Annotated in this window: 35 protein-coding genes (1 of these 35 running past the window's edge); 27 read left to right on the top strand and 8 right to left on the bottom strand. The window is 42.9% G+C overall.

From position 1 onward, the window contains the following. From NT175_12205 to NT175_12125, 17 genes are all read left to right on the top strand, one after another. Nucleotides 1-688 carry the 3' portion of a C25 family cysteine peptidase gene (locus NT175_12205; GenBank protein MCX6235457.1) on the top strand. The gene continues 2,768 nt to the left of window position 1, outside the view, so the window shows 688 of its 3,456 coding nt (coding positions 2,769-3,456); the start codon falls outside the window, past its left edge; its stop codon occupies nt 686-688. Between the two features lie 21 nt (nt 689-709). After that, nucleotides 710-5,131: a C25 family cysteine peptidase gene (locus tag NT175_12200; GenBank protein MCX6235456.1), complete on the top strand. Its 4,422-nt coding sequence runs from the start codon at nt 710-712 to the stop codon at nt 5,129-5,131. Between the two features lie 164 nt (nt 5,132-5,295). Next, on the top strand, nt 5,296-9,270 hold the full coding sequence (locus NT175_12195) for a C25 family cysteine peptidase (GenBank protein ID MCX6235455.1): 3,975 nt from the start codon (nt 5,296-5,298) through the stop codon (nt 9,268-9,270). Between the two features lie 98 nt (nt 9,271-9,368). After that, nucleotides 9,369-11,918: a T9SS type A sorting domain-containing protein gene (locus NT175_12190; protein ID MCX6235454.1), complete on the top strand. Its 2,550-nt coding sequence runs from the start codon at nt 9,369-9,371 to the stop codon at nt 11,916-11,918. A gap of 63 nt (nt 11,919-11,981) precedes the next feature. Then, nucleotides 11,982-17,381 carry a T9SS type A sorting domain-containing protein gene (locus tag NT175_12185; GenBank protein MCX6235453.1) on the top strand — a complete coding sequence of 1,800 codons (5,400 nt, stop codon included), beginning with the start codon at nt 11,982-11,984 and terminating at the stop codon, nt 17,379-17,381. A 147-nt stretch (nt 17,382-17,528) separates the two neighbouring features. Next, nucleotides 17,529-19,085: a hypothetical protein gene (locus tag NT175_12180; protein ID MCX6235452.1), complete on the top strand. Its 1,557-nt coding sequence runs from the start codon at nt 17,529-17,531 to the stop codon at nt 19,083-19,085. 147 nt (nt 19,086-19,232) lie between these two features. Continuing rightward, nucleotides 19,233-21,317: a T9SS type A sorting domain-containing protein gene (locus NT175_12175; protein MCX6235451.1), complete on the top strand. Its 2,085-nt coding sequence runs from the start codon at nt 19,233-19,235 to the stop codon at nt 21,315-21,317. Nucleotides 21,318-21,446: 129 nt separating this feature from the next. After that, nucleotides 21,447-23,225: a hypothetical protein gene (locus tag NT175_12170; GenBank protein MCX6235450.1), complete on the top strand. Its 1,779-nt coding sequence runs from the start codon at nt 21,447-21,449 to the stop codon at nt 23,223-23,225. Between the two features lie 43 nt (nt 23,226-23,268). After that, complete coding sequence (locus NT175_12165) at nt 23,269-25,257, top strand: S8 family serine peptidase (GenBank protein ID MCX6235449.1); 1,989 nt, start codon at nt 23,269-23,271, stop codon at nt 25,255-25,257. A 1-nt stretch (nt 25,258) separates the two neighbouring features. Beyond that, entirely contained in the window at nt 25,259-26,560 is a 1,302-nt protein-coding gene (locus NT175_12160; protein MCX6235448.1) for a hypothetical protein, read from the top strand. A gap of 1 nt (nt 26,561) precedes the next feature. Continuing rightward, on the top strand, nt 26,562-31,550 hold the full coding sequence (locus NT175_12155) for a DUF5060 domain-containing protein (protein ID MCX6235447.1): 4,989 nt from the start codon (nt 26,562-26,564) through the stop codon (nt 31,548-31,550). 81 nt (nt 31,551-31,631) lie between these two features. Further along, nucleotides 31,632-34,427 (top strand): agmatine deiminase family protein, encoded by a 2,796-nt coding sequence (locus tag NT175_12150; protein MCX6235446.1) that lies wholly within the window; start codon nt 31,632-31,634, stop codon nt 34,425-34,427. Between the two features lie 168 nt (nt 34,428-34,595). Further along, nucleotides 34,596-35,318: an FKBP-type peptidyl-prolyl cis-trans isomerase gene (locus NT175_12145; GenBank protein MCX6235445.1), complete on the top strand. Its 723-nt coding sequence runs from the start codon at nt 34,596-34,598 to the stop codon at nt 35,316-35,318. Between the two features lie 193 nt (nt 35,319-35,511). Next, nucleotides 35,512-36,054 (top strand): RNA polymerase sigma factor, encoded by a 543-nt coding sequence (locus NT175_12140; protein ID MCX6235444.1) that lies wholly within the window; start codon nt 35,512-35,514, stop codon nt 36,052-36,054. Further along, nucleotides 36,051-37,472 (top strand): outer membrane beta-barrel protein, encoded by a 1,422-nt coding sequence (locus NT175_12135; protein ID MCX6235443.1) that lies wholly within the window; start codon nt 36,051-36,053, stop codon nt 37,470-37,472. Before NT175_12140 ends, NT175_12135 begins: the two co-directional genes overlap by 4 nt. A 24-nt stretch (nt 37,473-37,496) precedes the next feature. Continuing rightward, nucleotides 37,497-38,801 (top strand): PKD domain-containing protein, encoded by a 1,305-nt coding sequence (locus NT175_12130; GenBank protein ID MCX6235442.1) that lies wholly within the window; start codon nt 37,497-37,499, stop codon nt 38,799-38,801. A 112-nt stretch (nt 38,802-38,913) separates the two neighbouring features. Next, nucleotides 38,914-41,229, top strand: a complete 2,316-nt coding sequence (locus NT175_12125) for a PKD domain-containing protein (protein ID MCX6235441.1) — start codon at nt 38,914-38,916, stop codon at nt 41,227-41,229. A 51-nt stretch (nt 41,230-41,280) separates the two neighbouring features. Here NT175_12125 and NT175_12120 read toward each other — a convergent pair whose 3' ends face one another. The 3 genes from NT175_12120 to NT175_12110 form a co-directional block, all read right to left on the bottom strand. Then, nucleotides 41,281-41,730, bottom strand: a complete 450-nt coding sequence (locus NT175_12120; GenBank protein ID MCX6235440.1) for a 6-carboxytetrahydropterin synthase — start codon at nt 41,728-41,730, stop codon at nt 41,281-41,283. 37 nt (nt 41,731-41,767) lie between these two features. Further along, nucleotides 41,768-42,301 carry a manganese efflux pump gene (locus NT175_12115; protein ID MCX6235439.1) on the bottom strand — a complete coding sequence of 178 codons (534 nt, stop codon included), beginning with the start codon at nt 42,299-42,301 and terminating at the stop codon, nt 41,768-41,770. 66 nt (nt 42,302-42,367) lie between these two features. Then, nucleotides 42,368-43,744: a tryptophanase gene (locus NT175_12110; protein ID MCX6235438.1), complete on the bottom strand. Its 1,377-nt coding sequence runs from the start codon at nt 43,742-43,744 to the stop codon at nt 42,368-42,370. Nucleotides 43,745-43,957: 213 nt separating this feature from the next. Between NT175_12110 and NT175_12105 the strand changes: the two genes are divergently transcribed. The 6 genes from NT175_12105 to NT175_12080 all read left to right on the top strand — a co-directional run bounded on the left by NT175_12105 (nt 43,958) and on the right by NT175_12080 (nt 48,328). Beyond that, nucleotides 43,958-44,536, top strand: coding sequence for an RNA polymerase sigma factor (locus tag NT175_12105; protein ID MCX6235437.1), 579 nt, complete (start codon nt 43,958-43,960; stop codon nt 44,534-44,536). Then, nucleotides 44,526-45,107: a hypothetical protein gene (locus NT175_12100; protein MCX6235436.1), complete on the top strand. Its 582-nt coding sequence runs from the start codon at nt 44,526-44,528 to the stop codon at nt 45,105-45,107. The genes NT175_12105 and NT175_12100 overlap by 11 nt, the downstream gene beginning before the upstream one ends. Continuing rightward, nucleotides 45,088-46,194: a hypothetical protein gene (locus tag NT175_12095; protein ID MCX6235435.1), complete on the top strand. Its 1,107-nt coding sequence runs from the start codon at nt 45,088-45,090 to the stop codon at nt 46,192-46,194. The genes NT175_12100 and NT175_12095 overlap by 20 nt, the downstream gene beginning before the upstream one ends. Nucleotides 46,195-46,324: 130 nt before the next feature. Beyond that, the gene (locus NT175_12090) at nt 46,325-47,101 is read left to right on the top strand and encodes a DUF2807 domain-containing protein (protein ID MCX6235434.1); all 777 of its coding nucleotides are present in this window, start codon (nt 46,325-46,327) and stop codon (nt 47,099-47,101) included. 75 nt (nt 47,102-47,176) lie between these two features. Beyond that, on the top strand, nt 47,177-47,665 hold the full coding sequence (locus NT175_12085) for a hypothetical protein (protein MCX6235433.1): 489 nt from the start codon (nt 47,177-47,179) through the stop codon (nt 47,663-47,665). 21 nt (nt 47,666-47,686) lie between these two features. Beyond that, nucleotides 47,687-48,328: a hypothetical protein gene (locus NT175_12080; protein MCX6235432.1), complete on the top strand. Its 642-nt coding sequence runs from the start codon at nt 47,687-47,689 to the stop codon at nt 48,326-48,328. Nucleotide 48,329: 1 nt separating this feature from the next. On the opposite strand, the gene NT175_12075 is transcribed toward NT175_12080, so the two are convergent. From NT175_12075 to NT175_12060, 4 genes are all read right to left on the bottom strand, one after another. Next, complete coding sequence (locus NT175_12075) at nt 48,330-49,997, bottom strand: hypothetical protein (GenBank protein ID MCX6235431.1); 1,668 nt, start codon at nt 49,995-49,997, stop codon at nt 48,330-48,332. A 15-nt stretch (nt 49,998-50,012) separates the two neighbouring features. Beyond that, entirely contained in the window at nt 50,013-50,780 is a 768-nt protein-coding gene (locus NT175_12070; protein MCX6235430.1) for a LytTR family DNA-binding domain-containing protein, read from the bottom strand. A 6-nt stretch (nt 50,781-50,786) separates the two neighbouring features. Then, nucleotides 50,787-51,830, bottom strand: a complete 1,044-nt coding sequence (locus NT175_12065) for a histidine kinase (GenBank protein ID MCX6235429.1) — start codon at nt 51,828-51,830, stop codon at nt 50,787-50,789. Between the two features lie 174 nt (nt 51,831-52,004). Then, nucleotides 52,005-52,370 (bottom strand): T9SS type A sorting domain-containing protein, encoded by a 366-nt coding sequence (locus tag NT175_12060; protein MCX6235428.1) that lies wholly within the window; start codon nt 52,368-52,370, stop codon nt 52,005-52,007. Between the two features lie 197 nt (nt 52,371-52,567). On the opposite strand from NT175_12060, the gene NT175_12055 reads away from it, so the two are divergent. The 4 genes from NT175_12055 to NT175_12040 all read left to right on the top strand — a co-directional run bounded on the left by NT175_12055 (nt 52,568) and on the right by NT175_12040 (nt 56,864). Continuing rightward, the gene (locus tag NT175_12055) at nt 52,568-53,833 is read left to right on the top strand and encodes a M64 family metallo-endopeptidase (GenBank protein MCX6235427.1); all 1,266 of its coding nucleotides are present in this window, start codon (nt 52,568-52,570) and stop codon (nt 53,831-53,833) included. Nucleotides 53,834-54,005: 172 nt separating this feature from the next. Continuing rightward, nucleotides 54,006-54,902, top strand: coding sequence for a bifunctional enoyl-CoA hydratase/phosphate acetyltransferase (locus tag NT175_12050; GenBank protein MCX6235426.1), 897 nt, complete (start codon nt 54,006-54,008; stop codon nt 54,900-54,902). A gap of 42 nt (nt 54,903-54,944) precedes the next feature. Then, nucleotides 54,945-56,021 carry a butyrate kinase gene (gene buk, locus NT175_12045; protein MCX6235425.1) on the top strand — a complete coding sequence of 359 codons (1,077 nt, stop codon included), beginning with the start codon at nt 54,945-54,947 and terminating at the stop codon, nt 56,019-56,021. A 3-nt stretch (nt 56,022-56,024) separates the two neighbouring features. Then, nucleotides 56,025-56,864: an MBL fold metallo-hydrolase gene (locus tag NT175_12040; GenBank protein MCX6235424.1), complete on the top strand. Its 840-nt coding sequence runs from the start codon at nt 56,025-56,027 to the stop codon at nt 56,862-56,864. 113 nt (nt 56,865-56,977) lie between these two features. On the opposite strand, the gene NT175_12035 is transcribed toward NT175_12040, so the two are convergent. Then, nucleotides 56,978-57,671: T9SS type A sorting domain-containing protein (locus NT175_12035; GenBank protein MCX6235423.1), on the bottom strand; the 694-nt coding region annotated here is incomplete at its 5' end.

Raw genomic sequence — 57,671 nt, 5'->3', positions numbered from 1 at the left:
TGAAACAGCTGACTTTTCAAAATATTCCTGGACATTCGCAGGCAGTGCACCCTGGACCATCAGCCAGGAGGCCCCCTATGATGGTCTCTATTGTGCCCGTTCAGGTGTTATCGCTGATGCACAGACTTCAGAAATGACCATTACCATTGAAGTGCTGGCAACCGACAGTATCTCTTTTTACAGGAAAGTCTCCTCGGAACTCGATTGCGATTTCCTGCAATTTTATATCGATGAAACACAGATGGGTGCATGGTCGGGAGAATCAGACTGGACACGGGTCATCTTCCCTGTCACTACCGGCAATCACACGTTCAAATGGATCTATTCAAAAGATTATATGGCCAACGGCGGTATTGATGCCGTATTCGTTGACTATATCAAATTCCCGCCTGTCCTTATTCCTGAAGGTATTGATGAGACAGTATTGCATAACAACCTGTCTGTTTATCCTAATCCTTTTAGGAATCTCTTAACGGTTGATTATACACTTGACAATCCGACTCCATTAAAAATCTCGCTATTAAATATGTCCGGCAAATTCGTTAAAATCTTAAAAAATAAGCCATCTGAACAAGCGGGTACATACCAGGTTATTATGAATAGCATGGGCCTGAGGCCTGGCGTTTATTTTATCCGCTTTGAAACAGAGAAGATAACAGATATCAAAAAAGTGATCCTTTTAAACTAATCGATACAAAATTTCAAAACAATGCAAAGAACATCATTTACTCTAATCCTGATTATCAGTTTCCTTTTCTCTTTTAGCCAGAAAACATGGGTCGGTTTTACGGCCGACAGTCCTCAACAACCTGGTATCTCAATCGTAGAGCAGAATGCCGAAAAAGTTATTGTCGACATTTCCGTTCCCGGCATGTATGTTTCAGATGTTGAAAATCAGGGAACAGTATATAAAAGGCTTGAATTGACAGAATTTCAGACAACCAGTGTAGTCGGTTATCCTGAACTGCCAACGATAAACCAGATCATCGGCATACCCGGTGATAAACTGGCACGGTTTCGCATCATTGAAATGAATAAGATAATTCTATCAGATTATAATATATACCCTTTCCAGGTACCGGAAAAAGATATTAAAGGAGGAAAATCTGACGAATTTATAATAAACAAAGACTTTTACAGCCAGAATAAACCTTTTCCGTCAGGTAACATCATCCTTGATGCACCAGGAATATGGAGAGACGTGAAAATCACCGGTTTGCACATTGTACCCTTCACATATTATCCTCAGAAAAAAGAAATTGAAGTCATCACCCACCTGAAAATCGAAGTCGAATTTTATGGACATGATTCAGAACATTATCTGGCCAGGGATAAGTCCATCACGCCGGAATATTACAGGATGTATAATGCGGCCATCAGCAATTTCGCTTCTCTTGGTTATACCATGACATACAGGGATAATCCGGGTATAAAATATCTCATTATCACCAACGAAGGTGCATTGCAGACTATTCAGCCGCTTATAGACTTTAAAAACCAGCAGGGGTTCAGAGTGGAAGTAAAAACGCTCGGACCCGGATTTGAAGCTCCCCAGGATTTTAAGACTTACATTCAGCAGATATATCAGAGCGACGGACTGGAATATGTGCTGATAGTCGGCGATGCTTATCCGAACGGGGGCCAGGGCGGCGGGCCAAACATCGTACCTATGTTCTGGTGGGCACCTTCAGGTGAAGATGCATCCTTCTCCGATACATGGTATGTCTGCCTCGATGGACCTGATGATCATTTTGCCGACCTGGCCATTGGTCGTTTTGTATATGATGAACTGGATGAACTCGATATACAAATCCAGAAGACCATGAGCCATTATACCAATCCGGATGCCTCCACTAATTGGGCTGAAAATACAATACTGGTCGCCCATCAGGAAGATTATCCCGAAAAATATACCCGATGCAAGGAAGAAATCAGAACTTACAACTATGCCCTTCAGACACCCATATTTACCCCCTGTTATGGTGGGGCGGGAGCAACCAATAATGATATCGTCAATTATGTCAATAACACATCCTGTGGGATTTTTAATTACCGTGGGCATGGAAGTGCGACCGAGTTCGGGGAGTGGTGCGGTCAGGGTAGTTTCACCAATACACATGTCCAGCAGCTAACAAATACCAGGCGATTGTTTGTTCTTTTCGATGTATGTTGTGATAACATGGACATTGTAGCGTTTGGGGGCGATTGCCTGTGTGAATCGTTCATGAAGTCGCCTGTAGCATCTGTCGCCATCAACGGTGCGATAATCCCATCCTACACCATACCAAACCATGATTACGACAAAGAAATGTATAAAGCGGTATTCCAGGAAGGGATTTATAACATCGGCTATGTGACCAATTTTGCGAATATCACTGTTTTGAATATTCATGATAGTCTTGGAAGAGCAAATGTCAGAACCTATCTGTGGCTGGGTGATGCTTCTCTGGAACCCTGGACGCTTCAGCCGGCAGAGCTGACCGTTACACATGATTCTCAGTTATTCCTGGGGCTTACGGAATTCAGTGTATCAGTCAACGGCAACATGGGGCCGGTAGAAAATGCCATGGTGTGCATAAGCAATGAGGATGGAAGTATTTATGGCGTTGCCTATACCGATGCAGCAGGACTTGCAACAGTGGCCTTCAGTGAACCTGCCCATGTTCCGGGATTCGCCAAGGTAACGGTTACATCACATAATTATTTACCCTACCAGGCCGAAATCCCTGTCATACCTCTCGAGGGCGCTTATGTCGTTAAAGACAGCTTTACTATCAATGATGAAGCAGGAAATGCAAATGGACTGATGGATTACGGAGAAACCATAGCCTTGACCATGACCGTAAAAAATGTCGGCCTGGAATCTGCCACAGGTGTCACAGTCGAGCTGGGCACTTCTGATGAATACATATCCCTGACCACAAATTCAGCCTATTTCGGCGATATTCCTGCCGAAGGTACGGTAACAGTGGCTAATGCCTTTGCATTCAATGTAGCCTCCACTATCCCGGATAATCATAATGTCCTTTTTGAAGTGAGTGCCACTGATGGGACAAATATATGGGTGAGTAATTTTTCGATACAGGGCTATGCTCCTGTATTCGAATTCGGCAGCATGACTATTTCTGATCCAACCGGCAATGGGAATAACCGTCTCGATCCTGGTGAAATAGCTGATATCACCATCAATATCATAAATAATGGACATAGCGATGCTGCAGAAGTATTGGCTTCCCTGTCAACAACCAGTGCTTTTCTCACTCTTAATACCACGTCATCAAATCTGGGGGTGCTCGCAGCCGGTCTGTCAGGAAACGCTGTTTTCAATATATCCGTTGACCCCGGTACCCCGATAGGGTCGAGCGTTGATCTGATTTGTAATATTGAATCGGGAATGTATTCAGTTAATAAAACCTTTTATTCCAAAGTTGGATTAATGCTTGAAGACTGGGAAAGCGGTACCTTCAATGATTTTGATTGGAGTTTCAGCGGTAATTCGCAATGGACTGTAACTGATCAGAATCCTTACGAAGGCCTGTATTGCGCACAATCAGGTGATATCTCCGATTTGCAGAATTCGCAGTTATCATTGGATTATAATGTGATGTATGATGATACCATATCATTTTACAGAAAAGTTTCATCTGAAGCCTCCTACGATTATCTGGAATTTTACATCGACAATACAAAGATCGATCAATGGTCGGGGGAACAGGCATGGGAGAAGGTATCTTATCCCGTGACAGCAGGGCCTCACACTTTCACATGGAATTACATGAAGGATTATTCGGAGTCAAACGGACAGGATGCCGCATGGATCGACTTTATTTCTCTTCCGCCTGAGCTGGTTACCACAGCCTATGCCGGACCGGATATGACCATCTGCCAAAGCAATACCTGCGCACTGACCGGAACGGCTACTCTTTACAACACACTTGAATGGACAACATCAGGCACCGGAACATTTGATGATAATACCCTTCTGAATGCGGTGTACACACTAGGTGAGGAAGATATCAATACAGGAGAAGTTATTCTTACTCTCACTGCTTATGGTCCCAGTGATGAAGTAGTGAGCGATCAAATGGTGCTGACTATTTATAAATTGCCTGTCGTCTTTGCAGGTGAAGATACTGGAATCTGTGCTGGTGAGTCTGTGCCTATCACGCAAGCCACTGCCGAAAATTATTTCGGATTACTTTGGACCACTGCCGGTGATGGGACATTTGATAATGCCACCATCCTGACCCCGGTTTATACACCAGGTATACAAGATTTACTTGCAGGCACTTTTACCCTGACACTATCGGCTGTGAATGAACCTTGCGAGAATATCACTGATGATGTGGTCTTTACAATCAATCCACTTCCAACACCATCGATTTCGGGACTGCAGGAAACCTGTCTGGGCACTTCAGGTGTCCTTTATTCCACACAGAGTTATGAGGGTAACGCATACAACTGGATGATTGCCGGTGGTACCATCACCGATGGCCAGGGAACGGCAGAAGTGACCGTGACATGGGAACAGACAGGCGATGGAAGCATATCGGTTCAGGAAACTAATAATTTTACCGGCTGCCAGGCATCGTCATCCACTGATGTCAAAGTACATGCTTTACCCTTAGTTATGCTGGGCGCCGACACCAGTATATGCCATAACCATCATCTGACTCTTGATGCGGGTAATCCCGACGCACAATCCTGGGTTTGGTCGACCGGACAAAACACCCAGTCGATAGTCATCGATTCGACCGGCGCAGGCATTGGCGGCACAAAAATAATTTTAGTCACCATAACCGATACCAAGGGATGTACCGCCTCAGATGAAATATCGGTATATTTTGAAGATTGTTCTGGTATTGCCGACAACGCCTATGACCTGGCCATCAATATCTTCCCCAATCCAAACAAGGGTACCTTCATACTTGAGCTCCTCCCACAGGAACAGGATGTGATCAGCATCAGAATTGTGAATGCTTCAGGCGCCACGGTTTCGGAAGAAAACAACATTAAGCTGACTGGTAAGATGAGAAAAGAATTCAAGCTGGACAATGGTGATGGCATCTATTACCTCTACATCGAAAGCAAAAAGGTACATTCGATTAAGAAAGTTGTTGTTCAGAGATAATCTCTCAAATCCTTAAAAAAAAGGCTGTCCCCCGGGCAGCCTTTTTTTATTTTCAGGGGTCACATTTTAGCGGTTTTGTGATTAATAAAAAATTCTTTAAAAAAGATGACAATTTGATTTTAAGGATTAGTAACTTTGTTAGACTATTAACAAACCTAAATGCCATGAAAAAAGTTACAATTCCATTCATTATCATTTTCGTAAGCCTCACCCAGCTTCTATTTGCCCAGACTTACACATTCCATTTTGAGAAGCCTGTTCTCAAGCAGACTGCTGACGGTTACACGGTTGTCAACTATACCGATTGTATTAATTTTGGAAAGGAAGGCACACCGGAACTGCCTTACAGGGGTATCGACCTTCTCCTGCCACAGAATCAAGAAGTTGTCCAGGTAAAGGTCGTTTCTCTTACAATGTATTCTAAAGAAACCGGTATCAGGATAAAACCTGCTGTTAAACCGGTGCCTGTTTCAAAATTCAATGGAGAAATGGTCACTCCTATTGAGGATGAAGCCATTTATTCCTCCTCATCACCTTATCCCGCGACCAATGTCAGCACAGCCATAACCAATTACTTATGCGGCCATGGCATAGCCTCATTCACCATCTGTCCGGTCATCTATATTCCGGCGCAGGAGGAGGTGCAGTTCATACAGGATATCGTCATCGAAATCCAGACTGCCTCCACTTCCAGAGCGAATGCAGTATCCAAGTTCCTGAAAACTTCTGCCCTTATCGAAAACCGTATTAACTATATCGTTGAAAATCCTGAAATGCTGAACAATTATAGTTACAGTTCGGTCAGAGATAATGATGAATATGATCTTTTGCTCATTACAAAGAACAGCCTTCTGCCTGCTTTTGAAGAGTATATCGCCTTTAAGATTGCAACAGGATTCTTCGTCAAGGCGATAACCACCGAAGAGATCTACGCTCAATATACCGGTCAGGATGACCAGGAGAAGATCCGCAATTGCATCATTGATTACTATTCAAATTACGGCATCCAATATGTCATACTCGGAGGTGACGCTGATCCAATGAATCCGGCTGACAGGACTATCCCCCACCGGGGTTTTATAGCAGTTGACGATAACGACATTCCCTGCGATATGTATTATTCCAATCTGGACGGAAACTGGAATACGAATGGGAATAATTCCTGGGGTGAGCCCGGAGAGTGGGACCTTTATTCCGAAGTGAGCATTGGCAGGATATGCGTTGATGATGAGATCGATATTGCGAACTTTACCAATAAACTTTTCTTGTACCAGGATGCTCCAGTGGTTGCTGATATAGAAAAAGGCGTAATGGTTGGTGAACAGCTTGACTCCGGTACATGGGGTGATACATACAAGGATGAAATTGCCAACGGTAGCTCTAATAACGGATATACCACAACCGGCTTCCCACTAAATTTTACCCTGACAAAACTTTATGAATCGGTTCAGATGTGGGATAAAACCAATATTTTCGACCAGTTTAATTTTGCCGGCGTAAACTTAATGAATCACCTGGGGCATTCAAATGTTGACTATAACATGAAAATGTACAATTCGGACCTTACCACTACAAACTTTACAAATGATGGTATCACAAGGGGATTTGTCATTGGTTACAGCCAGGGGTGTTACAATGGTGCTTTTGATAACAGGAATGATGCCGGTAGCTATGGTGGCGATTGCTTTGCCGAAACCTTCACCAGCCTTGAAACCGGAGAAGTGGCATCGATAGCCAATTCACGTTATGGCTGGTACAATCCCGGAGGAACTAACAGTTCATCTCAATATTATGACAGGCAGTTTTTTGATGCCCTTTTTGGTGAAGACATTTTCGCCATCGGCGATGTGAATGCCGAGTCGAAAGAAGATGATGTGTCCTACATCTCCACTGATGAATACTGCCGGTGGGTAGCTTATGAGACCAACCTTTTCGGTGATCCAAGCATGAACATATGGACTGCCACTCCGACGGATATATCTGCAGATTACCCCGTTAGTATTTCGATTGGCAACAGTGAAATATCATTTGTGACCGATGCGCCCTTTGCAAGAATAGCTATCGCCCAGAACGGAGAGCTTATCGGCCGGGGTATAGCCGATGCCAACGGGAATGCCACAGTGACTTTCCCCACTATTCTTGATCCGGCCCCTTTGGATATTTCCATCACTGCACATAATAAAAACAGACATACCGGTTCTGTCCTGGTTATTTCCAATCAGCCTTATATCATCTATCAATATAATCAGGTGAACGATGTTCTAGGTGATAATGATGGCCTTCTTGACTATGGCGAATCAGTCTATTTATCAGTTGCAGTGACCAATGTCGGCGACCAGCCTGCCGCCAATGCAACTGTGACCATCTCAACAAGTGACCCCTTTGTCACCATTACTGAAAATTCATACTTCTATGGCACCATTCAGCCTGGTCAAACCAAGATGATTGATGATGCGTTTGCTGCTGACATTTCTGCAGGCATCCCCGACCAGCATAACATCACTTTCGATCTGGAAATATCTGCACAGGATACATGGTATGCCGATTTTGCTTTGAAAGCCAATGCTCCTGTTCTTTCCATTGGAAATTTTATTGTCGATGATTCTGAGAGTGGAAATAATAATGGCAATATTGATCCGGGTGAAACCGTCGATATCACGATCCAATCTTCCAACTTTGGCCACTGCGATGCTTTTAACGCTATCGCGACGCTGGTATCAACCAGCGAGTGGATTAATATTATCGAGTCGACTTATACTATTGGTGATATGCCCGCAGACATGACCACTGACGTTATTTTCACAGTTGAGGTTGATGATTATGCACCAATAGGTGCCTATGTTGATTTTACCTATACGTTAACATCTGGAGATTATTCTTTATCCAGTGCCTATTCGCGGACCATCGGGCTCGTTTACGAAAACTGGGAAACAGGTGATTTCAGCAAATTCACCTGGTCCTCATCCAGCACATGGCCGTGGTTTATCACAGCAAATAGCCCCTATGAAGGAGAATTCTGTATACGCTCCGGGGCAATTAGTAATGATGAAACATCAAATATTAAAACCACATATAATTGTGTGTCGAACGACAGCATTTCATTCTACCGCAGGATTTCCACACAACCCGACTACGACTATCTCAGTTTCTTTATCGACAATGTTCTGATTGATCAATGGTCGGGATTCTATGACTGGGCAAGATTTAGCTATCCGGTTACACCTGGTGTGCATACTTTCAAATGGGAATATGATAAAGACAATGAAGAATATGCAGGTCTGGATTGTGCCTGGGTCGATTATATTGTTTTTCCTCCAACACTGGTCACAGGCTGCTTTCCCGGCCCTGATACAACCATCTGTATTGGAAACTCTTACCAATGCCAGGCTACTGTAACCAATTACACCACACTCCTGTGGACTACATCCGGAACCGGAACATATAATAACGATAAGCTGATAAATCCAGTGTACTATCCAAGCCAACAGGATTTCAATAATGGCTCCGTTATTTTATCACTCACTGCATACAGCAATCTGCCCTGCGGTGACATTACACGAGATTTTACACTCGCCTTTAATCCATTACCCTCGACACCTGTAACACCTCTGGGGCCGGATTATGTTGACCTATATTACACAACAGTATCCGAATATACCATTGAAGCGTCGCCGTTTGCTTCAACATACGCATGGCAGCTCATGCCTGTCAATGCCGGCTCTGTCAGTGGTTCCGGCACGACCGGCACTGTTGACTGGAATCCGGATTATCTGGGTATGGCCACTGTCAGCGTAAAAAGTATTAACTACTGCGGTGAAAGCCCATACTCTGAAGAATTTAATGTTGAGGTGGATAATACTGTCGGATTAGCCGAAAAAGATGGCAGATCCACCATCACCATTGTTCCAAATCCAAACAACGGGAAGTTCATGCTCAATGTGGATTCCAAACGGAAAGGAACAGCGACACTTACTATTGTAAATTCCTATGGGAGTGTAATTTATTCTACCAAATCTTTGGAACTGCGTCCGAATGCTGCCTTGGAAATTGACCTGAAGGAGGCGATTAACGGCGTCTATTATCTTGAAATGTCCACTGGTGAATATAAGGCAGTGAGAAAGTTCGTCATTTTGAAATAAAGCTGCTTTTAATCGGGAAGACATAAAAAAGGGATGACATCTCGCTTGAGATGTCATCCCTTTTATTAATTTTAGCATCTTAAAAACCAAGACCGATTATGAAAAAATTATTACCCCTGTTTTTCTTTGTTTTTCTGTTTTACCAGAATAGTCAATCCCAGACCATCAATGTCAATCCTGATCCCAACGGTGATCCCTGGATCGCAGGACAGTTAAGGCCTCTGACCGATGAAGACTGGAAATTCCTGAAGAGCCTGCCGGAGCTTACAGTGCCATTACAATATACAAACCGTATTTTGCCTTCATCGGTCGACAACTCGCAGGAACCCTATTTCCGTCCTATCTTCAACCAGGATGGCGGAAGTTGCGGTCAGGCCAGCGGCATCGGTTATGCGTTCACTTACGAAATAGATTTTGCCCGTGGTATCCCTGCCAATACGATGGTGAATCAATACCCCACTCATTTTACATGGAACTTCCTGAATGGCGGCGTGGGAGGCGGCTCATGGTACTGGGATGGATGGATGATCATCCATGCCGATGGCTGCCCCAACGTGGCTGACTATGGCGGAAGTATGTGGTATGGCGGCCAATCACGCTGGATGAGCGGCTATGAAAGTTATTATAATGGCATGCACAACCGTGTGCTCGACATGTTCGCACTCAACGTGTCCACGCCTGAAGGCCTGGAAATCCTTAAAAACTGGCTTTATGACCATGTGAACGGGTCTGATGCCGGCGGCCTGGCCAACTTTGCCGCAGGCGTTTCCGGATCTTTCTATATGACTTCATTGCCCGTCGGCACCCCTGAAGCAGGTGAACCGGTCGTTGTCTATTGGGATGCCAGCGTGAACCATGCCTTGACATTCATTGGCTATAATGATTCTATCCGTTATGACTTTAACGGAGACGGACAATACACCATCAATGAAGATATCAATGGTGACGACATCATTGACCTGCGCGACTGGGAAATTGGTGGCTTACTTTTTGCCAACAGCTGGGGACCAGGATTTGGTGATAATGGAAAATCTTACATGATGTACAAGCTGCTCGCCGATGCCACCGAGAACGGAGGCATATGGGGAAACACCGTTCACATGATCACTGCACGTGAAACATTCGAACCCTATGTAACTGTCAAAGCAACAGTTAAACATACATCACGGGATAAAGTTAAAATTATGGTGGGTGTGTCAAAAGATACCGCTGATACGGAGCCTGCATGCCTGATGTCATTCCCTCTGTTTTCATTCCAGGGTGGGCCCTTGTACATGCAAGGTGGAAACACCGAAGCCGACAAAACCATTGAAATCGGCCTTGATATCACCCCAATACTCGGAGAAATCACCCCAGGACAACCGGCAAAATTCTTCCTGCGGATCATCGAAAATGACCCTAATTATGAAGGTACCGGTGAGGTCATTTCATACTCAATCATTGATTATACCAACGGTATTGAAGAGGTGGTGAGTGACCAGCAGAATGTTCCCATTACCGAAAACGGGGAAACTACCCTGTGGCTTATCAAAACTGTCGACTTCAATGCCCCGGCGATTATCACCGAAGAGCTTCCGGAAGCCATTACCAATGAACCCTATTCTTACCAGCTTGAAGCTGCCGGCGGCATACCTCCCTATACCTGGGATATTGTCATGGATTACGAGGAAGGAACACTGCTCTGTATTTATCCGGCCATAACCGAAGAACAACTAATACCGACTCAAAACGATGACGGTTTTGCTACAAAAGACCTGGCATTCACATTCCCTTTTTATGGAGAATTTTACAATCATGTGGCTCTGCTTACTGATGGTTCTGTTGTTTTCGAAGACCAGTTCCAGTATATCCGCAGCGAAGAAAATATCATGTCCTTTAAAACAATTACACCCTATGGTGCCGACCTGATGTTGTATCCGGAACAGGGTGATGCAATGTATTACAGCGGTGATGAGACCCATGCCACATTTCGTTGGAAAACTTCAATGTATGATTTGCCAGATGTGGATGTGGATGTAGCTGTTACACTTTATCCTGACGGCAGAATAGAGTTTTATTACGGGAATGACATCACAGAAGGCACAAACTGGGGAGCAGGCATATCTAAGGGCGATGGACAGAACTATGTGATCGCTAATATTTCAAATTCTTACAGCATTCCCGACAATTATGCCTCACAATTCACTGCCCCGGAATATCCCATGGGCATGTCATTATCACAAGATGGGGTGTTTTCAGGGACACCCATTGTTAACGGACATACATGGGAAATAACTTTCAGGACAACAGATGATTATTCCATATTTACCACAAAAACACTGGCATTTACAACCTTAAATGTCGGATATTCTGATCCATTAGCTGACAACCTGATCAGCAACCTTCAAAGTGTGCCGAATCCGTTCAATGAGAAGACTATTATCGGTTTCTCTCTTGCGCAGGAGTGTCCTGTCACTTTGGATATAATAAACTCAAGTGGGCAGGTCATTAAAACTTTTACACGGAATCAGAATCTTCCGGCCGGTCAATACAGCTTTACCTGGGATGGAAAAAATGATGAAGGTCAGGAATGTCCTGCCGGGGTTTACTTTTATAAAGTATCTGCCGGACACTCAACATTGACCGGAAAGTTAATCTTCTTCAGATAGAACTTTTGAAATCATCCATATTTTATACATCTAATAGCTATGCAGAGGGTGTTGCAATATTTCATGGTACTAGTTATAACATTATTGTATCTTGTACCTTCTTCAATAGAGGCACAGGATCTCTGTAACCAACCCGATTCACTGACCATTTTGTTCAAGGCAGGTTTATATAAACCGATGACTATTGAGGACTCAATCGGTCTTGTCAGTCTGCCGGAGCTGACATTACCGGAAAGGTATAAAAGTCCATCAGCGCCTTTGCTGCCAGCAGTTCTTGATAACTCAGAACAACCCTGTATGAGACCAGTGTTTCAGCAGACAGGCTTATGTTGCGGTCAGGCAGCACTTGTAGGATATAATTTTACATACGAAATGAACTGCAAGCGGGAAGTGCCGGGTAATGTTCCTGAAAATCAATACCCTCCACACTTTGTGTATAATTGGCCCAATGAAGCAGCGGGTTATGGTGGCGTGAGTTATTATCATGCAATGGAAGTACTCAGAAGTGTTGGAACACCAAATGTTGCTGATTACGGTGGAATGGCAGCAGGGGGAAATACCAGATGGATGTCGGGATATGAAAATTATTATAACGGCATGCATAATCGGATAGAAAATGCCTATAACATCCGCACTGACACATATGAAGGGTTCCTTACCCTGAAATACTGGATGCTGGAACACCTCAACGGTTCACCTGTAGGTGGGGTTGCGAGCTTTTATGCCAATCAGCCCATGACATATTACTTGCAGCCTGGTACACCGGAAGCCGGGAAACAGGTTTGTATCGCGTGGGCTTCCTATTCCAGCCATGCTCTCACTATAGTCGGATGGAATGACTCTATCCGGTGGGATTATAACAGCGACGGGCAATATACTAATGATATTGATATCAGTGGCGATGGTATCATTAATATGAAAGACTGGGAGATCGGGGGTTTTAAATTTGTCAACAGCTATGGTGGCATTCCCGCATGGGGCGATAGCGGCTACTGTTATATGATGTATAAAACAGTCGCTGATAAATTCGGTGAAGGAGGGATCTGGAACAGCACTGTCAATGTCCTGAAAGTCAAAGAGGATGATTCCCCACAGCTGACTATGAAAGTAAAAGTCCAGCATACCTGTCGTGAACAGCTGAAAATATATGCTGGTATCGCTGAAGACGTTTCCGCCTCTGTACCAACTCATATTCTTGACCTGCCTATTTTTGACTACCAGGGAGGATGCCTCAACATGCAGGGTGGAAGCACTGAAAATGATAAAATCATCGAATTCGGCATTGACATCTCACCTCTTCTTAATTATATCACTCCCGGTCAAACGGCCAAGTTTTTCCTGGTGGTTGTCGAACGGGATCCAGATAACTGGTCGACAGGCTTTATCAAGGAATTTTCGCTGGTCGATTATACCAATGGTGTTAATGAGATACCCTCAGGAGTCAGTAATTTACTGATAAACCAGAATGATACGACGTTTGTACCTGTTGTTGCTACTATTAACTACTCAGATGTTACCATTTCAACTTCCACTCTTCCCGAAGCCCATGTCTATGAACCTTATACATACCAGTTAACAGCGACAGGTGGCACGTCACCATATTTCTGGGATATTGACCGGGGTTATAATGAAACCAGTCATAACGGCACTTTCCCTTCGATAACGTCTGAACAGCTCACCCCCACCAGTAACACCGATGGTTATGCCTTCATGGCTCTCCCGTTTGAATTTCCATTTTTTGGCCAGTTATATGATAGCGTTTATATGTATGTGGATGGTTTCCTGAAATTCGATAACTGGCTGGTCACATGGCCTTATTTCCAGGAAATCTTTTACAGGTTCACAAAGAACAGGAACATTGCACCATTTTTTGATGTGGGATTAACATTATATCCGAGCGGAGGGGATGGCCTATGGTATGAAGGTGACTCATCCTGCGTAACTTTCCGCTGGAAGGTTTCACAGGATGGGTATAATTCACAATCCGACCTCAATCTGGCAGTGAAATTATATCCTACCGGCAAAATCGAATACTATTACGGTAATATTCAATTGGTCGCTTCTACACGCTGGTTTGGAGGGGCCTCAAACGGGGATGGAAAAAATTACCAGACCTCGGCAGTTTCAAATACCACTTCCATACCTAACAATTATATCATAGAATTCGCACCAAAGCCTTATCCCATCGAGATGGAAATGTCGGCCGACGGAGTGTTTAGCGGTATACCAGAGCATGAGTATGATAACATGACCATTAGTTTTGTAGCCACGGACCAGAACCTGATTTCTTCATCTAAAATCTTGTCATTCAGTACTATCGGCATTGTAAGTGACTTCACAGTACTTTCCGGTGATGATAATTTGATAGAACAGGGTGAGACAGCCAGTGTTGATATCATCGTCAAGAATATTTCCAGCACTACTATTCATAATGCTGTCATGACCTTCTCCACTCAGGACGATTATATTGTCATGACTGACAGCACCCAGGATATCGGTACTCTTGCTCCTAATCAGACCATGGGATTTCCGAATGCTTTTGGATTTATAGTCTCTGACACCATTGAAAACAATCATTCTATAGTCTTCAATAATAAAATCACAGCAACCGAAGATACGTTCGAAAGGACACTTGAGTTCATAGCCTATGCGCCTCTTATTACAATTGGCACTCTTTCTATAGATGATAGTGGTAATGGAATATTTGATCCGGGAGAAACAGTGACTTTTAATGTTACTCTTAGTAACCAAGGTAAAGGAAAGGCCGTAGATATCCATTCCATTCTCAGCTCAGTCGATCCGCAGATAACTATTAATAATGGCAATGATTCGATTGACCTAATACCTGGTAACGGATCATCTGAATTATCGTTCACCATTACATCTCTGCCTTCTACAATGGATGGACATATTGCCTATTTTGAAATCGTAATCACAGGCGACTATGGAATATCCATTCAGGACACCCTTTATCTGACTGTTGGCACAATCACTGAAGATTTCGAGACCGGAGATTTCAGTCAGTTCCCATGGATATTCACCGGAAGCCATCAACCTTGGTACATTACCAATAGCAACGTATATGAAGGAAGTTACTGTGCTAGATCCGGTCAGATCCTGGATCAGCAGGTTTCGAGAATGAAGCTTGATATCGAAGTGCTGAGCAATTCTGAGATCTCCTTTTACAGGCGAGTATCATCAGAAGTCAACTATGATTTCCTTATTTTTTATATTGATGATTCTGAAAAAGGACGCTGGTCGGGTGAAGTCCCCTGGGATAAAGTGACATACACCATCAACAAGGGCATACGCAAATTAAAGTGGGAATATAAGAAAGATTATTCCGTAGTCAATGGCAGTGATTGTGCCTGGGTCGATTTCATCACCTTTCCTCCCATTCAGTCCCGGTTGCTGACTGTCTATGCCGGTGCAGATGACACTATCTGTGAAAACACAAACTGCACTCTCTCCGGCTCAGCCTCTTATTATTCTTCAATCCTCTGGGAAACAACAGGTTCAGGGAACTTCAGCAATGAGCAGATCCTGAATCCGGTTTATTACCCTGGCACCTCAGATATTATCACCGGTGCAGTAGTCCTTAAACTGACAGCCAATCATAATCTGGGCTTTTCTCTGACCGACTATATGACGATCTTCTTTGACCCGTTACCAGAAGCTGATGCAGGCCAGGATATATCGACGTGTGAATATCTGCCTGTCAATCTGGCAGGGCAAATCACTTCTTCTGATTCAGCTTTCTGGTCGACAACTGGCGATGGGACATTCAACGACACTACAAACCTCTCTGCTGTTTATTATCCCGGAACATCAGATTTTGAAGCAGGTACGGTAAATCTGATTCTGACAGCTTATCCAAAAGCTACCTGCCTGATTACGGTGAATGATACGCTGACTCTGAATGTCCAGCATCAACCTCTCGTAAATGCCGGTGATGATGGCGTGATTTGTGAAAATCAATCCTATCAGTTATCAGGCACAGCAGAATATACAAGTACTATTCAATGGACGACAACCGGTGATGGAATTTTTGATGATCCATCTTCATTATCAGCAATTTATACACCTGGTGTGGAAGATATATCTGCAGGATCTGTTACACTGGCTCTGATTGGCTATGCCATTTCTCCTTGCACCGGACAGGATAGCGACCTAGTACTTATCACAATTGCATCTCATCCATTGGCAGATGCCGGTGAAAATCAGATTATCCCGTACCTGACATCCACAACGCTTTCTTGCACAGTATCAGGTGGATCCGGCGATTATTCTTATATGTGGACACCTGTTATATACCTGGTCAATCCGAACATTCAAAATCCGACAACTGTTCCACTGACCAATTCGGTCATTTTCACAGTCATGGTCACAGATAATGTTTCAGGATGCCAGTCATCAGATCAGGTTACCGTTTATATCGAAGGCAGCCCGTTTAATATTACTGTTTCAGCTAATCCTGAAAATGTATGCCTCGGACAATCCACCCAACTCAACGTTGAAGTTGATGGCGTAACAGGACCATACGCTTATGCATGGACCTCTGTTCCGCCGGGATTTTCATCCGATATTCCCAATCCCATTGATACGCCTCTCGAAACGACAACCTACTATATCACCGTTACTGATATCAACGATAATCCTGTTGAGGGGTTTATCACTGTGAATGTTTTCCCCCCGCCTGAAGCAGATGCAGGTGAAGACGCCACAACGTGTTCAAATGTTGTCTGGACTCTTTCAGGATCAGCATCAAATCATCTCTCTGTTCAGTGGATTACATATGGTGATGGAATTTTTGATGTTGACACTATTCTGCAGGCTTCATACATACCCGGTGAACAGGATATCATCAACGGAAGTGTTCAGCTTGAACTGATAGCAAATGCTGTTGCCCCCTGTGTGGATCCTGTATCGGATCAGGTCATCCTGTCGTTCTTTCCTGGCACCGTTGTTACATTCAATGCCCTTCCTGATTTCTGCGTGTATGATCCTCCTTATCTTCTTACCGAGGGTAATCCACCTGGTGGTGAATACTCCGGCACCGGTATGGTTGACGGTTACTTTTATCCTTCCCTGGCCGGAAATGGCACTCACATTCTGACATATTCTTTTGGCGATACTAATGGTTGTGTATTCAGTGCTTTCCAGAGTGTCCTTGTCAACCCCTGCACCGGAATCATTGAATCGTCCTCTGATCTGGCTGTTAAGATCATACCAAATCCTAATAGCGGCAACTTTATAGCCCAGATCTTTACCGGATCGGAAATGACAGTAATGATATCCATTTATGACAGGATTGGCAATATGGTTTACGAGAAATCGTCTTCCTTATCTTCAGGTGAAAATACCCTTGAATTCTCACTTGACAATCAGCCATCAAGCTTGTACTTGCTGGTGATCAAATTTGATTCTGCCCTGATAACCAGGAGAGTATTGATTTACCGCTAACTTAAATTTCTATGCGGTAACTTAATTACTATTGACTTCAGGTATCAATTCCATTAGTATAGTACGTTTAAAACGCTATTGATGTAAATGAAACACCTCTGTAAGTTATTGATTGTATTATTCATAGCTCAATTTCTCTTCGGGGGCATGAAAAGTTATGCCCAGGAAAGAAACAATGGTTTTAATATTCTTACCCCTGTTGACTCGGTATTTCTGGTTAATGTCCCAAAACTTTTACTATCGGAGGAATACCGGTATATAGATCTTCCATATAAACTGGACAATTCTACATTACCATTTCTTCGTCCTGTTTTTGAGCAGGATGCGGCATCCTGTGGACAGGCTGCTTCCATAGGGTATAATTTTACTTATGAGATCGACCGGGCACGCATTCTTCCCGCTGACTTACCCCAAAATCAGTACCCTACGCATTTTGTATGGAATTTCATGAATACTGAAGGATTGTTAATTCTGAAAAACTGGCTTCATGATCATCTGGATGGATCTCCTTTTGGCGGCACTGCTAACTTCTATGCCGGCATTATCATCCCTTACCTCCTGCCGCAAGGCACACCCGAGGCAGGTAAAAACGTCATCATAGTCTGGTATCCGGAGGCCACACATGCCGTGACAATAGTGGGCTATAATGATTCGATCCGTTTTGATTATAACATTGATGGGAGGTTCACCAATGATGAAGATATCAATAACGATGGAGTCATTGATATGAAAGACTGGGAAATCGGCGGTTTGAAATTCGTGAACAGCTATGGTGTTTCGTGGGGCGACAGCGGCTTCTGCTATATGATGTATAAGACACTTGCGGATATGTATGGTGCGGGGGGTATATGGAATAATTCCGTTAATGTCATAAAGGTCATACCTGACTATGAACCTTTGCTGACCATGAAAGTTACATTGCGGCATACATGCCGGAATAAAATTAAAGTCACCGCCGGCATTTCACCTGATACTTCAGCAGCTTTCCCCGTCAGCGAAATGGAATTCCCTATTTTTGACTATCAGGGAGGTGAATTCTATATGCAGGGTGGACATTTGGAAGAAGACAAAACGATTGAATTCGGACTTGATATCACACCGCTACTCAGTTATATGAATAATGGGGAAGCAGCAAAAATCTTCCTCCAGATTACTGAAGATGATCCCGGCAATAAGGGAACTGGAGAAATTGTTGAATGGTCGGTCATTGACTATATAAATGGCATTCATGAAACAATGTGTCAATTTGTCAATGTGCCGATTAATGATAATGATTTCACACGGTTGTCGGTTATTAAAACCGTTACTTTCAATAAAATCCGAATCACCGATGATTCTCTTCCTCCTATCATACCTGGTGAAGCATATACTCATCAGTTTTCGGCAACAGGTGGGACTCCTCCCTATTCATGGAAGTTGAAAGCAGATTATTCCTTTAACCGGATCATTGAACCTTTTCCGTTAGTTGATCAGGAACAATTAACACCCACCAATAATCAGAATGGTTTTGTAACCAAAAAGCTCGGTTTTTCATTCCCATATTACAATGAAACCTTTGATTCAGTGACCCTTCATACCGGTGGATTTCTGATGTTTGATCAACAAACCTACCCTACTCCTTACATCCAGGATCTGAATCTTTTATGCAGATCCACCCGGTCTGTTTCACCCTTGATGAACTGGTCACTGATTATTATCCAGTAAAATGGGGATGGCATCTGGTATGAAGGTGATGAACAGCAGGCCACCTTCAGGTGGCAACTCACTGACGTCAATCATCCTGCAAATACTTCCATAAACTTCGCCGTTACATTACATGCCGACGGCAGTATCACATTCCTTTATGGCGATATGATCAGTGATGAACCCTTTACCTGGGTAGCCGGTATTTCAGATGGCGACATGCAAAACTTTACTTTTACAGGAAGTTCTGCCGAAGAGGATCTGTCTTCGCTTCAGGCTGTGCGATTTAATAGGCCTGATTTCCCGGAGGGATTGCTGCTCTCTGAAGATGGATTGCTCTCCGGAACACCGTCATGCTCTCAAAAAATAACTGAATTTCAGGTTATTGCAACGGATCAGAATCATATTTCGGATTTCCGGCCGTTTCAGCTTTCTTCCAGATTATATATGGCTCATTCAATCTCTGCCGGTGATGACAGCTTAATCAATCAAAATGAACAAGTGACCCTTGATCTGACTATCCGTTATATAGGCAATGATACCTTGCATAATGCCCGTATCATCTTCAGTGTAACCGATAAAAACATAACCCTGATGGATAGTTCGGAGTATATTGGATTATTAAGTCCAGATGCGACACTTGATCTTGCGGGTGCTTTCAGGTTTATTACCAGATCGGATATCCCGGATTTATATACCATTCAGTCCAGCATTGATTTCCTTTCCGATGAACAGAACTGGCAAAAGTCACTGAACCTTCAAGCCTGTGCACCTTTAGTGGCATCTGGAGATATGGTCGTTGAAGATCAGGAGGATCATTTGTTGGAACCGGGTGAAAACGCTGAATTAAATATCAAAATAAATAATTTCGGTCATTCTGTGGCCCATGGAGTCAGTTGTCACCTCTCCTGCCAGGATCCATACATCTCCTTCAACGAAAGCCTCTGCCTGGATTACGGTGATATTCAAAGCAGAGTCAACACATCCCGCGAAATCAATGTGACCGCTAATCCCCATACACCTCCTGGTCACATAAACTGGATATACTTTGACATTTATGACACAACAGGATTTATATTAACCGATTCCATCCATCTGCTCATCAGCCCGACGCAGATACTGATTGTTGACCTTGATCCCAATGTCAGTTCAGGTCCTGTGATTCGTAATGCTATAGCTGAAAACATGATTGTTGCAGATTACAGAGACTATATCCCCTGGTGGGATTTATATAAGTATGATGCCATATTTCTCTGTCTGGGGGTTTTCCCGCTGAACTATATCCTTGAAACACCAGATGCAGACGATTTTGTGATTTATCTGAACCAGGGAGGTCATCTGTATCTGGAGGGAGGTGCTACATGGTACTATGACGATCCAACTGCCTTACAACCTATGTTTCATATTACCGGTGATCATGCTGCATGGTCACACAAACCCGATACCCTTGCCGGCCAGTCATCAACGCTGACACAAGGGATGTCATTTGATTATACAGGAGAGAATATCAGACTTGATAACCTGGAAGGTATTGAACCGGCCAGTTGCATCTTCAGAGATAAAAACAATGGATTTGGCTTTGCTGTGTCGTACGACGCAGAAGTCTACAAAACCATTGGCACATCCTTTGAATTCGGCGGATTGACCGATTCTGTTTATCCTTCAACAAAAGCGGAGCTGATGCGAAGATATCTTGAATTTTTTAACATCAAAACAAATGACATTGCCGCTAATTTTATGGCCGACACCCTCACTTTGCTGACCGGCACCAGAATTCAGTTCCATGATTTTTCGACAGATGATGTGCAATCCTGGAGCTGGACATTTCCCGGTGGCACACCCGAAGTCTCCTTCGAACGCGAACCTGTCATTTCTTATAGCATGGCAGGTATCTTTGATGTCACCCTGTCGGTTTCAAATGGCAATCAATCCGATATGTTGACCAAAAACCATTATATCACAGTTGTCTCTGGACAGGGTGCTCAGGAGGACGATGATCCTTTTGAGATGTCAATATATCCGAATCCTTCCAATGGATCTTTCACGCTAATCATGAACTCAATGGGCCGCATGAACCTTTCCATGAAAATATTTAATAATACCGGCCAGGTTGTTTTTGAAAAGGTGTCATCCATGATTCCCGGGAGGTATCGTGAAACCATTGACCTGATGGAACAACCTGCAGGTATATATTTCATTTTACTTCAGGATGGCAGCCATCAGTCAGTGAGTAAAATGATACTCCTAAAATAAATGTTACTTACCCGATCATCATTTTACTCTTAATTATCTCTGTCAAGAATTCAATAACAAGCAGTAAACTGGCAGGATACTATTTTCAGAATTTACTTTATATTTGCATGACAGCCGATAAAAATGAAGATGAAGACGCTGAAAAATATGCTCTTATTGTTGATTCTTATCATGCTCTTTTTACCTGCTCTGCAAAAGCTCTATCCGTTTTTTGATATCAAAGCACTCAATGGGGACTTTGTGGCCTATCAAAAACCTAAATTCACGTGGGTTGGCTGGTTTCCGGGAATAAATCAGGCGCAGTATACTGATTATCTTGAACAAAACATCGGCTTCAGGAATGCATTAGTGCGGTTCAACAACCAAATCGATTTCAGTCTGTTCCGAAGGGTCCATGCCGAAGGTGTGGTAGTCGGCAAAAAAGACGTGCTTTTTGAATATGATTATATCCGGGAATATATGGGATGGGATTTTATTGGTGAAAAGACCTGGGATAAAAAAATGCGGCGTTTCAAGTACCTCCAGGAATTTCTTAAGACAACAAAAAATATCGATCTCATCTTGGTGCTTGAACCCAGCAAGGCACGATTTGAACCTGAAAATCTTCCTGATCAATACAATACGTCAAAACGAACACTTACAAATTACGATTATATCCGGCGAAAAGCAGACGAACTCGGCATCAGGTACGTCGATATGAATGCATATTATCTTTTAATGAAAGATACCACCCGTTATTTGTTATACCCCAAATATGGCGTTCACTGGAGCACCTACGGTATGACCCTGGTAGCGGATACCCTTATCAGATACCTCGAAAATCTTCGGAAAATCAAGATGCCGGATATTTATGTTGAAAAAATTGATATATCTGATTCACTTCGTGACAATGATTATGATGCCGGCAGACCCCTCAATCTCATATGGGAACTTCCACATGGTCAAATGGCTTATCCGAAGTTACGCTTTGAGCAAAATCCTTCCAAAATAAAACCAAGGGTGCTTGTTGTTGGCGACAGTTACTTTTGGAATATCTATAATACAGGGCTGCCTGCTTCACTTTTCAGCCACCAAAACTTCTGGTATTTCAATTATATGGTTTTCCCGGAAACTTACTGGGATTCAACCTTTGTCAATGATCTGAACATCAGGGATGAAATTGAACGGCGTGATGTCGTCCTGCTGATGGTGACAGAACGATTCCTATATAAATACGACTGGGAATTTATTGACCGCGCATACGAAGCCTTCACTCCCGATCTGGAGCCCGATTACCTCTATAATTATGAAAATGGTATCCGGATAAATGTCGGATTCTTTGATGACCTCGTCAAACGTGCATTAAAGAGATCTAAACCCTTGCAAGACGTTATTACCCAAGAAGCCGATTACCAGTTTAAAACAGAAAATCCGGATAAATACCGTGAAATATATGGATTGCGATATTATGAAGAAATCATCAGATCAGACACCGCTTGGATGAATTTGGTAAAAAATAAAGCGAAACTGTGGAAAATCCCTGTTGATTCAGCCTTGCAACGTGATGCTGACTATATGTTCAATATGGATACACCGGAAATTCGTAAGATATATTATGCAGATAAAATGAATGAAGGCCTGATCCGTTCTGACAAAATACTGATGGCGCAGGTCACCGAAAAAGCAAAGCAGTACTATCTCACTTCTGATGAAATGGTCAGGCAGGAAGCGGTGAGGATATTCAGGGAAGAAACTGGAAAAGCCGAACTGGAAAAGAGTCTTGACGATTATGTGAAGATGATACGAAATGATCAGAAGTGGTTGAACATCGTAAAAGAAAAAGCTTCAAAGCTCGGCATCAGTTTGGATGAAATGTTGCGGAGGGACGCTCAATGGATGTATGACAAGGAGATAAACAAATCCAAATAAGCTTAAATTTTATTACCTTTATTCTTTACTCATTATATTTTTTATGAAAATATTTTTATTTATATCTCTTTTGACCATCCTGCTGATCATATTTCTCCTTCCTTCTGGTTTTTCCCAGACACCAACCTCTTATGTGCCAGGCCGTATCATCGTCCAGATAAAGAAAGATAAGGCCGGCGTGAATTTTTCGGCATTATCGGATCATTTTAGAGATATCAACCTGAAACCTGTCAACTTGCTGTCGCAGCGGCTGAATATATGGCTCTTCAGCTTTGCAGCAGGACGGCAGTCTGACATGACTGTACTGTCGCAGCTTCGCTCCCACCCTCTTGTCATTGAGGCACAGTTTGACCATTATACCACGATACGCGAAGTAGTTCCTAACGATCAGTTTTTTGCCGAGCTGTGGGCCATGAAGAACACCGGACAAATGGGGGGTGTTCCGGATGCTGACATTGATGCCACTGATGCATGGGAGTTCAGCACAGGAGGCCTGTCAGCACTGGGAGATACCATAGTGGTGGCTGTCGTCGATATCGGCTTCGACCTCAACCATGAGGACCTTGACCTCTGGAAGAACTATGAAGAGATACCTGGTAATGGCATCGATGATGACCAAAATGGATACATTGACGATTTTGACGGGTGGAATGCCACGCTCCACAACGGTGAGATCCTCACCGCTGAGCATGGCGCACATATTACCGGTATCATTGGCGCTGTTGGAAATAACGGCATAGGCGTCACAGGCGTAAACTGGAATGTGAAAGTCATGCCTGTCAATAGCCCCACAGGCATTGAATCAGGCATCGTGGAAGCCTATGGCTATATCCTGGAAATGCGTGCCAGGTACAATGAAACCAACGGGCAACATGGAGCTTTTGTGGTGGCCACCAATGCCTCCTTTGGCGTTGACCAGGGCGATCCGGATGACTATCCCTTGTGGGGCGCCATGTATGACTCCCTGGGACATTATGGCGTGCTCAACACCGGCGCCACAGCCAATGTGAACTGGAATATTGATGTTGTAGGCGATGTGCCTACAGCGTTTCCAAGCAATTTTCTCATCACTGTCACCAATACCACCAATGAAGATGAGAAATTCAGCCCTGCTGCCTGGGGTCCGACAACCATTGACCTTGGCGCACCCGGATATTCCATTAAATCCACAACACTTAATAACACCTACTGGTATCTCACCGGAACCTCTATGGCTACACCTCATGTCACCGGCGCGATTGGCCTGATGTTCGCCGCTGCAGATGCCGACTTTATCCAGGAATATAAAAATAACCCCGAAGGCAAAATCCTGGAAATCAAAGACTATATCCTGCAAACAGCAGATGTCATCCCTTCACTCGATGGTCTTACTGTCACAGGTGGCAGACTTAATGTTTATAAGGCCATCCTCGTACTGAAAGGTTATCCCGTGTTGAAAGCATATCCGATAAGCCTTGTAATGATTATGGAAAGTGACACCTCCGGCAGTCTGACATTCAGCATTTCAAATGTGGGAGGTAGTTCAGGTTCTTACGGTATCAGCATAAGCCCACTGGTGACATGGATGAATGTATCCCCGCTGAACGGAATCATCAACCCGGATGAAAGTGAAGATATCACCGCATCATTTAATACAACCGGCCTCTCCAATGGATATTATTACTGTACCATAACCGTCTACAATCCATCCCTCTATACGATTAATATACCTGTTAAATTGCATGTAACACCATTTGTTGGAGTCGAAGAAATCTGGGAAACACGTCTGTTCTGCAGTTATCCGAATCCTTTCAGCACCTCCGCGTACATTGGATTTTCGGTAAAGGAAAATTCCATGGTGCAGATTAATATTTGTAATATTCAGGGAAAGATCCTGCGAAATCTCTTTCTGTCGGAAGTGCCAAACGGTGAATATACCATTACGTGGGATGGCAGTGATGATTACGGTATGAAGGTGAAACAGGGAATTTATTTTTGCAGAATGGTTGCAGGAGAATATGTTTCCATCATAAAACTGCTTTACATTCAATAAAATGAAAAAGATCCTGAACTATGCATTTTGGATCATCCTCTGGGCAAGTTTGATCTTTCTTGCCTTTAACAGGCACAGCAAGTCAGGATATTTTAATTACCATAGTGAGATCTGGGCTGACAAAGCCGGTTATTATGTGTATCTGCCGGCGGCTTTCATCTATCGGTTTCATGTTGATGCATTTCCACGGAATATCGACGTTAAAACCGGAAATGGCTTTTCACTCGATACGATCAACCAAAAAATCATTACCAAATATCCCTGCGGAGTAGCCCTGATGCAATTACCATTTTTCATCCTTGCCCATCTGACTACACCGATCTTACGATTTGAACAGGATGGATTTTCACCGGTCTATCACTGGATGATCAATGTCGCTGCCGTGTCCTATTTGATATTTGGATTGCTTCTCCTATACTCCATACTCAGGAAATATTTCACTTCCCTGATAGCCTATCTGACCATATTCGCACTTTCACTGGGAACAAACCTCTTTTATTATAGTATTGATGAGACAGGCATGACTCATGTTTATTCCTTTTTTTTATTCGCAGCTTTGACTCAGGTCGTACTGAGGTATTTTTCACTTCAAAGCAATAAATCAGCTTGGTTAATCTTACTTGCCTTAATATCTGCCCTTATTGTTTTAGTCCGGCCTCTTAATCTTATATTTCTGCCTGTTGTTTTCTTTCTGGATACCACATCGAGAAAAGAAATTATTGACAGGGTGAAAGACTTACTTTATTGGAAGCATCTGATTATCATAGTACCGGTATTTATTATCATCTTGTTTCCACAGATAATATATTGGTTATATCTTCATGGGAAACCTCTGGTTTACACTTATGCCGGTGAATCTTTTACCAATTGGTACCGTCCGGCTATCGCTCAGTTGTGGTTCTCAACTAACAATGGTCTGTTCCTTTATACACCGCTTTTCACCATAATAATTGCCGGCATGGTAATGATGGTCAAAAATAAAATTATGAATGGATGGTTGTTTCTGATCCTGTATCTTGCCATTAGCTATATTTTTGCTTCCTGGTGGAACTGGTCATTTGGCTGTGGATTCGGGCAGAGATGCTATGTTGAGTATTATGCCTTTTTCAGCATACCCCTGGCTTATGTTATCTCAAAAACAAATAGCCTTAAAAAAAGGGGCATGAGATTTGCCATCTATTCCGTCATCTTTTTATTCGTTATCATCAATCTTAAATTAACCTATTCATACGACGGTTGCTGGTACGGAGGAACATGGAACTGGGAGGAATATCTTAAACTGATCATATCCCCGACAAAGTAAGATGATAAGAAGATTATTAAAAATATTAAGCCTTCTGCCCTTTATCTTTTTCAGTCCGACGATGATATTGGCTCTACCCAACTTCAATTCCATTTCAATCAATTCAGATACTATTGGCAGATATGAAAAACTTGAGTTAACCATCGACCTTTCGGCTGTTTATAATAATCCTTTTGATTACAATCAGATATGGCTCCGCTGTCATTTTACTTCGCCATCGGGAGTTGTGAAGGTCGTCGATGGCTTCTATTACCAGGATTATCTTTTGAATCCTCCTTCGGGAGCACTGATACCGAACGGTGATCCTGTCTGGAAAATCCGGTTCAGCCCCACCCAGATCGGTACATGGACCTATGAAATCAGGTGTACCGATGGAAATGGAACAACATTTTCCGGCACTTATTCCTTTGTTTGCATCACATCAGATAATCATGGATTTATAAGGAAAAACAGTACAAATTTTCTCCTTCACGATGATGGCAATACTTTCTTCCCCATCGGCGAGAACCTGGCCTGGAGCTTTACCACCGATGGTTTCTATGTATATGACAGATGGCTGGACAGTCTGGCAGTAAATGGTGCCAATTTCATCAAGATCATCATGACCCCGTGGTCATTCGGCATTGAATGGAATAACACCGGGTTAGGCAATTACACCAACCGGCTTGATATTGCATTCTGGCTCGACTGGATCCTTGACAAAGCGACTGAGCTAGGTATTTACATGCAACTATGCCCGCTTATCCACAATGAAGTATCTACCACTCAGAATAATGACTGGCAATATAGCCCTTACAATGCCGTCAATGGTGGGCCATGTGCCACTACACTGGATTTTTTTACAAACGCTACAGCCAAGGCTTTCTATAAGCGTAAACTGCGCTATATTAACTCCCGGTGGGGGTATTCGTCCCAATTGATGGCCTGGGAACTGTTCACCGAAACCGATGGGAATGGCGACTTCAATGATCACCATGCCGATATCGACAACTGGCTTATCGAAACCGGTCTGTATCTTAATTCTTATGACATTGCCGATCATCTGATTACCACCAGTTATGCTTTCCTTGAGCATGATCCTGATATGTGGAATAATTCTATGATAGATATCACCCTTATTCACCAGTACAATCCATCCGATCTCGAGCTCCGGCTGCATTCGATGACCCGTGAGTATCTTCAGACTTATAATAAGCCCAACAGTATCGGTGAGTTTGGCATTTCACATGACCCTGATATATGTATTGACCTTGATCCAGACGGGATATCATTCCATAACTCTCTGTGGTCCACATCTTTGTCTGGGGCCTTTGGGGCTGGGTCAACCTGGTGGTGGGATAATTATATTGATCCACAGAACCTCTATTACCACTTCGGCCCTGTTTGCACATTCATGCATTCCATCGACCTGCAATCAGGGGATTACCATCACAGTAGTGTGCTTTGTTCATCAGATGAGTACCTTGATGTGGTCATTGAACCGGGATTCCAGACTTTATTCCAGCTTGCACCGGCCGACTATTTCACTGTTGAACGAACAGGTAATATCATACCAAATGCCAATAACCTCAGCATACTTCTGTATGGTTATATGTTCAACTCCTCGCGTAATCCTCCCCACTTCACTGTCGATTATGCTGAAGCCGGGCAATTTTCAGTAGTCACAGGCGGTACGGCATTTCTGGCCAGGATAAAAATATGGATTGACGAAGTAAATGTGCTAAATCAGGTTGGACATGCCAATACGACTTACACTGTTGACGTACCTGCAGGTAATCATGAAATTTTCGTTGAGAATACAGGAAATGGATATATTGAAGTCGACAAATATATTTTTATTCAATACGCCCCTGTTTTAAGGAGCTTTGCTCTGCAAGATTCCTCTCATGTATTAGGCTGGTTTCAGAACAGGAACTACAACTATGAATATATCAATGCTTATGGAAATCCTCCCCCTGTTTCGGGAGGGGTCATGAATTTTTCCGGTCTCTTCAACAGCTATTATTCTGTTGACTGGTGGAATTGTACCACCGGGGAAGTCGATTCGACCGCATTATTGGCCACCACAGGAGGTATCTTGTCAGTTGAGGCTCCGGCCGTATTATGGGATGGAGCGTATAAGCTAGATTATGTCACTTCAGCTATCACCGCTGCTTTCACAGGATTACCGACAACTATTTGCACCGGCGATACGATATTTTTCACTGACAATTCAACCGGCATAATCACAAACAGGCTTTGGATCTTCCCTGGCGGCACGCCACCCACCTCCATATTACAAAATCCCTACGTAAAATATACTCATTCCGGCACTTATAATGTAACCCTGAATCTCTATAATGATTTCGATACAGTGACACTGGTCAAATCAGATTATATTTCCGTAGATACAGTGCCTCACGCTCCGGGTAATATTATCGGACCGGCTACTGTATGCAAAGGAAGTTCCGGTATAACGTATTCCGTGTCTCCTGTCCCGCATGCCACATCTTATATCTGGACACTTCCTCCGGGTGCGACAGGCAGCAGCACAACCAATACGATTCTGGTTTCTTTTGGAGCGTCAGCCCAGTCAGGCTTTATTAGGGTCAAGGGATCTAACAACTGTGGGGTTGGACCTGTTAAGTCAAAATTTATATCTGTGACTCCTCTCGTTGGCAATGCCAGGCCGATATCAGGCGATGCCAGTATTTGTGCAGGTGAAATACATGTCATTTATTCGGTCAGTCCAATTCCATATGCCACACAATATATATGGACTTTGCCTCCCGGTGCGGTCGGATCCAGTTCATCTAACACAATTAGTGTATCTTATTCATTAACAGCCTCATCAGGAAATATCAGCGTGTATGGCACAAATAGCTGTGGGGCAGGCTCCCCCTCCAACCTGTGGATTGAAGTAACCCATTTACCTGCAGCCGCGGGTTCCATTTATGGAGATACAATAGTCTGTCAGGGTGATATAAACATCTATTATTATATCGATCCTGTAGCCAATGCTTCATCTTATCTATGGACCCTGCCATCGGGGGTTCATGGCTACAGCACAACAAATGAAATCTATCTTACTTTCAGTACCCCGTCAGTATGCTACCTTATCTCAGTGAAAGCGATAAATCCCTGTGGTGAAGGCAGCCCATCCTTTCTTGGCATATGTGTGGCTCCATTGCCTGTTGTGTTAGCTCAGCCGGCGGATACAACTATCAATATTTTTGGAGATGCCATTTTCGAAATACCTTTCATTCCGATGCTCAACTATCAATGGCAAGTCAGCAACGACCATGGCACCAACTGGAACAACCTTTCAGATAATATGACCTATTATGGCTCCAACACTTCAACGCTCCAAATAACCGATGCCGGACCAGAAATGAATGAATATAAATACCGCTGTATGGTAAGTGGATCATGTGGACCTCCCGAAATTTCAGATCCTGCTACTTTGTACGTCGTCCCTCCCGGATGGGATTATAAAATGACTTCCACAAAACACCGCATCATGATACCCCTGCTTGCCCATCCAACGATAAATGGAGAACCTATCTCTGTCAATGATTATATTGGAGTATTCTATGAGGATTCCTCCGGATTAAAATGTGGCGGCCTGCAACTTTGGAATGGATTATCAACAGTGACGGTCAGTGCCTATGGGGATGATCCGCTTACACCTGAAAAAGACGGATTTATGGTAAATGAATACTTTCACTGGAAATTATTTTCACAGAATCTCAATAACAGTTTTGATGCAACGCCAACATTCATTTTCGGACCTGATAAGTTTACTGTCAACGCCTTATCATCCCTGTTAAAACTGGAAGCATTTTACTATATCTACCATGTGATCACCCTGCCTGCCGGATGGAACGGAATATCCAGCTACATCATACCCGAAAATGATTCGGTAGTTAATATTTTCGATTCCATCACCGACCATCTTGTCATTCTAATGGACAAATCAAAAGTATATTGGCCCGGTCAGAATATAAACACCATCATAAACTGGGATCCCTTTACCGGTTACAAAATAAATGTCGATTCATCTATGCAGGTGACCTTTAAAGGTTTCTTCACTTCAGGAAATATTTGTTATCTTAATACTGGATGGAATCTGATGCCGGTAATGAGCGATAATCCGATATCAACACTTCAGACTGATGTCCTCAGCGCTCTGGGTGATACCCTTACCATTGTCAAGGAAATCGCCGGTTTAGGCGTATACTGGCCCGAACAGAATATCTTTACTTTGTTATATCTGATGCCTGGTCTGGCTTATCAGGTACATGTCTCTTATGATTGCCATATCATTTTCCCTGACCTTGACCAAGGGCTGGAACTACCAGAGAACCTGCCAACATATACCGCCTATGTGCCATGGAATACAGTTTGTTCCACACCGGTTTCGCATGTCATTGCTATCGATAAAGAAGCTCTTTCTGTACTTGCACCTGATGATATCCTGGGAGTATTTAACACCACGGGGCTGTGTGCAGGTATGGTGGCAATACCCGGATCAGAAATGAATATACCCCTGGTGGCCTTCGGCGATGATCCGACAACTTTTACCGCTGTTGAAGGATTCCTGGAGAATGAAATGTTCCAGTTCAGGGTCTATCGCCCTGCAACAGACGAAATATTTGAATTAAATGCCATTTTTGACAGGTCACTACCGGATGCAGGACAATTTACAACCGATGGCCTGTCAAAAATCACAGACTTCTCACCCGTCATAACAAAAATCAATGAAACCGCCGCCTTCGGCAAAATCAGCATATATCCCAATCCTGTTTCGGATGCCCTTTTGGTTGAAATATCCAACATAGAGGAAACAACCACCTTCGGAATTTATACTTCCGACGGACACCTTGTCGGGAATGGATATCTGAATCCGGGCCGGTCTATCATAAAATTTGACACCCTTGCTGAAGGCATATATATCATTGAATTTAAGAATTCCCGACAATCCATATGTAAAAAAATCATCAGAGAATAGATCATTCAGATTTTAGTTTTAAATTAGCCCTCCCTTTTCGGGAAGCCTCTCTATTTTATGAATGGACTAATTTCATATAAGATGAAAAGATCATTGCATTTTTTACCTGCGTTTTGGTATCATCTTATCAGGAGAAGGATACCCTGGATCATCGCCTCCATATGTATCTTCATACTCTCCACATCGATTTCCTATTCCCAGGAGCCTCAGACTCCTCCGAAATGGAAATTGATGCACTATCTCAGCGAAGAGGAAATGTTACTCAAGTGGGAGCCTGGACGCGATTTCACGCCCACTGATCCCCCTATCGGTCCAGTTTATAATGTTGCTGAATTTGATCAACAGCAAGGAGTGCTGGTAAGATATCCCTTTGGCATTCCCGTATCGCTGATTGCCGAGATGTCGGAAGATGTCATGGTCACAACCATTGTGGCCAACTCTTCACAGGAAAATACAGTCAGGGATCTTTACACTGCTAATGGCGTCAATCTGGATCATTGTGATTTCTTAATCGCACCCTCTGAATCTTACTGGACAAGGGACTACGGTCCATGGTTTGTCATTGACGGAAATTATCAGTTTGGAATTGTGGACTTTGTTTATAACCGACCCAGGCCAAATGATGACGACATACCGGTAAAGATGGCCGATTTCCTGAGTATCAATCTTTTCGGAATGGATCTCACCACTGCCGGCGGAAATTATATGACCGACGGATATGGGAATTCTGCCTCTTCCGACCTGATATGGGAGGAAAACCAGGAATATTCGCACGATCAGATTGCTCAGCTTGTTGAAGATTATCTGGGTATCACTACCTACAGCGTCTTACCAGACCCGCTGGGAGAATATATCAAACACATTGACTGCTGGGCTAAATTCCTTGATGTGGATAAGGTGCTTATCGGGCAGGTGCCGCAGAGCGACCCACACTATGAAGATTATGAATATATCGCCGAATATTTTACTACCCATCTCAGTGGATGGAATAAACCTTACGAGGTTTACCGGGTTTATACTCCCGGCAGTTATCCGAATACACCTTATACCAATTCTCTGATACTCAATAAAAAAGTTTTTGTCCCCATCACCGGAAGCCAGTGGGATGATGAAGCTCTTGCCGTTTACCAGGACGCTATGCCTGGATATGAGATCTTGGGTATAACTGCCGATGCCGGCGATGAATGGCTGACGACAGATGCCATTCACTGCCGTGCCATCGGTATTGCCGACCAGCAAATGGTATGGGTTAAACATATACCCTTATGGGGATCTTTACCGGAACAAACAGAATTCCCTGTTGAGGCTGACATCATTCCCATGAGCGGCCAGCCCCTTAACCCTGATTCCGTTATCCTGTTTTATAAAATCAATGATGGAGATTACACTCCAGTGACAATGACAACCGGGGATGACACCACTTACTATGGTAATATTCCGGGGGCTGAACCCGGCGATGAAATAGCTTATTACATCCATGCTGTCGACCAATCCGGAAATAGCGCAAATAATCCTTATATTGGCGTCCCTGATCCGCATATATTCCATATCCAGCAAAACTATGAACCGGATATTCTCGTTTATCCCCCGGATATACAGGACACTTGCATCTCGGGCACTTCCCTGTCCAAAACGTTTACAATCTATAATACAGGTAACCTGGATCTGACTTTTACTATCGACCATTCAACAGCCATCGACGAGGACTTTTCTTATCCTGTCAGTAATAGCCCGGATGGCAGCACATGGAACTTCAACACCTATACTGAACTGGGATGGACTGAGTTAGACATATCGGATGAAGGGACTATTGGCAACTGGTCAATGACGTTTGACTGGACAACAACTGGCTTTCCCAATGGTGGTTCCTTCCAGGTCGAGTCACCATCAGGCACACAGGCACAAATATCTGGCAGCCTTAATAATGGTACCTATACCAAAACCGTCGAGGCCTTTAATGGCGAATCCATGCAAGGTATATGGAAAATATGGATACAGGATTCATACGGCAGCGGCGGTCATGAAGCATCAAACCTCACGATGACCATTACCCGTACCTCCCAACCACCCGACTGGCTGATTATCAACACTCTGTCAGGCACGGTCACTCCCGGTGAAAACCAGGAAATTTCAGTGACACTGGATGCCGGACTGCTGCAAGACGGAATGTTTCCGGGCGAAATCTTTATCACTTCAAATGATCCCGACGAACCTCTGGTCACTATTCCGGTGACACTGGTCGTTGAGCCTCTGCCCGATGTCACAGTGATTCCTGATTCCCTGATATATATTAACTATGAACAAATGATTCTCGGACAAACGGTTAAGATACATAATTACAATGACTTAGCTGTCATCATTAACAATATCAATAACCAGGGTTATAATGGTTTCCCGTGGTACATCGATCCCTGGACGATTAATTTACCCTATGAACTGGCTGCCGGTGATTCTCTTGATCTGACTGTTAAAGTACCTATGCCGGTTGACAACTTTGGTTACTGGCTGGAAGATTCATTACTTATTCAGACTGATGCTAGTATTCATAAAGCGGTATTACGAATTGACAGTGATCTTCTGTCGTCTATCGAAAATCATGATAATGACATGGTATTACAGAGTTATCCCAATCCATTTGATAATCTCACCACTATCACATTTACTCTGCTCAAACCTGCCAGGGTAACCATAGAAGTTCATGATCTTAGGGGTCAGATAATAAAAACACTGGTTAATTCATACTTATGTGAAGGTCAACAAAATATTACATGGGATGGAAAAAACAACAATGGTCAGCATATTCCGGAAGGACTTTATATCGTTAAGCTTATAGCCGGTGAAAAGGCAATTATTAAGAAAATAGTAATAACAAAATAATCTGCAACATGTAACTCTTAACCTACAGCTTTTCAATACAATAATCTTTTGTTAAATTATGTTAATTGTAAAGTCATAACTTAAAAAATCAGAAGTTTTACTTTAATTATTATAATTATTTATAATACTTTTGCTGAAAAGAATATTAACCACTTAAAACAAAGCACTATGAAAATAAGAATTTTATTGAGTTTGAGCCTTTTATCAACCGCTCTTTTGATTGTAAGTTGCAGTCAGGTGCCGAATCCTGACAAGATAGCCTTAAAAGACAGATTAGACTCTGTCAGCTATATCATTGGTTTAGATTACGGCAAAGGATTACAAGGCCAGCAGGTCGAGTATAATCCCGTGGTTATGTATAAAGGTTTGGATGATGCTGCCAAAGGAAAATCTTTAATTCCTGACTCCATTAAACTAAATATTATCGCCCAGATCAACAGTGAAATCGAACAGAAAAAACTGGAAACCTTCAATAACCAGGTAGCTCAAAATAAACAGAATGGTCAGCAGTTCCTCGAACAAAACAAGTCACAACAAGGAGTTATCGTATTGCCTTCGGGTTTGCAATATAAGATTGTAACCCAAGGTGCAGGAAAAAATAAACCTATCGTATCTGATAGCGTGGTTATTCATTACAGGGCCATGTTCACCGATGGTAAACTGATTGATGAAACCTATGGCCGAATGCCTACCAGCTTCCGTTTGACCAGGGTAATGAAAGGCCTGTCAGAAGGAATACAACTGATGAACCCAGGTGGTATATATGAGTTCTACATCCCATCAGACCTTGGATTTGGTGACAAGAACTTTAATGACCAGAACGGAAATGTCGTTATCCCTGCAGGATCTTCATTGGTTTACAGAGTCGAACTGGTCAATATCATTAAGTAATCCCGATTAATAATATTTACTCCGGAAAAGGCTGTCAAATGACGGCCTTTTTTTTATCTTATTGGATCTCATCTCTATTTTCAAAAAATATTCCCCTTATCCGGAATTCTGCAGGCAACCTTTTCTGAAATTTGCAGTCTGTATATATTAATGTGGTCTGATGATTTCCGATCAAAAATTAATTGAGGGTTGCATGGCCGGCAACCGGCAGTCGCATCATGTGCTATACAAGAAATATGCATCGGTGATGATGGGTATTTGCATGCGGTATTCAAGGACCAGTGCTGAAGCAGAGGATATTTTACAGGATGGATTCATCAAGGTGTTTTCATATCTTAAAAACTACAGGCATGAAGGATCCTTTGAGGGCTGGATAAAACGGATCATGATAAACACGGCTATCAATCACTACCATCAAAACCTGAAATTCGCCCTGCACACGGATATTGATAACATCGACGAACAACAGCTCATTCCTGTTGAAACAGATTCATCAAACGAAACAACTTACACACTGACACAGGAGGAGTTCATGATTCTGATACAGGAATTGCCTGATGGCTACAGGGTGGTCTTTAACCTATTTGCTATTGAAGGATATGGACATAAGGAAATAGCCGATATGCTTAATATCTCGGAAAGTACATCCAAATCACAGTTATTCAAAGCAAAAAAACTTCTTAAAAATAAGATTTGCTCACGAATGAATAAACTTTATAAATCATCAGCAAGATGAATACTGATAACGACAGAATTACCGAACTTTTTAAAAAAAGCCTGGATGGGATAAAAATCGAACCATCCCCTGCAGTCTGGAAAGGTATTAAGGGTAAATACCTGAAAAATCTGCCCGGAAAACTAAATTTGCTGCATTTTCCAAACCTTTTGGCTGGATTGGTGGTAAGCAGTCTAGGAATTTCTCTGCTCGCTACTATCTTCCACATTATCAGCCCAAAAGAAAATGTCAACCTGACTGCGCCACTGCAAAACCCAACCCAGATAATCAGTGATACCCTTATAACTGCTATTAGTCCATCTGTCACACACGGATTAAAAGTACATTCAATTCCCGGCATACCGGATATTAAATCACAGCCAGTCACTGAACCTTCAAAAAACCAAAGCACTACTGAGATACACACAGAAAAAACGGATCCAGACTCCCAGGTCATTAAAAAGTTGCCTGAACCCCAGATCAAACCTATCGGTACAGACCAGAATAAAACGAATCAATTTGTCATTAAAGCTTATCCGGAAAAAAATTACAGCGACATTACCTCCGAAAACGCTTCTGACATAAATATTACTGCATCCTATGAAACCCTCCCCGATCTGCCAAAAAACCTTACAAAAATGCCTCTCGCGACATACATCCTATCATTCAATTATTCACCGTTCATATCGGAAACACATAATTATCTCAACACACCAATAAGATGGAAGGACGACTATGGCACCCGGTCTTCTCTTGAACTGGGGATTCATGTTTCACCTGAAATCACAAACTACCGTCAGGAATCAACGAATTCCAAAGCAGGGTATTATCTTGATCTGAGCGCTACTTATCATTTCAGTGAATTTTTCCTCAAAGGAGGAATCGGAATGGGGATTTCAACCGATAATGGACAGTATATCATCAATTATGAGAGATATGACAGTATTGGATACTTTTACAGTGTAAACTACTTCACTGTAACACCGGGATACCCCGATTCAGTGGTTTTCAGCACAACTATCCAGACCATATACGACTCTGTTTATCATTCCGATCAGGCTTCGACCCCATCACGGTATTCATATATTCGTATTCCTGTATCTCTTGGTTTTGATTTCTTTACATATCGTCGTCTGAGCTTATCCCTGATGGCCGGTCCAGTTTTTACTATCCTGGTAAATGAGCATGAAACACCAGCGACTCTGTCAGATCCGCAGGCTTCGTTGATCAGCATTGCCAATCAGACACCCGACAGAATCAAAACAAGCTGGCAATTCGCTGCCTGCCTTGGTATCAGTTTTCAAATGACCAACAAACTTCGATTCAGCCTTGAACCGACTTATACTTACTTTATCCAGCCTGTTTACGATATCCCCGGCACGAGTCTGAAAAATCCTTTTAGTCTGGGCTGCAGGGCAGGATTGTATATTAAATTTTAAGAATCACTCATTTAAATTCCCGATATGAAAACCCTTCTGTTAAAAATAATTCTGATTATCCTGATACCTTATCTGGTACCTGCCCGGAATCCGTCTCTTATTAGTCTCAATAATGGAAACGATCCATCAAATCCTGCGGATTCATCAGCTTGCATGGCAAATTTTATGGCCTTCCTCGACACAAATACGATACAACCCAACTCTTATCATTTCTATGATTTGTCGACAGGTTTTCCAAATAGCTGGCTCTGGGATTTCGGCGATGGCACTGTGTCGACTGATCAAAATCCTGTACATCAGTTCAGTACATCAGGTGATTTTACTGTCTGCCTGACCATCACTTCAAATAATCCTGCAGGATACTCGTGTACAGATGATAACTGTATGCTTATCAGCACACCTCACTATTTTGACCTTGGCGGCTTTGCATTCATTGGAGACCTTCCCATTAATAATCCCTTTCCTACCGGCGACACTGCCATTGCTCTTCTTTACAGGATAAATAATAATCAGGTTATACCGGTCGATTCACTGGTTTTCTGTGAACTGGGATATTACTGGTTCTCGAGACTGCCGGAAGGGAAATATCTGGTCAAAGTCGTCATGCTGCCCGAGTCTGTTCATTATTTCAATTACCTGCCGGTTTATTTTGAAAATAGTCCGACATGGACATCCGCGTCGCAAATCGATCTATCAGACGAATCAATATTTAACGCCAATGTATATTTTTTACCAAATGAAATTGTACCCGGACTTGGAGAAATCGTGGGTTCTGTAAAATTTGAGAATTCCGGGCCCGACAAGCTGGAATATTCACTTTCGGATGTCGAAGTCATCTTATTTAATCAGGATGGACGACCGCTGCAATCAGCTTTTACAGATGAAAATGGCCATTTTCGCTTTACAAATCTGGCATTTGGTACTTACAGGCTATCAGCTGACGTAGCAGGTCTTTATGCGAAGATAACTTCCGTCTACCTGACACCTAACAATCCTATTTCCAATAATACAGAATTAAGGATATATGAACATGACACTTTTGGCATAGGGGAATACTTTAACCAGCCACCATTTATATCAGGAGAACTGTATCCTGATCCGGTGCAGGATATGGTGAACATCAACATTAACTCTGAAAAAAACAGCCTCACACATATAACCATTGTTAATATTCTTGGACAATTAATGGCAAAAAAAATGATCACCATTAATCCCGGAACTGAGACCTTATCTATACCCGTCGATAATCTTGAAAAAGGCCTCTATCTTTTAAAGATAGAATCTGGTAATCATGTGATTATTATAATAAAAAAATTCATCAAAGAATAATCCCAGGCAACTTTGGGGAGTTTTTCCGGTCTATATCATGTCATCATCAGACACATTACGGGAAAATGCTCATTAATAATTACTAAATTTGAAAACTTAAAAATTTATGGTTATGAAAAAATTAATGTTATGTATGCTCATTCTGGTATCCTTGGCCGGAACGAGTCTCGGCCGGAATATGGTCCTGCGCTCACAGGAGCCTTTAAGAGACGACTCTATCAATTGTATGAATTATTTTACCTATATCACTAATGATAATCTGACATTTTCTTTTACAGGCCATGTCTACACCACTGATCCGGCATCCTATCACTGGAACTTTGGTGATGGTACGACAGCGGATGGTCAATATGTGACTCATACATTTGAACAGACCGGTATGACCTTCTACCTGGTATGCTTGCAAACCTTTATATTCACTCCGGCAGGTGATACATGTGAATTCACATCCTGCCAGGAGGTGTGGGTAGGGAATCAGACAGGCTGTGAAGCCATGTTTTATTATTATCCCGCCGACTCTTCCCTTAATGACCTGACTTATCAATTCGTTGACCAATCATGGGGAAATCCGGCAACATGGAACTGGGATTTCGGTGATGGGACATTCTCATCATTGCAGAATCCCCAGCATACATACGCAATATCAGGGATATATCAGGTTTGCCTTACAATTTCAGACGGTACCAGAATGTGCCAGGATACATGGTGCGAAGAGGTATATATCGGCACTCCGCCACCCCCTTCCGGATGTACGAGTTATTTCACTTATATAGTTGAAAATGAATATTCCGTAACTTTTACAGGTGTGGCTTATTACAATGGTAATGTTGTGAATGCCAATAGCTACATATGGGACTTTGGCGATGGTACTACCGGCGAGGGAGAGACCGTCACACATACATTTGGTCCGGATCCGGCAGGCAATGAAGCCTATTATGTTTGCCTTCAGACCGAAATAATTGATTCTCTCACCGGCATTGCATGCACTGCCTACTATTGTGAAATGATTTTCCTTAACAATATGCTCCCCTGCATGGCAGGATTTTATTATTACCCCTTTGATTCTGTCTATTCTGATTTTACTTACCAGTTTATCGACATCTCAAGTGGAGATCCTGAATCATGGCTATGGGATTTCGGTGATGGGACAACCTCTGACATTCAAAATCCTGTCCACACATTTTCATCTGTTGGCGCTTATGATGTATGCCTGACAATTAACAATCCTGTCGATTCATGCCAGGATACATACTGCCAGTCTGTTTTTATTGATACCATTATCAGCAATTGCGAAAGTTATTTTCTCTATTATGTTGATAATCTGGATGTCAGTTTTGAAGGATATCCCTACACCATGTTTTCACTGACCTGGGAATGGCAGTTTGGTGATGGAACAACAGGCTCATGTCCTTTTATTACTCATACTTATGCATCCGAAGGAACTTACACCGTTGTGCTGATCACCACCGATGAAGCCGGATGTATGTACTCATCAACTCAGGAGATTTATGTCGGAACGCCCGTCGCTTATCTATTATATGGTTCAGTCATTGTAGATAATGCTTATGCTGACCAGGCTATGGCTACCTTATTCCGTATGGATGACCCTGCCGGCGGATTGTATATTGTGGATGAACAACCTGTTGATTCGGCGGGCATGTATCATTTTGAAAACGTCATCACTGGTAATTATTATATCCTGACAGAGCTCTTGCCGGGATCAATCAATTACGGTTCATATTTGCCAACCTATTATGGAGATGTTATATTCTGGGGAGATGCTACCATGATTTCCCTGGGCGAACCTCAAAATCCATATAACATCAACATGATACCGGTCACTAATTTTTCACCGGGTCCGGGATCTATTAATGGAATCATCTCTCAAGAACTGGATTTTGCTGCTCTGGGATCACCTGCCAGCGATATTGAAATCATTTTGATCAGTGAAACAGGGACAGCCATTTCCTATTACTATTCTGAAGTGGATGGAACTTTTGATTTCTCCGGTTTGGGATTTGGTGTTTATCAGATTTATGCTGAAGTACCCGGGAAGATCACTATCCCGTTGCTTGTCACTCTTACCGAAAACACTCCCTCTGTTTTCGTTGAAATAGTAATATCCGGGCAATATGTAAATGTAATTAATGGAGTAAATGATCCTGTGTCACCGGTATCGTCTGTCGGGGAGATTTACCCCAATCCCGTAACAAATGAGTCTTATTTGGAGATGACATTCAGTAAACCTGCGACTATCGAAGTAATCATTGTGAATCAGATGGGACAAACCATTGACAAGTATTCCATGACCAGTAACAAGGGTATACAACGCATTCCGGTCAATCCCGCTAAATTATTAAAAGGCATTTATTTGCTTAAAATTGCTGATGATGCAGGTAACATTTGGATCCGAAAATTTCTGAAATAAGTTTGGTAAAAAGGCTCCAACTCATCAACAAGGTTGGAGCCTTTTAGTTTTTTACTGATTCTCCTCTGCAAACCACTCCGCAAATGAAGTCAATGTCTCACGAAGTTTAAGGCTGTAAAGCTTTATCTGGGTAGGCAATTTTTTCATGATCCTGCCGGCAAAGTCTATCAGTAGATTCTCTGTTGTTGGCTGATAATCAACCAATATCAGGTTGCCATAGAGGGTGTTTCCCTTTCCAAAATCGTTAGGGACAAACTCCCTGTTCAGAACCAGGCTATGATCAAATTCATCGATAATGCAATCCTTGACCATCTGTTTGATGTCCTTGAAGTCCATCAGCATGCCATACTTGGGGGAACTTTTATCCTGAATGGGTGTTCCGACGATGGTCACAAACAGCTCATACGAATGTCCGTGGATATGCCTGCAGGGGCCGTCATGACCAGGCAGGGCATGTGCCATCTCAAAATTGAAGGCTTTGGTTAACCGGATACGTTTCATCTTTGAAGGGATTTTAATTCGAATACAAAGATTGCTTTTATAAATCAATTCCCCGGAATTCAAGAACACATTTTATACCGGCAAGTATCAGCAGGATTCCACCGGCAGTCTTGGCAAACCTGCCACGATAACGGCATCCAAAACGTTTTCCAATAAACGAACCAAGCAGCAGAAGAATAAATGACATGCTTGCAATGGAAATAAGGGATACAAATAGTACATGACTAGATAAATTCATCCCTGTTCCTACCACCAGGCTGCTAAATCCGGCGGCTGAGGCCACAGTCATCAGGACGCTTGTCTTTTCCATGTCAAATGTCCGCATCCTGGGATCCAGCCTGAACGACTCCAAGAACATTTTAAGGCCGATGATGGTGAAAATAATAAATGCCAGCAATAGCCTGACATTCTCAAGAGTATAGTAAACTGCCTGGCCTATTAACCAGCCAATTCCAAGGAAAATAACCTGGAAAAGTGTTATCACTAAAACCATCCGGAACATCAGCCGGCGGCTGTAATGCTCTTGCTCCATGGCATTGTTCACAGCTAAAGTAAACAGCTCAGTTGACAAACCAAAGGTGATTAATATTATTTCCGTGAGATGCAACGGGTTGAATTTTGAGTATTGGATGAAGATTTATATCCTGTCCAGTTCTACGGTAAAATGTCTCATAATCGGAGCCTCTCTGACGATCCTGAATCCTTTTGTAATGGATTCCCTGCGGTCATAGATGTTTTTCAGTGCAGCTGCCACCACATCCATATGGCTGTTGGTAAACACCCGCCTGGGTATGGTGAGCCGCATCATGTCAAGGGCCGGATAACGGTTTTCGCGGGTGACAGGATCACGATCGGCAAGCAGTGTGCCTATCTCTACACCCCTGACACCTGCCTCCAGGTAAAGTTCAACGACCAGCGTTTGTGCCGGAAACTGCTCCATTGGCACATTATGAAGAAACCGCCGGGCATCTACAAAAACCGCATGACCGCCAATGGGCTGCTGAACAGGAATACCATATCCGATCAGTTTATTACCAAGGTATTCCACCTGTTTGATCCTTGTTTCAAGGTAATCAAATTCTGTCCCTTCATATAATCCCTGTGCCAACGCATTCATATCCCTGCCTGCCAGCCCGCCATAAGTAATGAATCCTTCGAACAAGATGTCATATAAACCTGCCTGCCGGTAAAGCTCTTCATCTCTTAATCCAATGAATCCTCCGATGTTAACGATAGCATCTTTCTTGCTGCTCATCGTCATGAAGTCGGCATACCGGAACATCTCTTTGACAATTTCACGGATGGATTTTTTCTCAAACCCTTTTTCACGCAACTTGATAAAATAAGCGTTCTCGGCATAGCGCGCTGCATCAAAAAGTACCATGACACCGTACTTCTTAGCCATGTCATGTACCTGTTTTATATTCTCCATCGAAACAGGCTGGCCCCCCGTAGAATTGCAGGTCAGGGTGATGATAATAAAGGGTATCTTTTCGATGGGTGTATTTTTCAGAACATGTTCCAGTTTCAGGAGGTCAATATTTCCCTTGAACGGATGGTAAACAGTCGTATTAAAAGCTTCATCAATAGTGCAATCCACAGCTTGGGCTTTTCTAAATTCGATATGCCCTTTGGTGGTGTCAAAATGTGCATTGCCGGGTATCAGGTCACCTTCTTTCATCAGCACCGAGAATAAGACATTTTCAGCTGCACGGCCCTGATGTGTTGGAAGAAAATAATCAAATCCGAAGATATCCCTGATAGCCTGTTTCATCTTATAATACGATGTTGCACCTGCATAGCTTTCGTCACCAACCATTAGTTCTGACCATTGTTTGTCACTCATGGCGCCAACACCCGAATCTGTTAACAGGTCGATGAATACCTGGTCGCTGCGCAGGTTAAACAAATTGAATTTGGCTTCCTTAATCCAGTGTTCACGTTCCTTCAGACTGCTCCGGCGGATAACCTCCACCATCTTTATTTTATAGGACTCTGCAAAGGGTAGCTCCATAGAACTTTATTTTGATTTGCCGAAATTAGTGCAAATGAAATTAATGGCAAACAGATAACTGAATAGAAATTCAAAGATAATATTATTTTTAAATCCCCCAAATCACCCATGACTTAAGTCATGGGACATCTAAAAGCTAATCCCTGAAAAATATTATCTTCGATAAAATTTTTACCATTTTGCAACCCTCCAAAAAAATCATTGTCCTTAGCTGTGGATCCATTAAATAAAAAACCGGTTGACCAACAAGTGGAACAATATCGGGAAATAATTGAAGAAAGCAAGCTGGGAAATCGTAAAGCACAGTACAGGCTTTACCAGCTATATGCCAGAGCGATGTTTAATGTGTGCTTCCGGATGATGCGAAATCGTGAAGAAGCCGAAGATATGTTACAGGAATCCTTTACTGAAGCTTTTGATAAACTGACATCATTCAGATATGAATCAACATTTGGAGCGTGGATAAGACAAATCGTGGTAAACAGATGTATTAATGAAATAAAACGAAAGAAAACCGAACTGAGCTTCTTTGATGACCTGGGGCCATTTGATACTGAAACTGAAGAACCTGAAGTGGATGAATCAGGGCTGACGGTAGATAAAGTAAAAAAAGCCATGGAACATTTGCCGGATGGAAGCCGGATGATCTTCTCACTTTATCTGCTGGAAGGTTATGACCATACCGAGATAGCCCAGATACTGAACATCACTGAATCCACATCCAAATCGCAATATATGCGAGCCAGGCTAAGAGTAAAAGAGGTCTTAAACACAATGATCCATGAAAACTGATAAACTGGAGAAATTTATCATCAATCACAGGGAAGAATTCGATGACATGACACCCAATCCAAAACTATGGGAAAGGGTTGGCAGACAGCATCGCAAACCACTGATTCGTTCGATAAACTGGAAACGTATATCACTGCGTGCCGCTGCCGTTCTTCTCATCTTCATCGCCTCCTATTTCTTCCACGACTTTATCGGTAATCACCAGAAATCAAATGGATCCATGAAAGAACAGGTGGAGGTTACACCTAAAGGAAATGAGATGACTAAAACCTTCAAAGAAGCTGAAGCCTTTTATACTTCACAGATCAATTCGAAAAAAGAGGAAGTCTTCAGATTTGCGGATTCCAGACCTGAAATAAAACAGGAAATAAATGTGGAGTTTACCCAGCTCGACAGCATCTTCACCCAGCTAAAAAGAGACCTGAAGGACAATATCGACAATCAGGGGATCATCGAAGCCATGATACAGAATTACAGGATAAAACTTGAAATACTTGAGGACATTCTTAATCAGCTGCAGAAATCAAAAACAACAGAAAATATAAATACCAATGAAATCAAGGAAATATAAAAACAGGCCATTTATTCTAATACCGGCATTTCTGCTGGCCACCACTATGGTCTTTTCACAGACTTATGAGAAGAGCAGCAAGGAGGTGAGATCGTTTTATGCAGGCCCGGAAACCGAAATCCAGATTTCAAACAAATATGGCAATATACATCTTGTCCCCTGGGAAAAAGACTCCGTAACATTCGAGATTGACCTTTCGGTCAAAGCAGGTAAAGAACAAAAAGTCGATAAGCTGTTTAGTAACATCGCTTTTGATTTCACTGACACCAAGTATTACGTCATCGCACGGACAACATTCAAGGAAACCAGTATTTTTACCGATATCTCCGACATGGCAAATGCCCTTTTCAGCAGCGGTAGCAATGTTCAGATCAATTACCTGGTGCATTTTCCCGAAAAAAGCCGTATTAAAATCGATAATAAATTCGGCAATATATATTCCACCGACCATTATGGCGATCTTGATATAAACCTGTCAAATGGCGACCTTAAGCTGAATAAAACACTTGGGAAGACCAAAATCATCGTCGAGTTTGGCAATGTGACCATCAACTCGATTGAAAGCGGCGAATTAACTATCAATTATGGCGAATTGGAATTGAAAAATGGCTCTGAGATCGTCCTGAACTCCAAATCTTCCCGCTTGACCATCACTGATGTCGGCAGCCTGAATATCACTTCACACCGTGATAAGTATTTTATCGATGCCGCCAATTCGATCAAAGGTGACTTATCGTTTTCGTACCTGAATGTCAAAAAACTCCAGCGGGAGTCAGTGATCAAAACATCTTATGGCACTATAAATCTGCAATCTGTTGCAAATGATTTTAAATTTATCAATCTGAATTCTGAATATACCGATATTCAGTTGTTCTTTGACACAACAGCATCCTATAATCTGGAAATACTGCATTCAGGTAAAACCTCCCTTTCACTGATGCCAGGCCTTATTTCGGTTCAAAAGGAACTGGTCAGCAAAGGAGATGACCTGTTCAGAACGTATGGCCTTGGGGGCAAGAACGGAGAAAATCTGCCTACGGTCAAGATCAGCATCAGGGCCGGATCAGTGAGTATCATTCACCAGTGACCATATCCGTAAATCTGAAATTTTCTGCTAAATGATGATTTTTTTCATGAATATTGCAACCCTTTGAAATCCTTTTTGTCTTTTACGATAAATTTAATAAATCATACACATGAAATCAATTTCTACAAAAATGAAAAGTATAGTTCTGTTAATCATACTTGCGGCTACGACCATCCTGTACACAGGATGTGAAGATATCCATTGTATTGAAGGCAATGAAATGGTTGTCGTTGATACGCGTCCGATCGGCAGTTTCACCGGTATCTCTTCCGAAAGCTGGTTCAATGTGATAATTATTCAGGATAGTGTCAACGAAGTTGTTGTTGAGGCAGAATCCAATCTCTTACCCTATATCGACACCTGGGTAGAGGGTACTACTCTGGTACTCAAAGAACAGCATAGACGGTGTTTAAATAATCATTATCCTGTTATCATTACTGTCAGAACCAAGGATATAAATTTTATCAGGCTGAGCGGGTCGGGTGATATATACGGAAATAATATCTTTAATACCGATTACCTCAGGGTCGACTTAAGCGGATCAGGACAGATAGATCTTGCCGTAAATGCCAACAATGTTGAAAGCTCCATATCCGGCTCCGGATCGATCAAACTTGGGGTCACGGCTGAACATTTGGAGTCAACGATATCCGGTTCGGGAGAATTTCAGTTATCCGGTGATGTCCATAAAGGAGATATGAACATTACAGGCTCAGGAAATATTCATGCTTATGGACTTATACAGGATATCTGCGTTGCCACCATCACAGGTTCGGGTAACATGTTTTTGACAGTCCATGACCTTCTGGATGTCAGGATTACAGGAAGCGGCTCCGTACATTACAAAGGCAATCCAACTGTAACTCTGAACATTACAGGTTCAGGCTCGGTGATCCATGAAAATTAAGATTGCACTACCGCCTCTTACTTAATGAAGAACTACAGAGAAAATATTTATGATGAAGTGCAAAATTCAAATTTTATGAAATCATTTTTTACACTTGCGGCGCTATTCATCGCCGTAAATGGTTTTACACAGGATACAAAGAATACCGTTGGCCTGCGTTTCGGTGATACATGGGGAATCACCTATCAGGCATTTATACATGAAAATAAAGGCTTCGAGGGCCTGCTGGGCTTCAGGGATGGCGGTGTACAGTTCTATGGCCTTTTCCAGCATTACAGGCCAGCCTTCAGTGAATATACCGATCACTTTTACTGGTATTACGGAGTAGGCGGCCATGCCGGATTTGTTAGTTGGGAAGATTATCACGACGATCCATACGGCCACTACTTTCATCACATTGCACCTGTGCTGGGATTTGATGGTAATGTCGGGCTGGAATTCTGGTTCTATAGGATCCCGCTGGCTATCGGATTGGATTATAAACCCTTTGTTGAACTATTCGGCCATCATTTTTTTGAAATGAATTTCTGGGATTGTGCGTTCACAATAAAATATACATTTTAAAATAATTAAAACGAAATGACAATGAAAAGGGTGTTAGTATTAGTCGCATTGATGCTATCATGGAGCATGATCGCTCTCGGACAGAATGAGAATACAGTTGAAAACGACCGGCATGAAGAGGTACAGACACTGTTTGGAAACCATGTCGATAATGGTGGATATGGTGCGTTGATGTTCAATTATTCAACTATCGGCAGCCAGGATGCCTGGCTTGTCGGTGGCCGAGGCGGCTGGCTCATTGATCATAAACTGATGATCGGCCTTGGCGGTTATGGATTTGTAAACGATATGTATTTTGACGATGTCGTGGATGGCCAGGGTTGTAATCTGGCAGGAGGCTATGGTGGTTTAGTCCTCGAGTTTATTCTCATGCCCCGTTTCCCGGTTCACCTGTCGTTTCCTCTTCTCATTGGCGGCGGCGGTGTTGCCTACATTGATCCATACAATTGGAATAATTATAACTATGAATGGAATACCATCGATTCGGATGCGTTTTTTGTCATTGAACCCGGTGTGGAACTGGAACTGAACCTGGTAAAACATTTTCGAATGGCTTTTGCCGTGACATACCGGCATACGGAGGATGTAAACCTTATCAATTCCGACCCGGATGTGTTGAATGGATTTAACTTCGGACTGACGCTGAAATTCGGGAAATTCTAATCTAATAAGTACCACCCATATCACGCCATTTAAGGACATCGATATATACTGTATCGGAGAAACCAAAAGTGAATCCCCTGTTTGGTTTCTCCGATCCGTTTTCTTCTACCTCCACAGTTCTCCAGCTACCCCTTGTGATTTTATATTCCATTGATGCGTCAAGTCTTGGAATAGTCAGGGAATAATGCCCATTTTCATTTTTCCTGAATTTGTACTTTGAACTTCCCGGCTGCCAGTTATTGAAATCGGCAGTAAGATAAAAATCGTCACCACTGGGTGTATTTGGTGGTATGCTTCTGAGAATCATTGTTACTCCCGCATCATCGCTCCCTCCGATGTCTTTCCAGTTATCGACGGAAAGGAACAAGGTATCAATATCTTTATATTGATAAATTCTGTTTGGGATATCGTTGCCGTACCGGTCAATCTCGACTTTTTGCCATGTGCCGCGTGTAAATTTGAACTCGAGCAATCCCCATCGACGTGTCAGCTTAATGCTATACTCTCCCGTGGCAGTTTTCATAAGTTCATAATCGCTATCGCCAGAGTCCCAGCTGTTTAAATTTCCGGTAATATATATTCTGGCATTCTTCGGTGTTTGCTCCGGCAGAGCGGTCAGGATAATAGTGACCTGATCCTTTCTCTCTCTTGTGAGGTCCTTCCAATTTGAAATAGTCAGCTGTTCTTTAACTGGCTCACTCAGATCCAAGGTTCTATTTAGAATATCAAAGCCATAGCTGTCCACCTCCACAGTAGACCAATCACCCCTGGTGAATTTGAATTCCATGGTCTTTTCCTGTGTTGGGATAGATTTGCTATATGTGCCATCAGCATTTTTCGTCATGAGATAGTTCCTGTCCCCCGGATCCCATCCATTAAGGTTACTTACCAGGTAAATATCTCCGCCCGGAGGTGTATTTTCCGGTATGTTGGTAAGAATAATCATAACCTTATGTGGGCTCATAAGCGCCAGGTCTTTCCAGTTCTGCACAATGACCTGAACTGTATCTCTTTCTCCGAAATGCAGTTTTCTGACAGGGATATCATTTCCGTAAAGATCTGTTTCAGAAGTTGATAAGTCTCCCCTGGTTATTTTGTAATCCACTTCATCAATACCCTGCTGCTTTTCCAGTGTGATATGATAGTATCCGGCTTTGTCATGTTGAAGGAAGGATTCAGCATCAGGTATCCAGGAGTTGAAGTTACCGGCAATTGCGATACGGGCATCGGCGGGTGTATTATCAGGCAGGTCTTTCACAACCAGTGTGATCCTCGGACAATTGAGGGGGTGCTGGTCATTCCAGCTAAGAATGATATTTGTCACCGTATCCGCTTCACCTAAAACAAGTCTTCTATTAGAAATATCATAACCGCAAACATCTTTCTCAACCGCTCTCCAGTCACCACGGGTGAACTTGTATTCGATTTCACCGAAACCACTGGGTAATGTTACAATGTATGAACTATCGGGCTGCAATGTCATCCGGTACTTCTCATCTCCCGGATCCCAGTTGTTGAAGTTGCCGGTGATATAGAGTGGATCACCTTGAGGTGTGTTACCGGGTATATTGTCGACTTTGACCACAACCCTGTAACAGGAGGTCATGCTCATTAGGATGACATACAGCCATAACAGATAGTAATACTTAAATATTTTTAATTTCCGCATAATAATCCGTACAAATTATCTGTCCATCCATTTTAAAAAATCCTGCACCCTCACTCTGCTGATCATGATCTTGTCGTCGGCCGGAGGTTTCAGCTCGATGAGGAGCCGGCTGTTAAAATATTTACTGATCTTACCTATCGAACCCGCACTGGCGATATAACCCCTGGTGATCCTGAAAAAATCTCCCGGATTAAGAACCCGCTCAAGCTGATCGAGTGAATGTTCAATAATAACCCTGCGATTGTCGTTGCTGACAAGAAAAACCTCGTTGTCTTCTGCTTTAAAATATGCCACTTCATTGATGTCTATGTGTTTAATCTGATCACCTACTTTTGCTATGAATCGTGTTTTATATTCCGGCCGTTGTGAGCGGATCAGTTCTTCGATCTGCCTGAAGGCCGGTAAAGTCTCTGCCCCTGAGTATTGAAGCCTTATCATGTCCAGCTTGTTCAGCGCGGCAGTCAATTCTTCCTGTTTGACCGGTTTCAGCAAATAATCCACACTGTTCACCTTGAAAGCCCGTATGGCATACTCATCATAAGCAGTGGTGAAAATCACCGGCGACCGGACATCATGCTTTTTAAAAATCTCAAAACTCAGTCCATCTGAAAGTTGTATGTCAAGCATGATGACATCCGGTTGCGGATTTTCCTTCAGCCATTTGACGGTCTCTTCGATGGAATCGATACAGGCAAGGATTTGAAATGACGCTGAAATGTTATTCAACAGACGCTTCAGTTCATATTGGGCATGGGGTTCATCTTCTACTATCAAAATGGTCATAACAACTTAAATTAAAGGCACTTTAACCGTAAAGGTCTCATCCTCTTTTATAATATTTAACATTTTGTTTGTCAGATAGATATATCTTTTTCTGATGTTATCCAATCCCATTCCGGATGAAGGTGCCGCTGTTTCCTTTTCTTGTAAATTATTGGAAATCACCAAATATTCATCGTTCTCCGTCCAGATCTTCACTGACAGTGGTGACCTTTTGGATACCACATTGTGCTTCACTGCATTTTCTATCAAAAGCTGCAAGGTAATAGGAGCAATGGACCTTTGAAGTAAATGGTCAGGGATATCCAGTGTAATCTGAATATTCTCTTCAAACCGTAACCTGAGTAAATTGATATATGACCTTACAAATACCAGCTCTTCATTCAATGTGATAAGCTCCGTATCTCTTTTATCAAGGATATAGCGATACACATCCGACAATTCCCTCACAAAAGTGCCTGCCTTATCCTGATCACGGTAAATCAGCGAAGAAAGGGTATTCAGACTATTGAATAAAAAATGGGGATTTACCTGTGACCGCAACGTTTCAAATCTGACTTCTGCATTTTCTTTCCTAAACCGTTCCACTTCGGCCAAGGATAACCTCCACCGCTCCAGAAGAAAATAACTCATCTGAACCAGCAGGATATTAATAGCCATGAAAGCTGCAAAACCGGCATAGATCAGCTCATCCAAAAGCCTGGCATAAGTGAAGTGCAGAAAAAGGATGATATACAGCCACCGGATACCCGTTGCGAAGATCAGGGCAGTGCCCACATTTACCAAAAGCTGCAAAAAAAAACGGCGATAAAAACCGGCTTCCCACGGATATTTCCTGTCAAGATTCCTGCTGATAAGCAATAGGGTAACAAAAGCAAAAAAAGATAACAGAACTGTGTAAAGATAGCTTGCACCTGGCTGAAAAAGCGTATAATTCCGATAAAGCAGGCTGAAGATGACATCCAGAAGAAACTTGAAAGGAATACCCATCAGCACTATTATGGTTATTCGTAGCCATGTTTTCCTGACCATCGGGTTATTCATCTTTTCCATGATATAATTTGCTGCTGCTGGCTGGCTTCATATCCAAGTCAAAGTTAACAATTCTGCCGAAGTATGAGCAAAGGCTTCAAATTTTTCAAAGAACGCTCTGGTTATAGGGGGTATAAAATAAAATCCCATTTCATAAAAATAACAGACAGTATACCTGCCTGTCAGAAAATGATCTTATAGACTATTCCCAGTAGCTGTGACCTGCTTTGTGTACAGTTCCTCATCAGCTTTTACCACTTTAATGGTATAATTTCCTTTGGGAAGGTTTGACAGATCAAACCTGATCCTGACGGTATCATGACGTTTAAGATTCTTATAGCTCATCAGTACGCCGCTTTCAGAATAAAGCTTCACTGCGATTTTTTCTCCATAGGGTTTGTCGATGATAAGAGTAGCCAGGTTATCAGTATTCTGAAATATGACACACTCTATGCCGGACTTTACATTTCCGATTGAATCAATTCCGGTGTTATTAGTTGCAAATGAGGTTGTCAGAGCGAACGTCACCGAAAAAACGAAAGTTAAGATTTGTGTTTTCATGATTTTATGTTTTAAGGGTTAATGATTAATTGATGTGTCAAAAGTATCATATGGCCTACTCCTGCGAAATGAAAAAGCTGTGAACTTCAGTTTTCGGGATGTGAAGTGCAGAAAAAAAGGGATGACATCTCGACTTAGATGTCATCTCTGATACAAAAATTTTCACTAAATTTACACCCACATTTAAAATCCTGATTATGCGTTACATGATTATGCTTTTTCTTGCACTCACCTGTCTACTCTCCAGTGCCCAGTTCGACAAATACTTCGAAAACAAAACCCTGCGTTTCGATTATTACCACGCCGGCGACAGCCAGTCGGATACATATTTTTTTGATGAAACCAAAATGGAACCTTACTGGGGTGGGTCGAAGGTTAACCTGATCGATACCTTCAATTATGGGAATAATTATGTCAAGGTCTTTGACCTGGCATCAAATGATCTGATTTACTCACGCGGCTATTGCACACTCTTCGGTGAGTGGCAGACAGTTCCTGAGGCAAAGGAAACGAAAAAAAGTCTTTCTGAAACTGTCATCATTCCCTATCCAAAAAATGATGCCCGCATTGAATTGTATACCAGGAAAAGGGATGGCCAGTTTGAAAAGAAATTCGAGTATCTTTTTAAACCCTCCAGCTACTTCATTTCTCAGGAAAGAAAACTGTCCTATCCTGTTTTCGATGCCTATATTTCAGGCGATCCTGCTGAAAAGGTCGACATTGTCATCATTCCCGATGGTTACACGGAGGCTGAAATGGGCAAGTTCATCAGCGACTGCCAGAAATTTGCCAGGGAAATATTCGATTTTGCTCCTTATGACAGAAACAAAGATAAATTTAACATCCGGGGTGTCATGGCTCCCTCAGCAGAGTCGGGCAATGATATACCGGCCGATTCCATCTGGAAGAATACTGTTGTCGGCACCAGTTATTATACCTTCGACAGCGAACGTTACTGCATGACCTATGATCATAAAAGTGTGAGGGATGTGGCGGCTAATGCCCCCTATGATCAGATATACATTCTGGTCAACCGCAATAAGTATGGCGGAGGAGCTATATATAATTTTTACAATGTGACAGCCAGCGGCAACCTTGCCTCAGCCAAGATATTCATTCATGAACTTGGCCACGGCTTCGCCGGACTGGGTGATGAATATGTCGGAGCAGTATCCTATAGTGATTTTTATCCCACCACCATCGAACCATGGGAGCCGAACCTGACCACACTGGTCAGCTTTGACAGGAAATGGAAAAATCTCGTCGATAAAACTACACCCATTCCAACGCCAGATGAAGAGAAATACTATACTGTCACCGGGGTATTTGAAGGTGGCGGTTATGTTTCAAAAGGGATATACCGCCCGAAGCACGACTGCCTGATGAATACCTTTAAAGAAGAGAAATTTTGTCCGGTCTGCGAGGCGGCCATACAGAAGATGATTGATTTTTATACAAAGTGACCTCACCCCTATCTCAGGTTCTGTTATTCCGCAAACAATACGATCAATTTTTTTTATACCTTTGCTCACTCATTGAAAAGTTCACGGATGTCATCTCTTTTGAGAGATGCCATCAGGTGCACTACGGATGACATCTTTCCAAAAGATGGCATCCGTGTAAAAATAGAGTATTATGATCACAAAATTAGACGAACTCGTCGCCATAGCTAAGAGCAAGCGGAAACGCAAGATAGCTGTTGCTGCTGCCGAGGATTATGAAGTGTTGGATGCTATCCGCAATGCCATGGCACAGAATATCGTGGATCCTATTCTGGTTGGCGACCAACCCATGATAGAATCCTTGCTGGAACAGCTCCACATGAACAGTGGCTCCATTCAGATCATTCATTTCCCTGATCCTGTCGAAGCATCATATGAGGCCACCAAGCTGGTCAGAAATGGCGATGCCGATATTCTGATGAAAGGGCTGGTCAGCACACAATATCTTTTACGGGCGGTGCTCAACAAGGAAACCGGCCTGCGTAAAGGTGAGATTCTCAGTCATGTGGCCTTTTTTGAATCTCCCTATTACCATAAGCTCCTCGGCCTGACCGATGCGGCAATGAATGTCGCGCCCACCTTTGAAGACAAGGTGGCGCTGATCATCAATGCCGTTGAAGCCTTCCATAAAATCGGCATTGAGGTTCCCAAGGTGGCAGTGGTAGGGTCTGTTGAAACTATCAATCCACGCATGGAAGCCACCATGCATGCAGCTACACTGTCGATGATGAACCGCCGCGGACAAATAAAGGGTTGCATCGTCGATGGACCACTCGCAGTGGATAATGCTGTGTCAAAGAAATCGGCGGCGCACAAAAATATTGACAGTGAAGTAGCCGGTGATGCCGACCTAATCGTAGCACCCGATATCAATGGCGCCAACTTCCTCTATAAAGCCCTTAACTTCATCGGTGGCGCCACTGCCGCAGCAGTCATCATGGGTGCCAGGGTGCCGATAGTGCTGACATCACGGGCTGACTCTGAGAGAAGCAAATTCCTGTCAATTGCACTCGCTGCTGCTATGGTATAAGACATCAAATTTTATTACTTTTGATGCAAATTCCTTTCTTTCATGGAACATATCAGGATCCTGGCTATTAATCCCGGCTCTACGTCTACAAAGATTGCCGTCTTTGAGGACAACCAGCCTGTTTTTGCTAAGAACCTTAAGCATGACCGTGAAGCCCTGTCGAAGTTCCAAAAGGTAGCTGACCAGTATCTATATCGTAAGAATATCATCCTCAGCCAGTTGAAAGAGGCCAACATAGACCTCGACACCATCCATGTGGTGGTAGGCCGCGGGGGCCTGCTCAAACCAATTGAATCCGGCGTCTATGAAGTCAACGATGCCATGCGGCGCGATTTGATGGCAGGATCCTATGGCGAGCATGCCAGCAATCTCGGGGGATTGATAGCCGGCGACCTGGCCAGCACCCTTCCCAAAGCTAAAGCTTATATCGCCAATCCGGTAGTAGTGGATGAAATGGAGGATATCGCGCGAATTGCCGGGCATCCCATCTTTCAGCGTAAATCGATATTCCATGCACTGAACCAGAAAGCTGTGGCTGATAGTCACGCCAAATCCATCATGAAACGCTATGAGGATCTCAATCTCATTGTGGTTCATCTTGGTGGAGGAATCACTATTGGTGCACACCGGAAAGGAAAGGTCATCGACGTGAACCAGGGATTGGACGGTGAAGGCCCCTTTTCGCCTGAACGCAGTGGCACTCTGCCTTGCGGTGACCTGGTAAATCTCAGTTTCAGCGGCAAGTATAATCACCAGCAAATAAAAAAGATGATCACCGGCGAGGGAGGTCTTGTTGCCCACCTCGGCACCAACGATGCCTATGAAGCAGAACAAAAAGCCCTGCAGGGTGATGATCAGGCACGGCTTATCCTCGAAGCCATGGCATACCAGGTGTCGAAAAACATCGGCGCCATGGCCACGGTACTGAAAGGGGAAATCGACGGTATACTCATCACCGGCGGCATTGCACATAGCAAATGGTTTGTGAACCTGATCATCGAGCGGATCTATAAACTAGGACCTGTGCATATTTATCCCGGCGAAGATGAAATGCGGGCGCTGGCAGAGAATGGATTACGCGTCATACGGGGCGAATGCACACCGAAATTATATTCCTGACACATGAAATTATACTCCCTGCAAACAGGCAACCTGAAACTTGATGGCGGCACCATGTTTGGCGTCATCCCAAAGGTGATGTGGTCGAAAGTGTACCCCGCCGATGAAAATAACCTGTGCAATTTCGCTATGCGATGCCTGCTGGTCGATACAGGTGAACGGAAAATACTCATCGAAAACGGCATTGGGAATAAACAAAGTGAGAAATTCTTTAGTAACTTCCACCTCAATGGTATGGAACCTATCGAAACATCCCTTGCAGGTATCGGCTTATCTTCAGATGATATTACCGACGTGCTGCTCACCCACCTGCACTTTGACCATTGCGGGGGCAGCATTGTTTATAATACCGACCGCACCAGGCTGGTTCCGGCGTTTAAAAATGCCGTCTACCGCATCGGCGAAAGACAATGGAATTGGGCTATCAATCCCAATAACAGGGAAAAAGGATCGTACCTGAAAGAAAATTTTCTTCCTGTTAAAGCAAGCAGACAACTTGAATTCATCACCAAGGAGGGATTTTTATTGCCCGGCATTGATGTGCGCATTTTAAATGGCCACACCGAGGGACAGGTCATACCTTATATCCATTATAATGGTAAAACTGTGGTGTTTGTCTCCGACTTGTTGCCCTGTACAGCCTATATTCCGCTGCCCTGGGTGATGGCGTATGATATCATGCCACTATTATCAGTCCAGGAAAAAGAGGCCTTCCTGAAAGAAGCGCTGGAAAACGAGTATATCCTTTTCTTTTATCATGATATTTATCACGAGTGCTGTAATCTGAAGATGACGGATAAAGGAATACGCGAGAAGGAGACATTTAGTATAAATGAAGTATGAAGAATACAATATGAAGAATTTTTCGTTTTGTATGTTTCATCCTTCATTTCCCGACTTTCATCGGGATTTCACTCGGCTTCGCCTCGTTCAACTTCTTTTCCTGGCCTGTTTTTTTACCTCAGCAAAATCATCTTCTTCACATCTTTCTTCTCATTATTTACTTCGAGAGAATAGTAATAAATCCCTTCAGAGAGGTTTTTCGTTGACAAGGTAAACCGGTGTTCGCCTGATTCGACAAATTCATCATAGGGTACTTCCACAAGTGCGCCGAGAACGTTGTAGACTTTTATCGAAACTCTTGCAGCCGTGGGAATAGAAAATATAATATCGGTTTGATCCCTGAAGGGATTTGGGAAATTCTGGATTAAGCTGAAAACCGTGGTATCATTATTAATTGGGAATTGGTCATCTGACTGGTTCCCTGATATTTTAAATAACAGGTCGATCAGATATTCCCTGTTCTTTTCGTAAGCCTTACGCGTTGCGAATTTATATTCCGGATACCGCCCCACATAGGACGATGAACGGCTGCCTCCGCTTTCCATCAATGTGTATGTGTAGCTTAAATCGATGATGGCAAATATCGAATCCTCGAAGCTGGGCGGATTTTCAATCTGTGATTCAAACCAGTTGATAGCCGTAATGTAGTCTTCATTTTCAATGTTACACCAGTTTGAAACATGTGCTGTCAGGTTCATCGTTTCGGTGTCCTGCTGTAAGGTTGGAACCGAATCCAGATAACTTTTCAGCCCGGTAAAATCGTGGTCATAAATACGTTTCAGTGCAAGCAGCTCTTTCACCGAAGCC

The sequence above is a fragment of the Bacteroidota bacterium genome, from assembly GCA_026391695.1.
In the GTDB taxonomy this organism is placed as follows: Bacteria; Bacteroidota; Bacteroidia; order Bacteroidales; family JAGONC01; genus JAPLDP01.
This window is presented reverse-complemented; position numbering and strand designations above follow the sequence as displayed.

Excerpts from the sequence above, each read along its gene's own strand:
- NT175_12200 (MCX6235456.1), top strand. The coding sequence starts at position 710 with ATGCAAAGAACATCATTTACTCTAATCCTGATTATCAGTTTCCTTTTC.
- NT175_12195 (MCX6235455.1), top strand. The coding sequence starts at position 5,296 with ATGAAAAAAGTTACAATTCCATTCATTATCATTTTCGTAAGCCTCACC.
- NT175_12190 (MCX6235454.1), top strand. The coding sequence starts at position 9,369 with ATGAAAAAATTATTACCCCTGTTTTTCTTTGTTTTTCTGTTTTACCAG.
- NT175_12185 (MCX6235453.1), top strand. The coding sequence starts at position 11,982 with ATGGTACTAGTTATAACATTATTGTATCTTGTACCTTCTTCAATAGAG.
- NT175_12180 (MCX6235452.1), top strand. The coding sequence starts at position 17,529 with ATGAAAAGTTATGCCCAGGAAAGAAACAATGGTTTTAATATTCTTACC.
- NT175_12175 (MCX6235451.1), top strand. The coding sequence starts at position 19,233 with ATGATCAGTGATGAACCCTTTACCTGGGTAGCCGGTATTTCAGATGGC.
- NT175_12170 (MCX6235450.1), top strand. The coding sequence starts at position 21,447 with ATGAAGACGCTGAAAAATATGCTCTTATTGTTGATTCTTATCATGCTC.
- NT175_12165 (MCX6235449.1), top strand. The coding sequence starts at position 23,269 with ATGAAAATATTTTTATTTATATCTCTTTTGACCATCCTGCTGATCATA.
- NT175_12160 (MCX6235448.1), top strand. The coding sequence starts at position 25,259 with ATGAAAAAGATCCTGAACTATGCATTTTGGATCATCCTCTGGGCAAGT.
- NT175_12155 (MCX6235447.1), top strand. The coding sequence starts at position 26,562 with ATGATAAGAAGATTATTAAAAATATTAAGCCTTCTGCCCTTTATCTTT.
- NT175_12150 (MCX6235446.1), top strand. The coding sequence starts at position 31,632 with ATGAAAAGATCATTGCATTTTTTACCTGCGTTTTGGTATCATCTTATC.
- NT175_12145 (MCX6235445.1), top strand. The coding sequence starts at position 34,596 with ATGAAAATAAGAATTTTATTGAGTTTGAGCCTTTTATCAACCGCTCTT.
- NT175_12140 (MCX6235444.1), top strand. The coding sequence starts at position 35,512 with ATGGCCGGCAACCGGCAGTCGCATCATGTGCTATACAAGAAATATGCA.
- NT175_12135 (MCX6235443.1), top strand. The coding sequence starts at position 36,051 with ATGAATACTGATAACGACAGAATTACCGAACTTTTTAAAAAAAGCCTG.
- NT175_12130 (MCX6235442.1), top strand. The coding sequence starts at position 37,497 with ATGAAAACCCTTCTGTTAAAAATAATTCTGATTATCCTGATACCTTAT.
- NT175_12125 (MCX6235441.1), top strand. The coding sequence starts at position 38,914 with ATGAAAAAATTAATGTTATGTATGCTCATTCTGGTATCCTTGGCCGGA.
- NT175_12120 (MCX6235440.1), bottom strand. The coding sequence starts at position 41,730 with ATGAAACGTATCCGGTTAACCAAAGCCTTCAATTTTGAGATGGCACAT.
- NT175_12110 (MCX6235438.1), bottom strand. The coding sequence starts at position 43,744 with ATGGAGCTACCCTTTGCAGAGTCCTATAAAATAAAGATGGTGGAGGTT.
- NT175_12100 (MCX6235436.1), top strand. The coding sequence starts at position 44,526 with ATGAAAACTGATAAACTGGAGAAATTTATCATCAATCACAGGGAAGAA.
- NT175_12095 (MCX6235435.1), top strand. The coding sequence starts at position 45,088 with ATGAAATCAAGGAAATATAAAAACAGGCCATTTATTCTAATACCGGCA.
- NT175_12090 (MCX6235434.1), top strand. The coding sequence starts at position 46,325 with ATGAAAAGTATAGTTCTGTTAATCATACTTGCGGCTACGACCATCCTG.
- NT175_12085 (MCX6235433.1), top strand. The coding sequence starts at position 47,177 with ATGAAATCATTTTTTACACTTGCGGCGCTATTCATCGCCGTAAATGGT.
- NT175_12080 (MCX6235432.1), top strand. The coding sequence starts at position 47,687 with ATGAAAAGGGTGTTAGTATTAGTCGCATTGATGCTATCATGGAGCATG.
- NT175_12075 (MCX6235431.1), bottom strand. The coding sequence starts at position 49,997 with ATGCGGAAATTAAAAATATTTAAGTATTACTATCTGTTATGGCTGTAT.
- NT175_12070 (MCX6235430.1), bottom strand. The coding sequence starts at position 50,780 with ATGACCATTTTGATAGTAGAAGATGAACCCCATGCCCAATATGAACTG.
- NT175_12065 (MCX6235429.1), bottom strand. The coding sequence starts at position 51,830 with ATGGAAAAGATGAATAACCCGATGGTCAGGAAAACATGGCTACGAATA.
- NT175_12060 (MCX6235428.1), bottom strand. The coding sequence starts at position 52,370 with ATGAAAACACAAATCTTAACTTTCGTTTTTTCGGTGACGTTCGCTCTG.
- NT175_12055 (MCX6235427.1), top strand. The coding sequence starts at position 52,568 with ATGCGTTACATGATTATGCTTTTTCTTGCACTCACCTGTCTACTCTCC.
- NT175_12050 (MCX6235426.1), top strand. The coding sequence starts at position 54,006 with ATGATCACAAAATTAGACGAACTCGTCGCCATAGCTAAGAGCAAGCGG.
- buk (MCX6235425.1), top strand. The coding sequence starts at position 54,945 with ATGGAACATATCAGGATCCTGGCTATTAATCCCGGCTCTACGTCTACA.
- NT175_12040 (MCX6235424.1), top strand. The coding sequence starts at position 56,025 with ATGAAATTATACTCCCTGCAAACAGGCAACCTGAAACTTGATGGCGGC.